The 56,962-nt window shown below is 41.1% G+C and carries 61 protein-coding genes and 1 other annotated feature (2 of these 62 cut by a window edge); of the genes, 17 read left to right on the top strand and 44 right to left on the bottom strand.

Features of this window, described 5'->3' with window-relative positions:
• The 12 genes from IGJ45_RS06945 to dnaX all read right to left on the bottom strand — a co-directional run.
• Positions 1-208 carry the 5' portion of an ammonium transporter gene (locus IGJ45_RS06945; protein WP_409531252.1) on the bottom strand. The gene continues 1,010 nt to the left of window position 1, outside the view, so the window shows 208 of its 1,218 coding nt (coding positions 1-208); it begins with the start codon at positions 206-208; the stop codon falls past the left edge of the window.
• Positions 209-366: 158 nt separating this feature from the next.
• Positions 367-822 (bottom strand): GNAT family N-acetyltransferase, encoded by a 456-nt coding sequence (locus tag IGJ45_RS06940; protein ID WP_103300021.1) that lies wholly within the window; start codon positions 820-822, stop codon positions 367-369.
• A 55-nt stretch (positions 823-877) separates the two neighbouring features.
• On the bottom strand, positions 878-1,177 hold the full coding sequence (locus tag IGJ45_RS06935; RefSeq protein WP_003127098.1) for a MazG-like family protein: 300 nt from the start codon (positions 1,175-1,177) through the stop codon (positions 878-880).
• 114 nt (positions 1,178-1,291) lie between these two features.
• Positions 1,292-2,149 carry a 16S rRNA (cytidine(1402)-2'-O)-methyltransferase gene (rsmI, locus tag IGJ45_RS06930; protein ID WP_409531251.1) on the bottom strand — a complete coding sequence of 286 codons (858 nt, stop codon included), beginning with the start codon at positions 2,147-2,149 and terminating at the stop codon, positions 1,292-1,294.
• A 51-nt stretch (positions 2,150-2,200) separates the two neighbouring features.
• Entirely contained in the window at positions 2,201-2,548 is a 348-nt protein-coding gene (locus IGJ45_RS06925) for a DNA replication initiation control protein YabA (RefSeq protein WP_003127096.1), read from the bottom strand.
• Positions 2,549-2,567: 19 nt separating this feature from the next.
• Entirely contained in the window at positions 2,568-3,368 is an 801-nt protein-coding gene (locus tag IGJ45_RS06920; RefSeq protein WP_409531250.1) for a PSP1 domain-containing protein, read from the bottom strand.
• 15 nt (positions 3,369-3,383) lie between these two features.
• Positions 3,384-4,328 carry a DNA polymerase III subunit delta' gene (gene holB / locus IGJ45_RS06915; protein WP_113849863.1) on the bottom strand — a complete coding sequence of 315 codons (945 nt, stop codon included), beginning with the start codon at positions 4,326-4,328 and terminating at the stop codon, positions 3,384-3,386.
• 13 nt (positions 4,329-4,341) lie between these two features.
• Positions 4,342-4,671, bottom strand: coding sequence for a cyclic-di-AMP receptor (locus IGJ45_RS06910; RefSeq protein WP_003127092.1), 330 nt, complete (start codon positions 4,669-4,671; stop codon positions 4,342-4,344).
• A 31-nt stretch (positions 4,672-4,702) separates the two neighbouring features.
• Positions 4,703-5,350: a dTMP kinase gene (gene tmk / locus IGJ45_RS06905; protein WP_003127091.1), complete on the bottom strand. Its 648-nt coding sequence runs from the start codon at positions 5,348-5,350 to the stop codon at positions 4,703-4,705.
• A gap of 19 nt (positions 5,351-5,369) precedes the next feature.
• Entirely contained in the window at positions 5,370-5,966 is a 597-nt protein-coding gene (recR, locus tag IGJ45_RS06900) for a recombination mediator RecR (protein ID WP_003127090.1), read from the bottom strand.
• Between the two features lie 15 nt (positions 5,967-5,981).
• Positions 5,982-6,296 (bottom strand): YbaB/EbfC family nucleoid-associated protein, encoded by a 315-nt coding sequence (locus IGJ45_RS06895; protein ID WP_003127089.1) that lies wholly within the window; start codon positions 6,294-6,296, stop codon positions 5,982-5,984.
• Between the two features lie 20 nt (positions 6,297-6,316).
• Positions 6,317-8,035 carry a DNA polymerase III subunit gamma/tau gene (gene dnaX, locus IGJ45_RS06890; RefSeq protein ID WP_423121544.1) on the bottom strand — a complete coding sequence of 573 codons (1,719 nt, stop codon included), beginning with the start codon at positions 8,033-8,035 and terminating at the stop codon, positions 6,317-6,319.
• Between the two features lie 304 nt (positions 8,036-8,339).
• Here dnaX and IGJ45_RS06885 point away from each other — a divergent pair, with 304 nt between their 5' ends.
• From IGJ45_RS06885 to IGJ45_RS06875, 3 genes are read left to right on the top strand one after another with little or no spacing between them, the layout of a single operon-like run.
• On the top strand, positions 8,340-9,572 hold the full coding sequence (locus IGJ45_RS06885) for an SPFH domain-containing protein (RefSeq protein ID WP_005472382.1): 1,233 nt from the start codon (positions 8,340-8,342) through the stop codon (positions 9,570-9,572).
• A 17-nt stretch (positions 9,573-9,589) separates the two neighbouring features.
• The gene (locus tag IGJ45_RS06880; RefSeq protein ID WP_113849864.1) at positions 9,590-10,714 is read left to right on the top strand and encodes a TFIIB-type zinc ribbon-containing protein; all 1,125 of its coding nucleotides are present in this window, start codon (positions 9,590-9,592) and stop codon (positions 10,712-10,714) included.
• On the top strand, positions 10,711-11,517 hold the full coding sequence (locus IGJ45_RS06875; RefSeq protein WP_409531248.1) for a TPM domain-containing protein: 807 nt from the start codon (positions 10,711-10,713) through the stop codon (positions 11,515-11,517). The genes IGJ45_RS06880 and IGJ45_RS06875 overlap by 4 nt, the downstream gene beginning before the upstream one ends.
• An 89-nt stretch (positions 11,518-11,606) precedes the next feature.
• Here the strand turns inward: IGJ45_RS06875 and IGJ45_RS06870 are convergent, their stop codons facing one another.
• Positions 11,607-12,575 carry a pyridoxal-phosphate dependent enzyme gene (locus IGJ45_RS06870; RefSeq protein WP_113849866.1) on the bottom strand — a complete coding sequence of 323 codons (969 nt, stop codon included), beginning with the start codon at positions 12,573-12,575 and terminating at the stop codon, positions 11,607-11,609.
• A gap of 284 nt (positions 12,576-12,859) precedes the next feature.
• On the opposite strand from IGJ45_RS06870, the gene IGJ45_RS06865 reads away from it, so the two are divergent.
• Together IGJ45_RS06865 and IGJ45_RS06860 are read left to right on the top strand one after the other, a co-directional pair.
• Positions 12,860-13,879, top strand: a complete 1,020-nt coding sequence (locus IGJ45_RS06865) for a branched-chain amino acid aminotransferase (protein ID WP_195957664.1) — start codon at positions 12,860-12,862, stop codon at positions 13,877-13,879.
• A gap of 183 nt (positions 13,880-14,062) precedes the next feature.
• A complete protein-coding gene (locus tag IGJ45_RS06860; protein ID WP_005472376.1) occupies positions 14,063-14,236 on the top strand; it encodes a hypothetical protein in 174 nt (57 codons plus the stop codon).
• Between the two features lie 196 nt (positions 14,237-14,432).
• On the opposite strand, the gene rplL is transcribed toward IGJ45_RS06860, so the two are convergent.
• The 4 genes from rplL to rplK all read right to left on the bottom strand — a co-directional run bounded on the left by rplL (position 14,433) and on the right by rplK (position 16,839).
• The gene (rplL, locus tag IGJ45_RS06855; protein WP_003127081.1) at positions 14,433-14,804 is read right to left on the bottom strand and encodes a 50S ribosomal protein L7/L12; all 372 of its coding nucleotides are present in this window, start codon (positions 14,802-14,804) and stop codon (positions 14,433-14,435) included.
• 55 nt (positions 14,805-14,859) lie between these two features.
• Positions 14,860-15,360, bottom strand: a complete 501-nt coding sequence (gene rplJ / locus IGJ45_RS06850) for a 50S ribosomal protein L10 (RefSeq protein ID WP_003127079.1) — start codon at positions 15,358-15,360, stop codon at positions 14,860-14,862.
• Positions 15,361-15,434: 74 nt separating this feature from the next.
• Positions 15,435-15,561 (bottom strand) — a sequence feature (ribosomal protein L10 leader region).
• 61 nt (positions 15,562-15,622) lie between these two features.
• Entirely contained in the window at positions 15,623-16,312 is a 690-nt protein-coding gene (gene rplA / locus IGJ45_RS06845; RefSeq protein WP_003127078.1) for a 50S ribosomal protein L1, read from the bottom strand.
• Positions 16,313-16,416: 104 nt separating this feature from the next.
• Positions 16,417-16,839 (bottom strand): 50S ribosomal protein L11, encoded by a 423-nt coding sequence (gene rplK, locus IGJ45_RS06840; protein ID WP_003127077.1) that lies wholly within the window; start codon positions 16,837-16,839, stop codon positions 16,417-16,419.
• 299 nt (positions 16,840-17,138) lie between these two features.
• Here rplK and sdaAB point away from each other — a divergent pair, with 299 nt between their 5' ends.
• Positions 17,139-17,804, top strand: a complete 666-nt coding sequence (gene sdaAB / locus IGJ45_RS06835) for an L-serine ammonia-lyase, iron-sulfur-dependent subunit beta (RefSeq protein ID WP_003127076.1) — start codon at positions 17,139-17,141, stop codon at positions 17,802-17,804.
• A gap of 13 nt (positions 17,805-17,817) precedes the next feature.
• A complete protein-coding gene (gene sdaAA / locus IGJ45_RS06830) occupies positions 17,818-18,693 on the top strand; it encodes an L-serine ammonia-lyase, iron-sulfur-dependent, subunit alpha (RefSeq protein ID WP_003127075.1) in 876 nt (291 codons plus the stop codon).
• 199 nt (positions 18,694-18,892) lie between these two features.
• Here sdaAA and IGJ45_RS06825 read toward each other — a convergent pair whose 3' ends face one another.
• The 5 genes from IGJ45_RS06825 to rpmG form a co-directional block, all read right to left on the bottom strand.
• On the bottom strand, positions 18,893-19,801 hold the full coding sequence (locus IGJ45_RS06825) for an alpha/beta hydrolase (RefSeq protein WP_005472371.1): 909 nt from the start codon (positions 19,799-19,801) through the stop codon (positions 18,893-18,895).
• A gap of 89 nt (positions 19,802-19,890) precedes the next feature.
• A complete protein-coding gene (locus IGJ45_RS06820; protein ID WP_086269247.1) occupies positions 19,891-21,270 on the bottom strand; it encodes a DUF1576 domain-containing protein in 1,380 nt (459 codons plus the stop codon).
• Between the two features lie 126 nt (positions 21,271-21,396).
• Positions 21,397-21,939, bottom strand: a complete 543-nt coding sequence (gene nusG / locus IGJ45_RS06815; protein WP_003127071.1) for a transcription termination/antitermination protein NusG — start codon at positions 21,937-21,939, stop codon at positions 21,397-21,399.
• A 121-nt stretch (positions 21,940-22,060) separates the two neighbouring features.
• Positions 22,061-22,231, bottom strand: a complete 171-nt coding sequence (gene secE / locus IGJ45_RS06810) for a preprotein translocase subunit SecE (protein ID WP_003127070.1) — start codon at positions 22,229-22,231, stop codon at positions 22,061-22,063.
• A gap of 12 nt (positions 22,232-22,243) precedes the next feature.
• The gene (gene rpmG / locus IGJ45_RS06805) at positions 22,244-22,396 is read right to left on the bottom strand and encodes a 50S ribosomal protein L33 (RefSeq protein ID WP_005472365.1); all 153 of its coding nucleotides are present in this window, start codon (positions 22,394-22,396) and stop codon (positions 22,244-22,246) included.
• Positions 22,397-22,553: 157 nt separating this feature from the next.
• Between rpmG and cbpA the strand changes: the two genes are divergently transcribed.
• A complete protein-coding gene (cbpA, locus tag IGJ45_RS06800) occupies positions 22,554-23,192 on the top strand; it encodes a cyclic di-AMP binding protein CbpA (protein ID WP_003127068.1) in 639 nt (212 codons plus the stop codon).
• A 92-nt stretch (positions 23,193-23,284) separates the two neighbouring features.
• On the opposite strand, the gene IGJ45_RS06795 is transcribed toward cbpA, so the two are convergent.
• Positions 23,285-23,794, bottom strand: coding sequence for a QueT transporter family protein (locus IGJ45_RS06795; RefSeq protein WP_103300006.1), 510 nt, complete (start codon positions 23,792-23,794; stop codon positions 23,285-23,287).
• Between the two features lie 584 nt (positions 23,795-24,378).
• Between IGJ45_RS06795 and IGJ45_RS06790 the strand changes: the two genes are divergently transcribed.
• Positions 24,379-24,732 (top strand): YxeA family protein, encoded by a 354-nt coding sequence (locus tag IGJ45_RS06790; RefSeq protein WP_103299946.1) that lies wholly within the window; start codon positions 24,379-24,381, stop codon positions 24,730-24,732.
• Between the two features lie 597 nt (positions 24,733-25,329).
• On the top strand, positions 25,330-26,298 hold the full coding sequence (locus IGJ45_RS06785) for a diacylglycerol/lipid kinase family protein (protein WP_003127064.1): 969 nt from the start codon (positions 25,330-25,332) through the stop codon (positions 26,296-26,298).
• A gap of 61 nt (positions 26,299-26,359) precedes the next feature.
• On the opposite strand, the gene IGJ45_RS06780 is transcribed toward IGJ45_RS06785, so the two are convergent.
• The 3 genes from IGJ45_RS06780 to IGJ45_RS06770 are packed head-to-tail and all read right to left on the bottom strand — an operon-like array spanning position 26,360 to position 29,619.
• Entirely contained in the window at positions 26,360-27,523 is a 1,164-nt protein-coding gene (locus IGJ45_RS06780) for an ABC transporter permease (RefSeq protein WP_409531245.1), read from the bottom strand.
• Positions 27,510-28,676, bottom strand: a complete 1,167-nt coding sequence (locus IGJ45_RS06775; RefSeq protein ID WP_171917692.1) for an ABC transporter permease — start codon at positions 28,674-28,676, stop codon at positions 27,510-27,512. Before IGJ45_RS06775 ends, IGJ45_RS06780 begins: the two co-directional genes overlap by 14 nt.
• Positions 28,677-28,686: 10 nt before the next feature.
• Positions 28,687-29,619 (bottom strand): ABC transporter ATP-binding protein, encoded by a 933-nt coding sequence (locus IGJ45_RS06770; protein WP_103299942.1) that lies wholly within the window; start codon positions 29,617-29,619, stop codon positions 28,687-28,689.
• A 115-nt stretch (positions 29,620-29,734) separates the two neighbouring features.
• Here IGJ45_RS06770 and IGJ45_RS06765 point away from each other — a divergent pair, with 115 nt between their 5' ends.
• Together IGJ45_RS06765 and IGJ45_RS06760 are read left to right on the top strand one after the other, a co-directional pair.
• Positions 29,735-30,811: a sensor histidine kinase gene (locus tag IGJ45_RS06765; protein WP_060814260.1), complete on the top strand. Its 1,077-nt coding sequence runs from the start codon at positions 29,735-29,737 to the stop codon at positions 30,809-30,811.
• Complete coding sequence (locus IGJ45_RS06760; protein WP_005472357.1) at positions 30,808-31,428, top strand: response regulator transcription factor; 621 nt, start codon at positions 30,808-30,810, stop codon at positions 31,426-31,428. The genes IGJ45_RS06765 and IGJ45_RS06760 overlap by 4 nt, the downstream gene beginning before the upstream one ends.
• A gap of 49 nt (positions 31,429-31,477) precedes the next feature.
• Here the strand turns inward: IGJ45_RS06760 and IGJ45_RS06755 are convergent, their stop codons facing one another.
• The 5 genes from IGJ45_RS06755 to IGJ45_RS06735 all read right to left on the bottom strand — a co-directional run bounded on the left by IGJ45_RS06755 (position 31,478) and on the right by IGJ45_RS06735 (position 36,722).
• Entirely contained in the window at positions 31,478-31,711 is a 234-nt protein-coding gene (locus IGJ45_RS06755; protein WP_041119103.1) for a hypothetical protein, read from the bottom strand.
• Between the two features lie 92 nt (positions 31,712-31,803).
• Entirely contained in the window at positions 31,804-34,380 is a 2,577-nt protein-coding gene (recD2, locus tag IGJ45_RS06750; RefSeq protein WP_219645260.1) for an SF1B family DNA helicase RecD2, read from the bottom strand.
• 17 nt (positions 34,381-34,397) lie between these two features.
• On the bottom strand, positions 34,398-35,051 hold the full coding sequence (locus tag IGJ45_RS06745; protein WP_103299939.1) for a histidine phosphatase family protein: 654 nt from the start codon (positions 35,049-35,051) through the stop codon (positions 34,398-34,400).
• Positions 35,052-35,078: 27 nt separating this feature from the next.
• Positions 35,079-35,582, bottom strand: coding sequence for a tRNA (uridine(34)/cytosine(34)/5-carboxymethylaminomethyluridine(34)-2'-O)-methyltransferase TrmL (trmL, locus tag IGJ45_RS06740; protein WP_003127047.1), 504 nt, complete (start codon positions 35,580-35,582; stop codon positions 35,079-35,081).
• A gap of 297 nt (positions 35,583-35,879) precedes the next feature.
• The gene (locus IGJ45_RS06735; RefSeq protein WP_219645262.1) at positions 35,880-36,722 is read right to left on the bottom strand and encodes a methyltransferase domain-containing protein; all 843 of its coding nucleotides are present in this window, start codon (positions 36,720-36,722) and stop codon (positions 35,880-35,882) included.
• 88 nt (positions 36,723-36,810) lie between these two features.
• On the opposite strand from IGJ45_RS06735, the gene IGJ45_RS06730 reads away from it, so the two are divergent.
• Positions 36,811-37,455 carry a copper homeostasis protein CutC gene (locus IGJ45_RS06730; RefSeq protein WP_195957659.1) on the top strand — a complete coding sequence of 215 codons (645 nt, stop codon included), beginning with the start codon at positions 36,811-36,813 and terminating at the stop codon, positions 37,453-37,455.
• Positions 37,456-37,516: 61 nt separating this feature from the next.
• Here IGJ45_RS06730 and IGJ45_RS06725 read toward each other — a convergent pair whose 3' ends face one another.
• Positions 37,517-39,298: an ABC transporter ATP-binding protein gene (locus tag IGJ45_RS06725; RefSeq protein WP_219645263.1), complete on the bottom strand. Its 1,782-nt coding sequence runs from the start codon at positions 39,296-39,298 to the stop codon at positions 37,517-37,519.
• Positions 39,285-41,036, bottom strand: coding sequence for an ABC transporter ATP-binding protein (locus IGJ45_RS06720; protein WP_003127043.1), 1,752 nt, complete (start codon positions 41,034-41,036; stop codon positions 39,285-39,287). Before IGJ45_RS06720 ends, IGJ45_RS06725 begins: the two co-directional genes overlap by 14 nt.
• A gap of 141 nt (positions 41,037-41,177) precedes the next feature.
• Here IGJ45_RS06720 and IGJ45_RS06715 point away from each other — a divergent pair, with 141 nt between their 5' ends.
• A complete protein-coding gene (locus IGJ45_RS06715) occupies positions 41,178-42,014 on the top strand; it encodes an AraC family transcriptional regulator (protein WP_003127042.1) in 837 nt (278 codons plus the stop codon).
• Positions 42,015-42,138: 124 nt separating this feature from the next.
• Here IGJ45_RS06715 and mgtE read toward each other — a convergent pair whose 3' ends face one another.
• From mgtE to IGJ45_RS06695, 4 genes are read right to left on the bottom strand one after another with little or no spacing between them, the layout of a single operon-like run.
• The gene (gene mgtE / locus IGJ45_RS06710; RefSeq protein ID WP_060815539.1) at positions 42,139-43,503 is read right to left on the bottom strand and encodes a magnesium transporter; all 1,365 of its coding nucleotides are present in this window, start codon (positions 43,501-43,503) and stop codon (positions 42,139-42,141) included.
• A 14-nt stretch (positions 43,504-43,517) separates the two neighbouring features.
• Positions 43,518-44,417: an RluA family pseudouridine synthase gene (locus tag IGJ45_RS06705; RefSeq protein WP_103299935.1), complete on the bottom strand. Its 900-nt coding sequence runs from the start codon at positions 44,415-44,417 to the stop codon at positions 43,518-43,520.
• 5 nt (positions 44,418-44,422) lie between these two features.
• The gene (locus IGJ45_RS06700) at positions 44,423-45,220 is read right to left on the bottom strand and encodes an NAD kinase (RefSeq protein ID WP_029486937.1); all 798 of its coding nucleotides are present in this window, start codon (positions 45,218-45,220) and stop codon (positions 44,423-44,425) included.
• Between the two features lie 5 nt (positions 45,221-45,225).
• Complete coding sequence (locus IGJ45_RS06695; RefSeq protein WP_021151082.1) at positions 45,226-45,879, bottom strand: GTP pyrophosphokinase; 654 nt, start codon at positions 45,877-45,879, stop codon at positions 45,226-45,228.
• A 195-nt stretch (positions 45,880-46,074) separates the two neighbouring features.
• Here IGJ45_RS06695 and IGJ45_RS06690 point away from each other — a divergent pair, with 195 nt between their 5' ends.
• Positions 46,075-46,668, top strand: coding sequence for a CYTH domain-containing protein (locus IGJ45_RS06690; RefSeq protein WP_103299934.1), 594 nt, complete (start codon positions 46,075-46,077; stop codon positions 46,666-46,668).
• Between the two features lie 88 nt (positions 46,669-46,756).
• Positions 46,757-47,413, top strand: a complete 657-nt coding sequence (locus IGJ45_RS06685) for a DsbA family protein (RefSeq protein WP_103299933.1) — start codon at positions 46,757-46,759, stop codon at positions 47,411-47,413.
• Between the two features lie 104 nt (positions 47,414-47,517).
• Here the strand turns inward: IGJ45_RS06685 and IGJ45_RS06680 are convergent, their stop codons facing one another.
• The 6 genes from IGJ45_RS06680 to IGJ45_RS06655 all read right to left on the bottom strand — a co-directional run bounded on the left by IGJ45_RS06680 (position 47,518) and on the right by IGJ45_RS06655 (position 54,526).
• The gene (locus IGJ45_RS06680; RefSeq protein WP_409531243.1) at positions 47,518-47,718 is read right to left on the bottom strand and encodes a hypothetical protein; all 201 of its coding nucleotides are present in this window, start codon (positions 47,716-47,718) and stop codon (positions 47,518-47,520) included.
• 249 nt (positions 47,719-47,967) lie between these two features.
• Entirely contained in the window at positions 47,968-49,785 is a 1,818-nt protein-coding gene (gene pepF / locus IGJ45_RS06675; RefSeq protein ID WP_005472346.1) for an oligoendopeptidase F, read from the bottom strand.
• A 66-nt stretch (positions 49,786-49,851) separates the two neighbouring features.
• On the bottom strand, positions 49,852-50,847 hold the full coding sequence (locus IGJ45_RS06670) for a competence protein CoiA (RefSeq protein ID WP_242387436.1): 996 nt from the start codon (positions 50,845-50,847) through the stop codon (positions 49,852-49,854).
• 82 nt (positions 50,848-50,929) lie between these two features.
• A complete protein-coding gene (locus IGJ45_RS06665; RefSeq protein ID WP_003127031.1) occupies positions 50,930-51,580 on the bottom strand; it encodes an adaptor protein MecA in 651 nt (216 codons plus the stop codon).
• Positions 51,581-51,734: 154 nt separating this feature from the next.
• Positions 51,735-52,133 carry a transcriptional regulator SpxA gene (gene spxA / locus IGJ45_RS06660; protein WP_003127030.1) on the bottom strand — a complete coding sequence of 133 codons (399 nt, stop codon included), beginning with the start codon at positions 52,131-52,133 and terminating at the stop codon, positions 51,735-51,737.
• A 677-nt stretch (positions 52,134-52,810) separates the two neighbouring features.
• Positions 52,811-54,526 (bottom strand): ABC transporter ATP-binding protein, encoded by a 1,716-nt coding sequence (locus IGJ45_RS06655; protein ID WP_005472341.1) that lies wholly within the window; start codon positions 54,524-54,526, stop codon positions 52,811-52,813.
• A gap of 247 nt (positions 54,527-54,773) precedes the next feature.
• Between IGJ45_RS06655 and IGJ45_RS06650 the strand changes: the two genes are divergently transcribed.
• Positions 54,774-55,505, top strand: a complete 732-nt coding sequence (locus tag IGJ45_RS06650) for an HAD family hydrolase (RefSeq protein ID WP_103299930.1) — start codon at positions 54,774-54,776, stop codon at positions 55,503-55,505.
• Positions 55,506-55,588: 83 nt separating this feature from the next.
• Here IGJ45_RS06650 and IGJ45_RS06645 read toward each other — a convergent pair whose 3' ends face one another.
• Positions 55,589-56,962 carry the 3' end of a DEAD/DEAH box helicase gene (locus IGJ45_RS06645; protein ID WP_409531242.1) on the bottom strand. It continues 1,791 nt past the right edge of the window, so 1,374 of the gene's 3,165 nt are visible here — the last part of the coding sequence; its start codon lies off the right edge, out of view; the stop codon is at positions 55,589-55,591.

Below are 56,962 nucleotides of genomic sequence, written 5' to 3'. Positions count from 1 at the left end.
TAAACGCACCGGTACCACTGAAAGAAAGCGAATACCCAGCCGCCACCCACAGAACTGAAGCTAGTCCCATGGTGCAAATCACCATCATCATTGTATTCAAGATATTTTTTCGCCTTTCCAATCCACCATAAAAAAAAGCTAGCGCAGGAGTCATTAAAAAAACCATCCCACTGCAAACCAAAATAAACCCACTATTGCCTGTTCCCATTCCAATCACTCCCTTTTATGTTAGATATCCTACCATCATATCCAGGAGATCGCTAGTGTTTTTTAAAATTTTTGCAATTATTCTGAAAAAAGCTCACTTTATATGTTATGAAATCTGACATTCACAATTCGAGTGATGGCTTTCTTGGGTAATGGCGATCAAAACGACGCATAAAAAGTCACATTATCCGTCAAAGGCTTAAAGCCATTCTTTTTATAAAAATCGGCAGCTGGCATCTTTTCTTCTGTATCTAATAGTATCGTGGGAATGCCTTTTTTGACCAACTCTTCTTTGATCATTTCTAAAAAAGCAGAGCCGAAACCTTTCCCTTGATGCTTGCCAGCAATTAAAAAGGTATCGATGACATATTCTTTTCCTTGGTACCACGGCTTAATAAAGCCTAACGAGTACCCTATCTTTTCATTGGTCAATGAGTCCGTTAGAAAATAGCCAATATAAGTATTCATCGCCATCATGGATGACACATATTCTGTAATTTGAGGAACGGTCAGTTGATCATTCCATGGTTCCGCTGAAAAGACTGCAATATACATTTCAACAGCTTCCTTTAAATCTTTTTCTGTTAGCTCACGCATGCTTAAGTTGGTTGTCATTTCGTTTCCCACTTCCTTTAACAATTCATTGTCAGTTCAATCGAATGACGAACCATCATTCATCGATTCGTTTTGCATACCCATTGCCATAACTGGTATAGCGGCGGGCTTGGTTGATTTTCATTTTTTTCTGAATCTCTCCGTCTAGATCAATCGATAAGATCTCCGCTAAACCGAGAAGGTAGATGGCTACATCTGCCAATTCTTCCCCCACATTTTGTTTTTTTCGATAAGCATCAAAAGCTTCAGCCACTTCACCATATAATGACAAAAATTCCTTTTCAATATTGGTGACATTAAATTGATGATCGATTTTGTTTTGATAGATCGCTTTTTGCATGTCTCGTATGTTCATCTTTTTCTCCTTTTTAAACTAGTATATCATGTCCTTTTGTGACGGTTTCACCCAATCATCCATGCCACTAAAAATGAAACTCATTATTCAAAAAAACCGATGCACAGGCATCGGTTAAGCGTCTAAGTGATAGGCATGATAGACCGTTTGTTTTTTTACTTGATTGCGTTTCGCCACTTCCTTGATAGCCTCCTTAGAAGACATCCCGGTCTCCATCAGAGCTGTTACTTGCTCTTTAAGGCTTCCGTCATAAACGATTTCGACAGAGTCCGTCGATCCCTCAACCAAAAGGCAGCACTCTCCTTTGACTGTATTATCCCCTAGATAGTCCAACAGTTCCTTTAAAGAACCTCGCAAGTATTCCTCATGGATTTTTGTCAACTCTCGACAGATGACTGCAGAACGTTCTGCACCAAAAACAGTAATCATATTTTCGATCGTCGCTGCCAAGCGGTAAGGTGATTCATAAAAGATCATCGTAGCCGGCTGGTTCGCCAGCTCAGCCAATGCTTCTTTTTGCTCTTTCTTTTTTCGAGGTAAGAAGCCATAAAAAAGATTGGGCTGCGGAGACAAACCAGAAGCGATCAAAGCAGTCAATCCTGCTGTAGGACCAGGCAAGGCAATCACTGGAATATCAGCTGCAATGCACGCTTTGACTAATTCATGACCAGGGTCACTGATCGATGGCATCCCTGCGTCACTACATTGTGCAATTATTTTTCCAGCTAGCAATTGATCGATGAGTTGCGGCACACGTTCCTTGAAATTATGTTCATGCAAACTTCGTTGCGGTGTCGTTATTTCAAAATGGTTCAATAATTTCTGGGTATTCCTAGTATCTTCGCTGGCAATCAAATCGGCTTCCCCTAAAATTTTGACACAACGAACGGTCATGTCTTCCAAATTTCCGATTGGTGTCGGCACTAAATAAAGCGTTCCATTCGATTGTTTATAGCTTTGTTGTTTCTGCATACTTTCCCTACTTTCAAAAAAAGACCAGCCACCTGCGCTGGTCATTTCCTATTATCGTCCGCTTTCTCGATAGATCACTTCAAGACAAAAAGCACACGGTTCATCATGTTCTCTTCTAGATCCATATAAGTCATAACAAACATGGAATCCTTCTTCGTATATCTTTTCCAAATTCATTCGCGATTTGGACAATTCTTGTTTGACCGATTCTGCGGGCGCTTCGGCCACTTGATTCAATTCACGGATATGTTCCCGTAAACGTTGATTTTCTAATTCTAGCGTCGTATTTTTTTCAACGATTTCTTGCAAAGACTGTTTCATCTCTGCTAAGTTATTCAACGAATTTTGCAGTTCATTTTCTAACTGATTCAATCCATCATAAATCGATCGCTTGTCCATGCTCATTATGGTCACCTACTTATTTTGTCACTAGTTCTTCATATTCATAGTCTATGGGCGTTTGTCGATCGTACAAACGGACTTTGATAATGCGCTGCAATAAATCCAGACCGACTACTTTTCCTTTTCCATCCGGAGTCACAACTTCTTTGCCGCGATCCGGTAATTCTCGTTTTGCTTGTTCATATTCATCATTCTCATACTTCAAACAGCACATCAAACGACCACACAACCCGGAAATTTTCGTCGGATTCAAAGACAGCCCTTGATCTTTGGCCATTTTGATCGAGACAGGGATAAAATCGCCTAAGAACGTCGAACAGCAGAGCTTGCGGCCGCATGGACCAATTCCGCCGATCGCCTTTGCTTCATCTCGTACACCGATTTGTCGCAACTCGATCCTTGTATGAAAATGACTCGCCAAATCTTTGACTAGTTCGCGGAAATCAACTCGACCATCCGCTGTAAAATAATACAGCATCTTTGACCGCTCAAATGTATATTCTGCCCTAACAAGTTTCATAGGTAAATTGTGCGCTCGAATCTTCTGCTTGCCAATGATCAGCGCTTCTTCAGCATCTTGACGATTTTTCTTTTCTTTCTCGATATCTTTAGGCGTGGCCTGTCTAATGATTGGCTTTATGTCATAAGGCAAATCTTGCGAATCGATCAACTGCTTAGGAATCGCGACGGTCGCCATAAACTTTGCTTCTTGTGATTCAACGATCACTCGTTCCCCCGACGTGTAATCTCGCTTCTCAGGCGCATAAAAATAGATTTGTCCCGCAGCGCGAAAGCGTACACCGACTACTTCTATCATAACATTGCTCCCCCTTTAGGGTACTGTTATGCCATAGATGATCTTCACTGAAAATTGTTCAGCAACGCCTTGAAAAGCTACATTCGCTTGCAGTTTCTTTTGGGCTTGCAAGGCAGCTTCGATGGCAAGATTGATCTCTTTTCCCCATAAGCCTTGTGCCAATAACTGGTCTCGTTCTTCCTGCAAATAAAATAACAGAATCGAAAAAATAACTCTCTGCTGTTCTTTTTCTTTTGCTAAAGCGAGCAGCTTTTTTTGAACGAAAATAAACGCTTGCGGATCTTTCTTCAAGAGATACTTCACCCATTGTGCAACAGCATCCTTAGTTTCATTAAACCATTCCTCTTGGGAGATTTCAACTGCTTTATGATAACTATTTGTCAAGTAACTCAAAAGACGGCTACTCTCTTGAGAAAGTCCTTCTTTTTGCAGCTTTGTCTGCAATTTGTCTTTCGCCAATGGTGAAAAATGAATGATTTGACAACGGGACTGGATCGTCGGCAAGATCCGTCCAACACTTTCCGTTTCTAAAATCGCTAAGAAATTCCCTACAGGTTCTTCCAAAAATTTCAGTAAACTATTTGCTGCACTTGTATTCATTTTTTCTGATTGCGAAAGAATAAAGATTTTCAAGCGACTTTCGAAGCCGCTCTTAGAAAATTCTTCTTGCAACTGACGAATTTGATCTACTTTGATCGTCTGTCCATCTGGTTCCACCATGAGTACGTCCGGGTGCTCCCCTTGAGCGATCCGCAAACAATTACTGCAAGATCCGCAAGGTTCATCTGATTGAACATTCGTACAAAAGAGACGTTTCGCCAGCCACAAACTCATCTCATGTTTGCCCGTTCCTGCATCGCCTTCAAAAAGATAAGCATGGGCAATCCGCCCATGCTCGACACTTTTCTTCAGTTGGGCAAAAACCAGAGGTTGATATTCTTGTAAAAAAAGTTCCTCCATGGTCTGCTCCTTTTTAGTATTGATGGAAGCCATCGACTGGTAGAACAAAAACCGTTGCACCGCCAACTTCTACTTCCACTGGATAAGGTACTTGCCCATCAAGTGAGATGTCTAACGACATTGGTGTGGAAACATATTGTTTTCTAGACTGACAGGTTTTCTTGATCAGTTCCAATGCGTCTTGGACCCGCTCATCCTCAAGACCAATAATAAATGTACTGTTGCCGGCTTTTAAGAATCCGCCGGTAGATGAAAGTTTCGTAGCGCGAATGTTGGCATCGATGAATTCATTTGCTAATCGGTTGCTGTCTTTGTCTTGCACGATTGCCATAATCAATTTCATGAGATCATCTCCTTATTATTGTCGTCAGCGATCACATTGTTTTGAAGTAGGAAGGATATGCTTCAACGATTGCTGAAAAACTTGTCTCAACGACATCTTGTAATCCCATTCTAGCATCAACCTTATGGATGCGTACAGGATTTTCTTCTGCCAGCTTCAAATAAGCATGACGAACTCGTTGGTGAAATTCTAATCCTTCCGCGTCCAAGCGATCCAACTGATGAGCCCGATGCTCTTGAATCCTTCTTAAACCTGTATCCGAATCGACATCCAAATACAAGGTGAAGTCAGGCTCCGTGCCTTCGGTGGCAAATTCATTGATACGTGCAATCTCAGGAATACCGATCCGGCGCCCTGCCCCTTGATAAGCTAAAGAACTGTCTACAAATCGATCACAGATCACGATTTTGCCTTCATTCAATGCTGGTAAAATCACTTGGATCAAATGTTGGCGTCTTGCAGCAGCATACAGCAATGCTTCAGTCCGTTCATCCATCTCAGAATTTTTGGGATCCAGTATGATCCGCCGAATTTTTTCTGCGATTTTTACACCGCCTGGTTCTCTCGTTTTGACAATGTCTCGTTTGGCTTCTAGCTGCAAACGAGGATATAGTTCTTCTAAAACACTGGTTTTGCCAGCGCCATCTGGTCCTTCAATGGTTATGAACAGTCCACTCACCCTTGTTGCCTCCAATTTCTTATAATTCACGTCTTCCTTCCACTGCTTTAAGCAATGTCACTTCGTCCGCATATTCAATATCGCTGCCGACAGATAAGCCGTGAGCCAACCGCGTCACTTTGATCCCCGCTGGTTTGATCAGTCGGGAAAGATAGATCGCGGTAGCTTCGCCTTCTGTCGTGGCGTTCGTAGCAATGATCACTTCTTTCACTTGGTCATCATGCAGGCGCTGAATCAAAGGAGCAATATTGATATCTTCTGGTCCAGTCCCTTCCATTGGAGACAGAACACCATGCAAAACATGATAGAGTCCATGGTACTCACGGACTTTTTCTAACGCCATGACATCCTTTGGTTCTTCTACTACTAAGATCGTGCCTTTATCTCGTGAAGGGTCACTGCAGATCTCACAGGGATCTCCTTCTGTAATGTTTCCGCAAATACTGCAAAAATGCAGATCACGTTTGACGCTCAACAGTGATTTAGCAAACTCATTGACGACTTCATCTTTCATATCGATCGTATAAAAAGCCAATCTAGTTGCTGTTTTTTGTCCGATACCTGGCAGCTTCATGTAGCTGTCGATTAATCGTGCGATCGGTTCTGGATACTGCACGCCACATTTCTCCTTTTATAAACCGGGGATTCCTTTAGTGTATTTACCCATAGTCCGTTCGGTTTCTTTTTCAATTTTAGTTAATCCATCATTTACTGCCAAGATCAGCATATCTTGTAACATGTCGACATCTTCCGGATCGACGATTGCTTGATCGATCGAAAGATCGCGTAATTTTTTATCACCTGTAAAAGTTGCCTTCACATAGCCATTTGTTGACTCGCCGATAAATTCTTTACTGTTTAGGGCTTCTTGTTCTTTTACCATCTCTTTTTGCATTTTTTGTACTTGCTTCATCATGCCTTGCATATTTCCCATGCCTCGCATCATTGTTCTTCACTCCAATTCTCTCAATTTTCTTCGATGCTCGCCAATTCACCAAAAAGCTCTTGGGCTTTGGTAACGACGACTTCATTTTCAGGTTCTTCCGTAGTTGGTTCTGGTTCAGCTTCCCCTTCATCTAATTCGCCTGTATTGAAGGTTTGTCCGCCAGCAATAAATTCTTGTCGTAAGATTGGCCAGCTTTCTTTCGTGATAAACACGGATTGCGGTGCATAATCAGATATCATTCGTGAAATTTGATTATGCAATGTCAGCTGCAAGTCTTGGTCATTAGCTGCCCGTTGACAGACAATCTCATAATCAAAGGCAATCACTACACCAGATGCACTGGCTGCTTTTGCTTCGCTCGCGTGGAGCATTGCTCGTTGTGTCACCGACAATGACATCAACAGATCATCCCAAATGTTCCGCACATTTGCGAGATCTTTTTTTGTGGCTTCTTTCAAGACTTGAAAGACCCGTTCTTTCGGCACTCGGAAAGTGCTGCTATTTTTGGTCTTCTTGGCAGGTGGATTGACCGGTTCACTGCTGGCCGCCGATGGGTTTTCTTGTAGTTTTCGTACTTCTGACTGCAGCTTCTGAATTTCTTGACGAAGCTGCTGAACTTCTTGATTCGACACCGAAACTTCTCCTGAAGCTGGCAATCTCCTCTGATTTGCTAGTTTAACAACTGCTACTTCCAAATAAATGGTCGGATTATTGGTAAATCGCACCTCGTTTTGCGTCTCATTCAAAACAGTGATCCAATGGTAGATTTGATCTGCAGTAGCTGCCTGAGCTAAAGCTTTGAAGCCTGGTGTGATCTGCAGTGATTTTTCTTCTAATAATTGTGGTGCCTGCTGATATAAGAGCAAGTCACGACAATAGACCAGCAAGTTCCCCAACAACCGCCGTGCTTCTTTGCCCGAAGACAGCAGCTGGCGCAATGTCTCTAATGCATCTGGTACTGCTTGGTCTTCGCAAAATTGCATCAAACGGTCCATCATCTCATAAGACAAACTGCCGGTTACTTCTAATGCGTCTTGAGTCGTGACTTTGCCATCACTAAAGGCAATAGCTTGGTCAGCAATGCTTAACGCATCCCGCATCCCACCTTCTGCTGCTCGTGCGATCACTTGCAGCGCCTCTTCTTCATAGGCAATTTGACTGCCGTCTAAAACTGTCTTTAGATGATCAACGATATCTTGCGTATTGATTCGCTTAAAATCAAATCGTTGCGTTCGAGAAATGATCGTTGCAGGAATCTTGTGCGGCTCTGTCGTCGCCAAAATAAACACCACATTTTTTCGTGGTTCTTCTAACGTCTTCAGTAACGCGTTGAAGGCGCCGGTCGACAACATATGAACTTCATCCACGATATATACTTTATATTCAGCTTGTGTTGGTGCATAATTTGCACGGTCTCGGATAAAGCGGATCTCTTCGACCCCATTGTTGCTGGCTGCGTCGATTTCGATAACGTCTTCTTGCGTACCAGCTGTGATCGAACGGCACATCTCGCATTCATTGCAGGGCTCTCCATTGACTTGGTTTGGACAATTGATTGCTTTTGCAAAGATTTTGGCAGCACTCGTTTTTCCCGTTCCCCGAGGACCGGTAAATAAATAAGCATGCGAAATTTGATTTTGCTCGATCGCATTTTTCAAGGTTTGCGTAATTGCTTTTTGTCCAACGACATCCTCGAACCGTTGGGATCGCCATACACGGTACAATGCTTGATAGGCCATATTTTTCCTCACTCTTTTCAAAATTCGCTATTATCTATTATACGTAATATTTACAAAAAAAACTACCTTGAGTTGCCTATCTGCTGAAAAAGAAATGATTTTTTAAGGGAGCAATCTTTTAATAAAAATCCGCACATCCTAGAGAACGATACTTTGAAAAAAGTATTGTTTTATAGACGATTTTTTATTCAACTTTTGCCTACACTTCTACAACTTTGGTCTAATACATAGAAAATACGGAGCTATGGTATAATGAATGTACATTCATCCATTGGATGATGAAAATTTGTAAGGAGGACTGAAAATGGGTATTATCAAAGCTGCAACAAGCACGATTGGCGGAGGTCTTGCCGACCAATGGCTAGAGGTCTTCGAACCTGACAATATGGGCGACACGACAGTGATGACTAAAGGTGTGAAGGTACGGCGCAATGACAAACGCGGTTCGAACCGAAAAGGAACGGAGGATGTCATAACAGATGGCTCTGTAATCCACGTCTACCCTAATATGATGATGCTGCTGGTCGATGGTGGAAAAATCATTGATTATACAGCAGAGGAAGGCTACTATACCGTCAAAAATGACTTGGCTCCTTCCATGTTCAACGGTTCCTTAAAGGATGCCATCTCTGAAACGTTTAATCGCTTCAAATTTGGTGGCGTAACACCTCAAAAACAACAAGTTTTCTATATCAATTTGCAAGAAATCAAAGGAATCCGCTTCGGGACTTCTTCTCCATTAAATTATTTTGACAACTTTTATAATGCAGAATTATTCCTAAGAGCCCATGGAAATTACTCATTGCGAATTACTGATCCGATCTTATTCTACACCAACGCGATTCCAAAAAATAAAACACAAGTTGACATCAATGACATTAACGAACAATATTTAGCAGAGTTTCTGACTGCTTTACAGACAGCCATCAACAAAATGTCAGCGGATGGCGAGCGCATCTCCTATGTTCCATCAAAAAGTATGGAATTAAGCAAATACATGGGTGAGGTTTTAGACGACAGTTGGCGCGAACTGCGAGGAATGGAAATCGTTTCAGTCGCTGTTGCAAGCATCTCTTATACGGATGATTCAGTGAAACTAATCAACATGCGTAATCAAGGTGCCATGTTGGGTGACCCAAATGTTCGTGAAGGGTATGTTCAAGGTTCGATCGCACGTGGGATGGAATCCGCAGGTAGTAATGCTGCCGGTGCAACAACCGGATTTGTTGGTATGGGCATGGGGATGAACACAACTGGCGGTTACTTGAATCAAGCAGCTCAAAACAATCAGCAACAAATCCAGCAAAACCAAGAAAATCAGCAGAAACAAAACAATGGCGATAGTTGGGACTGCCCTCAGTGTGGAACAAGCAATACGGGTAAGTTCTGCAGCAATTGCGGTACAGCAAAACCTACAGGAACCCCAAGTTTACAAATGAAATGTTCAGAATGTAGTGAAATAATTGATTTAGCAAATGGAATCCCGAAATTCTGTCCCAACTGCGGCAAGCCATTTAAGGGAGTTCCTTTAGACTAAATGAAGGAGGAACTTAAATGGATGTCATTACGCATAAATGCCCCAACTGCGGCGGTGCGCTAACCTTTGATCCTGGTGATCAAAAATTCCACTGCCCCTTCTGTTTGAGTATTTTTACAGAAGCAGAAGTAACAGCCTTTGAACAAAAACAAAAAGAAGCCCAACTTGCAGATGGGACTGCGCCGGAAAATCAGCCGATCACTGATGATACGGAACCGGCGCTAAAAGAAGCTATCACAGAAAAAACCGAAGAAAAGGCGGCCCAAATGGACTTGTTCCTTTGTCCTAACTGCGGCGCAGAGATCGTCACTGATGCTACGACAGCAGCTACTTACTGTTATTTCTGCCACAATCCAGTCGTCCTTTCCGGCCGTCTTTCTGGAGAATTCTTACCTAACAAAGTTTTACCTTTTGCAATCGAAAAAGAAGAAGCAACCGCTAAATTTCTGGAATGGGCACAAAAAAAATGGTTCGTACCAAGAGACTTCTTCGATCAAGCGCAAGTTGAAAAATTGACCGGTGTTTATTTCCCTTACTGGAGGATCGATGCCGAACTAGATGGCCAACTATCTGGAACTGGAACTTCTTTAAGAATTTGGCGTGTCGGCGAGATCGAATATACAGAACACAAACAATTTGCTGTTTCCAGACGCGGAAAAATGCGTATCAATGAACTGATCAAAAACGCTTTATCCAAGAATGTCCAACAAAAAATGGTTACCGGGGTCCAGCCTTTCCCATTGGATAAGGCCGTTGACTTTCGCAGCCAGTATCTGGCAGGATTTCAAGCAGAAAAACGCGACATTGAGTATCAAGCACTTAAGAATGAAGTACAACAGGAACTTTCCGGTTATGCTGAAAACCTCCTAAGCAGTACCGTTAATGGGTACACTAGCTTCAATCGGACACAGCGGAACATTGAGATTACGAAAGAGACCAATCATTACGTACTGCTGCCGGTCTGGCTTGTCACCTATCGCGCTGATGATCCAAATAAGAACGTCTTTTATTATGCGATGAACGGCCAAACCGGTAAAGTCAGCGGTGTCTTACCAATCAGCTACAAACGCTTAGGTTTTACGAGTGCAGCGATTTTTGCTGTGATTGCGATTCTAGGTATGATTGGAGGGTATTTCTTATGAGAAAATTTTCCTGTTTTTTCCTAATGATTGCCGGCTTTCTGCTGACAACGGTCACTGGCGTGGCAGCAGAAAATACTGTTTCCGACGACGCTGGGCTTTTTACTCCCTCTGAAATCCAGAGTTTAAGCGAACAAGCCGATCAGTTGAATGAAAAAATCAAAGGTGAAGTCTTTATCGCAACGACAAATAACGGCATTGATGATATTGAATACACCACCGACCGTTTTCTCGCGGATCGTATCGGGAATGATCAGAATGGCTCAGCATTGATGATCGATATGGGCAACCGTAATCTTCATGTGTCCACCTCAGGAAATATGCTCGATTATATCAACGACGCTCGTCTTGATGATATGTTGGATAATATTTATGATCAGATGACGGCGGGTAATTACTATCAAGCCGCCCGGGTCTACTTGGAGAATGCAGCCAGCTATGTAGAAGCGGGGGTTCCCGGCGGTCACTATCATGTGGATCGTGAGACAGGCAAGATCACTTATTATAAAGTGCTGACCCCTTTAGAAATCGGCATTAGCTTATTGGTAGCTGCAGTGATCAGTATTGCTTTTTTCATCATTGTCAAATCAAGATACCAATTAAAAATGGGTGGATACAAATACCCTTACAGAGAAAAATCCAGCATCAAATTGACTCAAAAAGAAGATCGTCTGGTCAACTCCTTCGTAACGACTCGCCGAATCCCACGTCCACCTAAAAATAATGGCGGCGGCGGTTTTGGCGGTGGCACCACTACTCATTCTTCCGGCGGCGGAACATTTGGCGGCGGCGGTCGCAGTTTTTAGTAAACGTTTCTTCTCCTCTGAAAACTGGATCGAAAACGGACTAAAAAAGATGATCTTCAGACGACTAGTTGGTCTGAGATCATCTTTTTTTAAATGATTTCTTTAAAAACAGAGAAATCGATATTCCCGCCTGAAACGATTGCGACTGTTCGTTTACCTTTCAGCAAATGATCGATTTGTCCGCTTAGGATAGCAGCCGTACTCAGAGCACCTGCCCCTTCAGCAATCACTTTTTCTTTTAAAGCCAAATAATGGATAGCAGTTTCGATATCTTTCTCTTCAACTAAAACGGTTTCATCTATGCGCGAGCGCAACGTTTCATAAGTCAATTCTCCAGCCAAAGCCACATCGCACCCATCTGCCAATGTCTTACTGCTGCGATTGGCTACCAGTTCTTGTCGCCATATAGAGGAAATCATCCCATGCACTTGGTAAGATTGAACCCCAATAATATTAGTTTCCGAACGTAATTGTTTGATTGCTAACGCAATGCCTGCGATCAAGCCGCCTCCACCGATCGGTACGATGACATTATCCACATTAGGCAAATCTTGTAAAATCTCTAACCCAATCGTTCCTTGCCCTTCCATTACCGCTCGATCATCAAAGGGGGAGACAAAGACCTCACCGCTACGTGACATCGCTTCCAAAGTAATTTGTTTTGTATCGTCGAATGTCTCTCCTGCTAAGATCACTTCAGCGCCATAATTTCTCGTTGCTTCTATTTTTGTCTTCGCTGCTTGAAGCGGCATAAAGATCCGTACATGTATCCCTAGCAGGGCGCCTGCTAGTGCAACACCTTGCGCATGATTACCTGCTGAACAAGCAATTACCCCTCTTTTTTTCTCTTCCTCTGTCAATGTTGCTAATTTGTTGTAGGCCCCTCGCGCCTTAAAGGATCCTGTACGCTGCAGATTCTCTAGTTTCAGATAAATTTCTCCTGCCTTTTCTGCGCTAAGAATATTGCTTGGTGCGGCAGGTGTATGGATCATGATTGGTGCCAGTCGCTGATAAGCATCCAGGACACCTTGGATTTCAGAAACCGCTTCTTTGATCACCGAAAGTCCTCCTAATCGATTTTTTTCTACCCTTATTGAAGCATATCTGTTCCGTAAATACAATCTAAAGTGCTCGACGTTCTGCCAAAATCCTTCCCCCTTTTTATCAACAACTGCAGAGCTCCAGATAGGCTTGAAAAAAAATTCTGTGAATATAAAGCCTCTAGTAATAAGCTTTCATCATGATGTTAGAAATGAAAATCATTGCGATGAATTTTCAGAAAATAATGACTTGATGGGCGTTCCATGCTATACTAGGAAAAATTAAAAAAGGAAGTGACTCTATGCAAATCGATTGGGAAAATTTAGGGTTTTCGTATATTAAAACCCCTTGGCGCTTTGTCGCAAAATGGAAAAATGGCTCTTGGGAACAAGGAGCATTGACTGAAGATAATATTCTGCATATTCATGAAGGTTCTCCAGCATTGCATTACGGTCAACAATGCTTTGAAGGCTTGAAGGCGTATCGACGACCAGATGGCGGGATCAACTTGTTTCGTCCAGATGAGAATAGTAAACGATTGAATCGAAGCGCTCGTCGCTTGCGTATGCCGTTCGTTCCCGAAGAGATGTTCCTCGATGCGGTCAATCAAGTGGTCAAAGCAAACCAAGAATTTGTACCGCCTTACGGTACCGGGGCTACTCTATATTTACGGCCGCTATTGATTGGCGTAGGCGAGAATATCGGCGTTGCACCTGCGCCAGAATACTTGTTTATTATTTTTTGCATGCCGGTCGGATCATATTTCAAAGGCGAGCTGGCCCCAACGAACTTTATTGTTTCAGATTATGATCGTGCAGCACCAAATGGTACCGGCGCTGCAAAAGTAGGCGGAAATTATGCTGCCAGCTTATTACCAGGATACGAAGCCCATGAACGGAATTTTTCAGATTGCATTTATTTAGACCCTGAAACACATACAAAAATTGAGGAAGTGGGGTCCGCTAACTTCTTTGGGATCACGGCCGAAAATGAATTCGTGACACCAAAATCGCCATCAATTTTGCCAAGTATCACCAAATATTCTCTCCTTTATCTTGCAGAACATGCTTTAGGATTAATACCTGTCGAAGGAGATGTGTATGTGGATCAACTGGATCGCTTTGTTGAAGCAGGCGCTTGTGGAACCGCTGCGGTTATTTCACCTATTGGCGGAATCCAAAATGGAGAGTCTTTCCATGTGTTTTACAGTGAAACGGAGGTCGGTCCTAAAACTCGTGCGCTATACGATGAATTGACGGGTATCCAATTTGGTGAGCGCAAGGCTCCAGCTGGCTGGATTTTTGATGTTCCTCTTGATTAATCAATGAACTGATTGGGAGAATCAAAAAAATTTATAGAGCTCCCCTCTTTGCTCTCACGCCTGAAAGCACCCAAAACAATTAAAGAATGGCGCATCTTTTTTTCGTTTTGACAGGAGCCTTTTCTTAAAATAATTGCTCTCTCGTCAGTCAATTGTTACAATCAAAGGCAAGGGGGAATTATGATGGCAAAACGCTTAATTTTTTCATTGATTGCTACGGTCATCTATTTGGTCGTATCCAATATTGGGAATCTTTTTTTTGGGATCAGTCGTACCTTTAGTTGGACAACTACTTTATGGGAAGCATTATTCTTTTTTATCTTCATTTTTCTTGTTCAGCAATTTCGAAAAAAATAAACAAGCCTAAGTCAGTGGCGCTCAGCGCTAGTCTTAGGCTTGTTTTTTTATAAAAAGTCCTCGACGCCTCAACAAAAATACGGATCACTAATAGTAAGACAGCGTCATTTTCTCAAACTGAAATTAGAATCATAAACAAAAAAAGAGCTAGAACCCTTACTTAAAAGGAATTCTAGCTCAAAAAAATCAAAAATGATTATTTAACTGTTACTGAAGCGCCAACTTCTTCTAAAGCAGCTTTCAATGCTTCAGCTTCGTCTTTAGAGATGCCTTCTTTAACTGCTGAAGGAGCTCCGTCAACTACAGCTTTAGCTTCTTTCAAGCCTAAACCAGTTGCTTCACGAACTGCTTTGATAACTTTAACTTTTTGGTCGCCAGCTGCAGTCAATTCTACAGTGAATTCAGTTTGTTCTTCAGCAGCACCAGCGTCGCCAGCTCCACCAGCTACAGCTACAGGAGCAGCAGCAGATACGCCAAATTCTTCTTCGATAGCTTTAATTAAGTCGTTTAATTCTAAGATTGTCGCGCCTTTTAGCTCTTCGACAATGTTTTCAATGTTCAATGCCATTTTGTTTTCCTCCATTTAATTAGATAGTTTAGTTTATAGTGTGATTATGCGGCAATTAAGCTGCATCTTCTTCTTTTTCGGCCACTGCTTTGACAGCGTAAGCCACGTTGCGGATAGGTGCTTGTAGCACAGATAGCAACATTGAAAGAAGTCCTTCGCGGTTTGGCAATTTTGCCAATGCTGTGATTTCTTCCAAAGAAGAAACTTTGCCTTCGATGATACCGCCTTTGATTTCTAATGCTTTAGCCTCTTTAGCAAAATCGTTCATGATTTTTGCAGGTGCGACAACGTCTTCGTTACTGAACGCTACAGCAGTTGGGCCAGTGAATACTTCACCAAGACCTTCTAGACCAGCTTGTTCAGCAGCACGTGAAAGGATAGAATTTTTGATAACTTTCATTTCAACGTTTGCGTCGCGTAATTGTTTACGTAGACGAGTTACTTCGTCAACAGTCAATCCACGGTAGTCAACGACTACTACAGATGCGGCTGCTTTGAATTTTTCACTCACTTCATCCACAATTGCGGCTTTTTTAGCGATAGCTGCTTCACTCATTTTAAATTTCACCTCCTGATTTTGATGGAAGAGTTTCAAGAAAACATTTCTGTCTTCATTTGTCTTTATCAAGAGATAAAAACAAAAAAACTCTATGCCACCGTAGACATAGAGGGACTATTGAAGTTTCTCAATAAACGTCCTCGGTAGGAAATTAAGACTGACGTCACCTACTGTCTTCGGTACAGTTAAACTTTTAACCTTGACTACCTTACCATAGATAAGGCAGTCAAGTCAACAAAAGTTTTGTTTTTTATTCAAATTAGAAAGAAGCTTGATCTACATGGATACCAGGTCCGAAAGTTGTCGTTACAGAAATGTTTTTCATGTATTGACCTTTCGCTGCAGATGGTTTAGCTTTTACTAAAGTTTCGTGGATTGTTTTGAAGTTTTCAACTAATTTGTCATCTTCAAATGAAACTTTACCGATTGGTACATGAACGTTACCAGCTTTGTCAACACGGTAAGTCACTTTACCAGCTTTTACTTCGTTAACAGCTTTTGTTACGTCCATTGTAACTGTACCAGTTTTAGGGTTTGGCATTAAACCTTTAGGACCTAAAACACGACCAAGTTTACCGACAGTTGCCATCATATCTGGTGTTGCAACAACAACATCAAAATCGAACCATCCGCCTTGGATTTTTTGAACCATGTCGTCGTCTCCAACGAAATCAGCACCAGCTGCTTCTGCTTCTTTGGCTTTTTCACCTTTCGCAAAAACTAACACTGTTTGTGTTTTACCAGTACCGTTTGGTAGTACGACCGCACCACGGATTTGTTGGTCCGCTTTTTTAGGATCGACATTTAGTTTGTAAGCAACTTCAACCGTTGCGTCGAATTTTGCAATATTTGTTTCTTTTGCCAAAGCTACTGCTTCTTCAACTGAATAAGCTTTTGCAGCGTCAACTTTTTTCAATGCTTCTTGCATTTTTTTGCTTTTTTTAGCCATTTTGTTTCCTCCTTGATGTGGTTATAACGGTAGAACCTCCCACGTGTCCCATATTTTTCAATATAGAGCCGACTGAGAAGCTACTTCCTTAGGGTCTGTAAAAATTATTCTACAGTGATCCCCATGCTTCGTGCAGTTCCTTCAACCATGCGCATAGCTGCTTCAACGTCAGCTGCGTTTAGGTCTTCCATTTTCAATTCAGCGATTTCTTTTACTTGATCGCGTGAAACTTTTGCAACTTTGTTTTTGTTTGGTTCGCCTGAACCTTTTTCAACGTTTGCTGCTTTTTTCAACAATACTGCTGCTGGTGGTGTTTTTGTAACGAATGTGAATGAACGGTCTTCGTATACAGAGATCACTACTGGAATGATCAAGCCTGCTTGATCAGCTGTACGTGCATTGAATTCTTTTGTGAATCCCATGATATTGATACCCGCTTGACCTAGTGCAGGACCTACTGGCGGAGCTGGTGTTGCTTTACCTGCAGGAATTTGCAATTTAACGATTTTTTCTACTTTTTTTGCCACGAGACATACCTCCTTGAGTCCGTGATGTGGTTAATTGGAGATCCATATTTCTCCTCCCACTTTAGTGAATCATGTGCGCACACAAAAAACGTGTGAATAATGCACACTGAGATATTATAGCATCTCAAAAGAAATTTGCAAGAACTCTTGGCGAATTTTTTTGCTTTTTATGGAGAAAATCGGTAAAACAAAAAAAAGATTAAAAAAATCCCATACAGTTCCACTCATTGCTCTATTTCTCCATATTTTATGCTAAACTACATCTGGATTTCTCCCATCAATTAAATGAGGTGAATAGAATGGAACCTTTAAAATACCGAAGTGTCTTTGATATTATTGGACCAATTATGGTTGGACCCAGCAGTTCCCATACCGCAGGTGCTGCTCGAATTGGCAAAATCGTGCGCCACATCTTTGGCGAACAGCCTGACAGTGTCGATATCCTTTTGTATGAGTCCTTCGCGAAAACTTATCGCGGCCACGGAACAGATATTGCACTTGTCGGCGGTTTGTTAGGAATGGAGCCCGATGATCAGCGCCTTGCTGACTCATTAAAGTTAGCCTATGAGCAAGGTCTAGAAGTACTCTTTGTTCCGAAAAACGAAAAAGCCGAACATCCGAATATGGTCAAAATGATTTTAAAAAAAGGTGACCGCAAAATGTCCGTTACCGGCATTTCAATCGGCGGTGGGAATATACAAATTTCTGAATTGAATGGTTTTAAAATCTCATTGACTTTAGGTACCCCTACCTATGTCATCGTTCATCAAGATGTTCCCGGAATGGTCGCACGTGTCACGAATCTACTTTCTGAGGCACAAATCAATATTGGTACGATGACTGTTACCCGAGAGTCCAAAGGAGAAAAAGCCATTATGATCATTGAAGTGGATGAACGAAATGATCAATTGGCACAACAAATCAAAGCACTGCCCCACGTTTATAGTGCGGCTTATTTCGATTAAAGGAGGATTCGTCATGTTTTATACGATTGAAGATCTTGTTCTTCAAAGCAAAAATTATGCATCGATTGCAGAGATGATGATTGCGGTCGAATGCGAAAACTCAGGGCGCACTCGCGAGCAAGTCATTGCACTAATGGACAAAAACCTGACGGTCATGGAACAATCCGTTGCCGAGGGCGTTGCTGGAGTGACCTCTGTGACGGGATTAACCGGTGGCGATGCCACACGAATGAATGATTATATACAGGCTGGTGATTTTCTAAGTGGTGAGACGATCTTGCAAGCCGTTCAAAATGCCATTGCTGTCAATGAAGTCAATGCCAAAATGGGATTGATTTGTGCCACTCCTACAGCTGGGAGTGCCGGTGTTGTCTCTGGTGTGCTGATGGCTGTTCGCGATCGTTTGCAGCTGTCTCGTTCTCAACAAATCGATTTCCTCTTTACTGCCGGAGCCTTCGGACTAGTCATTGCGAACAATGCTTCGATATCCGGAGCAGAAGGCGGTTGTCAAGCAGAGGTTGGTTCTGCCAGTGCCATGGCAGCAGCAGCCCTCGTCTGTGCTAAGGGTGGGAGCGGACATCAAGCTGCTCAAGCAGTAGCCATTACACTAAAGAATATGATGGGATTGATTTGTGATCCTGTCGCTGGGTTAGTCGAAGTTCCTTGCGTGAAGCGAAATGCTCTCGGTTCCTCACAAGCATTTATTTCTGCTGATATGGCTTTAGCAGGAATCGAAAGTGTGATTCCTCCGGATGAAGTCGTCCACGCGATGTACCAAGTAGGACGGCAAATGCCAAGTATTTTTAAAGAAACAGCCGAGGGCGGGTTGGCCACAACGCCTACAGCACAACGTCTACAAGCGCAAATTTTAGATGCCGCTGAACACTAAAAGATGTAAGAGTCTCAATAAATAACATATCCGAATGATCATTAGATAGCTCCCGCGGCTCTGCAGGTCCTCGTTACCTATGCACGAGAAGAATAAGCGATCTCCGATCATTCGGATATTTTTGTCTATTTGCTACTACTAAAAAAAACAGATAGAACTTATATCAAAGTTATTCTTACAGCCTTTTGACGACTATCAGTTATTTCTCCCATAAAAAAGCAGCAATGTCTTCATCTACTTCTTGATTTTCATGCAGCTGACTATGCTGTGCCTGTGATCCTTTAATGATTTTTTCAGTCACAGAATAGCCATTCGCTGCCAATAAGTGGTTGATCGCCAAGGCACTTGTGGTCGGCACAGTGCCGTCCGATAGCTCTTCATCAGATAATTGCCCAGCAATCAGCTCAATCGGGAGTCGATGCCCCCCTTGCTTCAATAGTCCTTGAAATTCCTGGTAGCGTGGAGAAGCCTCCGTTGGTCCGTTTGTCACTAAATCAGTGATAGTCTGCCGTGAACTCGTATCAATAAATTCATTGAAAGGCGCCCCGATCGCTATAAATTTAGCTACTTTTGGCAATGCGGGATCCAGTGCTTCAGCCCCAGCTGCACTCAGCTCTCCAAATGTTGTGAGATAGCGAAAACCACTAACTCCCCCCATGGAATGTCCGACTAAATTTACTTGCTCTATTCCTTCCTTTTTCAGATAAAGCAACGCTTGTCGGATCCATTCTGCTTGATTCCATTCATTATTTTGATTGTCAGCGAACAAGACCTGAATGGTTGGATTTACAGCTTTTTTAGAAAGCACTCCTTCCGTTGAAACTGTCCCATCTGGTGAAATTGTTAGAACCATTTCATTGCTCACCCAATCTTTTTGGGCAAAACGCTGTATCATCCCTCCAAATGATGCGGGACCTCCTTGATAACCATGAATAAAGAGTGTTGGCGTGGTCGTTTTCTGAACGGGTTCGGTGGTTGATGTTTCTGCCGAAGCAGTCGTTGTCTCCGTTGGCTTCTGTGTACTTTTTTGTGCTGAAACATTTGAGTGAGTTGCTGCTTGACAGCCGCTAAGCAAAACAACCAGACATAGAAATAGCCATTTTTTCATTTACAGTCCCTCCAAATCGGGTCTAGTATAATCCCTTTTGAAACAAGAAACAAGCAATAGCTAATGTTTACTCTTTATTCAAGAACACTTCATTCTTTACTCGTTGCTTGGTAGGTTACCTTTTCTTTGCCTCCGGACTGTTTCTTCCGTTTAAAAATCGAGGTGTCCGCGATTTGTGAAAAAAAATCGAGCAATGGAATGATCATCATCGCAACGAGCCCTCCGGAAAAGCCATTATTGTACAGATTCAATCCACCATGAAGCACATCGATATTCAAAACCATCGACGTATGAATGAATCCCACGATCATCCCCCCTTTCCACCCGTAAGCATTAGTCACCGCACAGAGCATCATTGCAAAAATAGCCGCTGTAACGGTTACTGTTTCAGTCATTGCGTAGATATTCATTGTATTTGCTAATAGCACACCGGCAAATAAGGGCAGCGCGTTAAAGACATGGGCACCACAAGCAGAAAAACCAATGACACAAAACATCGCACCTGCAATGGGACCATTGAGGTTGACACCTAGCATACTCACATAACTCATTAACAGCAATCCCATTAACCCCATATTAATCATCGTATTATAAACGCCACTTTCACGTAAAATATCGTATTCGATTTTGCCGCTATGAGACCATATTGCCCGCATGTTCAACCGCTTGCGTTTAACAGCCATTGCTAACCCATAGCCAATCATTAATAAAGACAGCGACACCATCATAATAACCAGTGGAAGATTGGAGCCTTTAGAAACGATTGCTCGCAATTCGATATCAAAACCAAACATTCGGCAAATTCCTGCGACCATCGTACACAACATGCCAGAAGTAAAGCCGGCACTATAGATACTGACTTTTTTAAATAATGCTTGAAAATGCAGTGCTAAAGGAACCATGATCAATCCAGTCAAAACACCGATCAAATAACCGATGAAGCTACCGAAATAAGCGGGAAGTGAGTCATTGAATGCAAAAAAACTAACGATGGGTGAAACGGAGGAACCGTACAAAGCAATGAGAAGATATTTTTTGAGGGGTTGATTCATTAAATAGGAATAGAGACGAACACCTAAGAAGATTGGAATAAAATTGAACAGATTTTTGCCAAACAAACCATACCCCGTAACCATAAAGACGGCTGATATCATTCCTCCAGTAACCGGAACTCGGTAATGGTAACAGACCGCGATCGCAACAAAAGTCATGATCGACGCATTGAACAGTGCGCCACCTACAGAAGTCAGCGCAACGTAATCCGTTACTAAATGGCTTTCCGAGAACATGATTGTAAGCATTTCACGAAACACTTTTTGAGGTTCCATAAAGATCACGGCAGAAAGCAGCAAAAACAAATTAAAAGCAAACAACAAACTATAACCATTATGTACGGAAATCACACCTCTTTTTTCCAAATGTTGGTCAAAAAAATGGCGTTGACAAATCGATGCGAGAATTTTCTTCATAGGACCCCCTTTTTATAAAACGCTTTCTTTTCGTGAGATAAAAACAGCGGGCCAATAACGGTCCGCTATCACCAATTTTCAATTTTATTTTACCTTATTTTGACAAAAAACACTACAGTTTTATACTTAGATTTTATCTACTTGTTCAAAATCCAATTCTGTACTTGTTTCTCGACCAAACATATCAATATTGACTTTTAGTTTTTGTTTTTCTTCGTCGATCTCAGCGACTTGTCCTTCTAATCCAGAGAATGCACCTTCGATGATTTTAACTGTTTCACCAATCTCCACTTCCAATTCAACTGTTCGAGTGCTCATACCGATTGAACGTAAGATAGAGTTGATTTCTTCTTGTAAAAGCGGAGCTGGTTTGCTTCCTGCTCCATGAGAGCCGACAAAACCAGTCACTCCTGGTGTATTACGAACAACATACCATGATTGATCCGTCATGACCATTTCGACGAGGACATAACCTGGAAAAGTTTTGTGAACGATCTCTTTCTTTTTCCCATTCTTTTCTTCCGTTTCGACTTCTTCTGGTACGACAACACGAAAGATGTAATCGCCCATCCCCATGCTTTGCGCCCGTGATTCCAAGTTCGCTTTCACCTTGTTTTCATAGCCGGAGTAAGTATGCAAGACATACCAATTTTTTTCAAAAGATTCCATTGTATTCGGTCTCCCTATCTTTTTGTAAAATAAAAAAACCTCAGTTGCACCGAAGTTTTTCCTCGAATCAATTATACCACGATTTGTTTTACTTGACTAGTTGCTGATAAACCAGCAGCATTTATTTCAAAATCAAATCAAAAACAGTTTGAATCAGCGTATCCATCACAAAAAACATCACTGCAAAAATAATTGTCGTTTGGATCACAACAAAAGTATCTCTGCGTAATTGCTTTCTTGATGGCCAAGAAACATTTTTCATTTCAGCAAAAACATTTTTCATAAAGTTCATCAAGATTCCTCCTTACTTCGTTTCACGATGTAGCGTGTATTGATTGCAGTATTTGCAAAATTTGTTAATTTCAAGGCGATCGCCTTTTTTTCCTTCACTGACTGATTTCGAATAGTTGCGGGATCCGCAGACAGAACAAGCCAAAGCTGCTTTTTTTGTTGCCATTTCTGATGTCCTCCCCCTTTATACAAAGTTTTCCAAAGTTAAAAATACCATTTTTCAGTGAAAGTGTCAATTTTAGATTTTGACACGCAAAAATATAGTTTCCGCTGATTTTATGGTATTATAGAGATGTGAATTGGGTATTTGGGAGGGAATTGTTATGTTACTAAAAACAATGGTTTACAAAAAACGCGACTTAACTACGATCAAAGAAACAGCTACTTTAGAAGAAGCCTTGGAAATTTTAGAAGATTCTGGCTATCGCTGTGTACCGATCTTAGATGAATCCGGCAAAATCTTCCGGGGAAACATCTATAAAATGCACATCTATCGTCACAAATCGAATGGTGGAGATATGACATTACCAGTGACACACCTGCTTAAAAACGCGACAAAATTTATTTATGTCAATTCTTCATTTTTTAAAGTCTTTTTCACGATCAAAGAGTTGCCATACATTGCCGTATTAGATGAAAACAATGAGTTCTATGGGATTTTGACCCACAGTTCATTATTGAATATGCTGTCTCAATCTTGGAATGTCGAACAAGGAAGCTACGTGCTGACTATCGCATCAACTGGCACACAAGGCGATTTAGCGATCATTTCAAAAATCATCGCGAAATACAGCAGTATTGCCAGCTGTATCACATTGGACATCGGCAAGGATGAATTTATTCGTCGGACATTGATTACTTTACCAGCGAATACGTCAAAAGAGCTGTGCGATAAGATCATTTATCAGTTAGAGGCAAAAAACTTCAAAGTTGTTGAAATTGAAGATTTGAATGCAGAATAACAAAAAAGATCATCTCTACCAAAACCTACGGTAGAGATGATCTTTTTTTATTTGTTTTTTGGGAACCATCAAAGCAAAAAACAAATGATTGATTAAAATCGCTTATCGAAGCGAACACCTGTATTCACGATATACATTATAGGCGCTGTGATTGTCATGATAATCAACTCACTTAGCGCTGTTGTACCAAAGGTCGCCCAAAATGGTAATGCGAGAGTCAGATGCAGCATGATTGCAATCAAGAACATGCTCAACGAGAAGAAAATCGTATTAAGCGCTAAACGGACAAAGACATTCGGAACTTTCTTTTGCAATAGCGCCGTTGCTGACAATGCAAGCAAGGTTTGGCCTCCACCAAAGACGACGTCCAAAATTCCCATACCAAAAAATAAATTGTACAATACAACTCCGCCAAAAACACCCCACATCAGTTTTCTGTTAAAGACTACCAGATGATTCAGCCCTTCTGAGACACGAAATTGAATGGCACCAGAAGCCACTGGGGCGACTAAGACTGTCACTGCAACATACAGTGCCATGATCAAACCGTTCGCGACGACAACTCGCAACCGCTGGTTTGATAAAGTGGATGATTTATCCATTTGATCCCTTCTTTCTCCGAGTTTTGATTACGCGGGATGGTTGATGAACCGCGATGCGTTACGCACAAATAATTATTATACAGAAGATTACTGATTTATCAAGCTTACATTATTGATTTGGTTCTTATTGATTTCCATTGTCCAATTAAATTGGAGAATTCATGTGGATGTTTTGTGGATGAAAGTCTAAAAACCTATTTTCCCCCAAGCTGTTCTTCAGTAACAAGGTCGTACAATCTCCTTCTAAAGCAACCCACTTGTCAAATAGCAAAGTGTTAAAATCAACAAAAAAAGAAAGAGGAACGATCTATCTATCAGCGAGGCTGAAAAGGATACCGGAAATGACTAGAATATTTTAAATACATAACCATTAAAACGGTGGTTCTGCTTTGAATAGGAATCTTCCAGCAAAACAGGTCAGAGACGAGCATTGAGTATTTATTTGCTCGCAATTCATTCTGTTCTTCCTCTCCTACTAATTCTCATTGTCCTCCTTACAATTTTGTTCGCTTATTCTCAGCCTTTAGATTGATTTATTTCATTATTCATAGATGTAATCTATTCCTCGAAAGGAATGATTTTATATGAAAAAACTATTATCTTTTACTGTAGTAACCCTTCTTCTGATGGGTGGAGGCTGGTTCTGGTATGAGCAATCTTATGGAACGACAGATTACTACACTAAGATAACTTCGAAAGGTGAACGCGTTTCGATTGGTAGAGGTAGCGGGAGAGAACACTTTAGATACAAGTACAACTTAGCTAGCTATACATCAGACAATAATGAAAAAGATGTGTCTTTTAATTCCTATGGAGACAAGCCACTAAAAGAGAATGCATACCTTGTATTACATGTAAATAATCATAAAGGAGTAATGGGATGGGAAGAAGTCTCGCCTAATGATGTTCCATCAGCTATATTGAATAAACTTGGATAAAGAACTCAAAGAGACGGACATCCGTCTCTTTATTCGTCAAACCAACTTCATGTAAACTTGATGTCTGTGAATCGTTCAATTGTTCATTTTCCTCTAAGTTCCTGTTTGCTTATGAGGGGAATCGTACACCTTCATTGTTCATCGACTTAATGGCTAATAAGTTCAAGAGTGCTATCTTTTGATATCTTTAAATTTATCTAAAGATAGTGACAAAGACCATGTAAGCGGTTGCTTCTATCCGTTTTCGTGCTATACTATAAGTGTAAGGAGCAAGGATTCCCAGTAAAGCAGACGATGAAGGATCTGCAAGAAAAGAATTGTTGTCAACTTAGAAAAACAGACAAAGGATGTGGGAATTTGAGTTACTCCTTACTAATTGAATAGGATTCGGCGAATGTGAGCAATACGGATGTGATCATAGTGGACATAAGAACCTTAGATCACAAAAACAACAGCGAAAATAGTAGCTTGTTGTTACGTACCTTTCGTCGAATCTATTTTTTTGTCAAAAAATAGTTAAGCATCACTAGCCAAACTTGTCAGCAATCGTGCTATAATAAACAGCATTGATTTTAGATTAGATGGAGCATTTATTGTATGAAATATTATTATCATTTTGTTGTTAACCCTGAAGCAGGCAGTGGACGTGGCCTAAAAGTAGCCAAAAAAATTGAAGCAATCGTCAAGAAGCGGCGTTTTCCCCATCAGTTCTACTATACAGAATATGCTGGGCAAGAACAGGAACTTACTACTTCTTTACTGGCACAAGTATTGTTGCCATGGGATGACATCTATCGAGAAAATTCAGAAATGCTTTACCCCTTACTGGTGGTGATCGGTGGCGATGGCACCTTACATCAAGTAGTTTCCTCCCTTCAAGAATCAGAAAAAAATATTCCACTAGGCTACATTCCGGCAGGATCAGGGAATGACTTTGCCAGAGGAATGCGTTTACCTAAAGAACCAGAGCAAGTATTTTGGAAAATCGCTGGGACCGCTACTCCTCAATCGGTTACGATCATCAAGTATCATGATCAAATCCAAGATGAAACTGGGTTCGCAATCAACAATATCGGTATTGGATTAGATGCATCGATCGTTTACGCAGCAAATCATTCTGCTGCGAAATCAAACTTAAACAAGTTCAATTTAGGTTCATTTGCCTACTTGTCCGCAGTAGTGAATGTCTTGTTCCGGCAAAAAGGATTTCCCATCCTGGTAGAAACCAATGGAAAACAATTGAATTTTACAAAGGCTTTCTTGTGCACAACGACAAATCACCCCTACTTCGGTGGCGGTGTGGCGATCGCCCCTACAGCAAACCTCAACGAAGATAAGATCGATTTCGTTCTCGTTGAGCGAGTCGCTTTGTTCAAAATTTTTTGGCTTTTAGCCTTACTAACCCGCAAGAAACAAATGAGATCTCGCTACTTCCATCATTTATCTACGAATAAGCTCCGAATCGTCTCCACAGTACCACAGCATGGTCAAGAAGACGGCGAAGAAATGGGTAAGCGGCCATTTGATATCACCATAACCACTACCAAACAATTGATATGGAGTTAGAAATAGTGAGAGAAGAAAAAACGATGCCGCTGTTGAGTCAGCGGCATCATTTTTTTATGACTCATGCAACCCTTTTTTGATTAAACCAGCGGCTGTCTTTTTTCAAAACGAACTGTATTATCAAAAAGGCACAGGCAAATAAGACCAATATCAAGCAGTTCAACCAGAATTTCGTAGTGAAATCCGCATTCACTGAGAGGGTGTTCCCAATCAATTGATTGTTTTGTACAAACCAATAAGTCGGTGTAAAAGAAGCGATCTTACTAATAAAGTCTGGTAAAAAATCTGATGAAACAAAAACTCCCCCTAAAAAACAGCTTCCCATAATATACACATTCGAAATTCCATTCAACGCCTCACTATTTTTGACAAATGACGTAACACACGTTGAAAATGTGACAATTGGCAAGAAAAAACACAAAAGATTAATCACTAGATAGCCGGTCATGACGGACCACGTGCTACGAGTAAATAGGAGTAATCCCGCTGTAAAACAACTAGTCAGAAGCAGTGAATACCCCAACATACCAATAGAAACGGCTCGGTTCAACCGCCGTGTTGATAAAGGAGATACTTGATTGCGATTCCGGATTTCTTTCCGATTGAACACTAGATTGACCACTCCATAGCCACTAAAAATAGAAAGAAACAAACCGTAAGCAAGTGCATTGAATACTAAGCTGCCGAATTGCTGGTTCATCCGTTCACTGTATCCACGACTAATCGTTACTTCGCCATTTGCGGCCAAAGTAGATTGCGTATTTTTCAATGCCTCTTCCCTATTGCCAGTTACATGATAAAAAGCCGTATAAGTCGACAAAAAGGTATCTACTTGCCCTTCAATCAATGTTTTAGCAAAAGCATCGGGACGAGATTGTGCATCGATTGCTGACGGTACACCTGCTTCAATATTCGTAGTAAAATCTTTAGGCAAAAATAAAACATAGTCGATTTTTCCAAAATACAGCGCATCATCAATCGATTTTTGGCTCTTATCAGACAATTCCACAACCGTTTGTTCTTCTTTTAAATAGTCAATCAGTGCTTTACTTAATGCGGAGTTGTCTTCTGTAACAATGGTCATTGTCCCCCGATCCAATTTTGCATCCGGTGCTGCTGTATTTTGCGCATAGAAGAAGGTGATGATCACAGTTACAATGACTGCAATCAACAAATTTGTTTTGTTCGCTTTTAAAATTTTCAAAACGGTTTTATACAGCGACATATTGAACCCTCCTTTCAAACATTAGATTACTAAAGGCTAAGATAACCATAAAGGCTACTAACCAGAAAAGATTCAAATAGAAATCCTCTAGTGAGCGATAAAAATAGAGCTGATAGAAACTCTCACTAATTAAGTTGACAAGATTCAGTTTTCCTAGCACCGGAATGTGCAGATCGATCCAGTATTTGATGTCTTGGGAGCCCATCATACCAGCAAAAAAACTCATCGCCATTGTAACAGCCACACCCAATCCTTCTTTTTGTGCCAGCCCCATATTAGGAAGCAAATTCCCAACCAAATTCCCTAATAATAATGCATTCAATGCACCCAAAGCGGATAGGACGAATAACCACTGCCAGCGGTTTCCGAAGTCGACTTGATAAATAAAATGAAAAACACTTAGAATCACTAAAACTTCTAAGAAAAATATCGTGAATCCAGCAAGGATATTTGCTGAAAAAACCAGCAATCGGTTTCGAGGGATGATCGAAAGGCGAATCCCTTTGGAAGACTGATTTGCTTGCTGGTCTTGGGCGTTTCTGACCCCCCACATGAATCCATACAAAATAGCCATTCCCACCAAGGTAAAGAAATAAAAACTTTTGATACTCATGTTTCTAGTCTGATTTTCTTGCTGAACAAAAGATTCTCCAACTAGAAAAGATGTGAGCTGGTCTTCTGTCAAAGTAGAGTCAATTGCCACCAACTTATTGGCCAGGTCAGTATTTTGTAAAAATCGGTCCATCATGTTTTTTAGAATGGTTTGAGAAAGACCGGTACGTGCAATAGCCAATTGGATCGATGACTGTTCAAAGGAATAATATCCAGCAAGATCCCCTGCATCTAATCGTTTTTCAGCCTCTTGAGGAGAGACTTCTTGTAGTGAAAACAATGGTTCTCCACCAGACTTTGTTTGCTTCAAAACATTCATAAATGCGACTTGCTGAGTCAGTTGTCCCTCATTTGTTTTCTGATTTTGTTCTTCTTTGATAATCCCAACGGGAATCGTCTCGATCGTTCCAGCTTGATCAATCTCGCTAAATGCTACAGAAAACATCAACCCTAATAAAATCGGGAAGATCAATGTCCAAAATAGTAAGGAATTATTACGAACTAAAACGTTCAAGCGATACCGATATAAGTGTCCAAACATAATCTCCCTCCTAGTCTCTTAATTCTTTACCGGTAATTTCCAGAAACACATCGTTTAATGTTGCTTCTCCTGTGTGAATCTTAGTAAATGCGATATGTTCATCCTCCAAATAGCTTAGTACTGGTAAAAGAATCTCTTTCATCTTTTTGGCTGTGATCGTCAAACGCTCTTTATCATAGGCAGTTTCAAGAACTTGAGGCAATGACTTGATAAATTCGATCGCTGTATCTGGAAGTAAAGGGATATCGATCACAAGATTTTCCGTACTTCGAACCATGTCCTTCAACTCTTCTTTTGTTCCTTTCGCGATGACTTGTCCCTGATCCATGATCACAATCTGATCACAAAGTATTTCGACTTCCTCCATATAATGAGTCGTATAAACAATTGTTGCACCTTGCTGATTCAACTTTTTGATACTGTCCAAAATTTTGTTCCGACTTTGGGGATCCACGGCAACAGTTGGTTCATCAAGAAAAATCAGTTGTGGTTTATGGGCAATGCCGCAAGCAATGTTTAAACGCCGTTTCAAGCCACCACTTAATTGTTTTGGATAGAATCCTTTGAACTCTTCTAATCCCACAAGCGAAATGACTTCCTCGATCAATAGTTTCCGCTTCTTCTTGTCAGCAACATACAGACCACAGAAGTAATCAACATTGTCGTAGACAGTCAACTCTTCAAATACAGCGATATCTTGCGGAACGACGCCAATTTTTTGCTTTATTTCATAACTTGTCGGTGTCATTTTATTTCCAAACAATTTAATAGTCCCTTTATCAAAAGATAATAAGGACAACATACAGTTGATAGCTGTTGATTTGCCGCTTCCATTAGGTCCTAAAAGCCCGAGAACTTCACCTTCCCTGACTTGCAAATTAAAATGATTCAATGCGAGAAAATCACCATAACGTTTTACCAAGTTATCAATTTCAATAATCATCGAAAAAACTCCTTTCCAAACACTTCTTATTCTGACTATAATAAAAAGCGAAAAGAATAACTAGTGAGGATACGCCAAAACAAAAATGACATTTGTCATTATTTAGGAGCCAGATATGAATAAACCATTGTCGATTAATGAGGTTGTTTTTTATTTTCTTCTCTGTGGAGGGCTAATGTCCCTGAATGGCTTCCAAGCCCTAGACTTAATCTATCTTTTGACGACAATCATCTTAAGTGGTCTCTGTCTGCTGTTCAAAAAAGGAACGTGGCTGGCATTGGGCATTTTGATAGGTCTTAGTTTGGTTTGGCCAATTTATAGCTATTTTTTCCCATGCGTCTTTCGTTCAGCCCAGATTGGTGAAAAGCAAGAAAAGATCCTCCTGCTCATTCTTTGTATACTCTTATTTTCCTTGGTTCCTTCTTGGCCGATACGGATTATACTGATGCTTTTGGTCTACTCTGCTTCTTACTTGCGAAACGATAGTTTTGAATTTCATTCGTTACAAAAAAAATTCAACTCGACTCAAGATGCCAATTGGGAAAATGAGAGCCGATTGCGTGAGCAAAACGACTACCTTAAAAGCTCTCAAGAAACAGAAGTCGCCTTACAGATCGCTGAAGAGCGGAATCGAATCGCTCGTGATATCCATGATAATGTTGGTCATCTGCTTTCAAGTGCCATCTTACAATTAGGTGCCATTCAAGCAATTAATCAAAATAAGCAACTTCACTTACCATTGGATCAATTGAACCGAACCATGAACTTGGGTATGGACCGCATCCGAGAAAGTGTTCACGATTTACATCATCACTCGCTTCCTTTTCCACAAGCATTAGATCTTTTGCTATCAGACTTTCAATTTTGTACAGTTGAGGTAATAGGAACACCGCCAAGTATTCTCTCTCAAACACAACAAACTGTCCTAATCACGATCATAAAAGAAGCCTTGACCAACGTCATGAAGCACAGTCAAGCAACAAAAGTGACTTGCGATTTTAAACAACTACCTGCTTTTCATCGATTACAAATCAAGAATGACAAACCAAAGGATAGGCTCAATCACACCCACGGGATCGGTTTGCAGACGATGCGCCAGCGAATCAACCAGGTAAACGGACAACTCCATGCCCTTGAAAAAGAGAATTTATTTCAACTTACGATTATTTTACCTAAGGAGGAGGACCAATGATCCAAGTAGTAATCATCGATGACGATCCCCTAGTTACCGCATCATTAAAAACCATCTTGGAAGTTTCAAACGAAATTGAGGTAACAGGCATTGGTCATTGTGCCAAAGAAGCAGTTGCATTGTACGAAGAAAGAAAACCTGCGATTATACTAACAGATATTCGGATGCCCGATGGGACTGGATTAGATGCTGCTCGCAAGATTTTAACCCGGGATCCGAATGCCGTCATTTTACTCTTAACTACTTTTGATGATGATGCCTATATACGAGAAGCTTTGGATCTCGGAGTCAAAGGCTATCTCATCAAGCAAAATCTTTCGGCTATTGTACCCTCTATCAAAGCTGCATACAATGGCCAAGCAGTGTTTGGCGCTGAAATCGTCACGAAGTTTCCTACACTGTTAAAAAATAATGACTCTTATTTGACTACTCATTTCTCAGAACGAGAAAAAATGATCTTGAAGGAAATTGCCACTGGAAAAAACAATAAAGAAATTGCGCAAGCGTTGTTTCTCAGCGAAGGAACGGTCCGCAATTATATCAGTAAGTTATTAGAAAAATTAGAACTTCGGGATCGTACCCAGTTAGCCATTTATTATTACCAGCATTTACAATAAAAAACACGTAAGAGGCAATCTCCTCTTACGCGTTTTTTTGATTTCAGCCTTAAATGCTTCCTGAACTATTCGGATTGGTTGGGTTAGTCGGATTTGTGTTTGGTGCCCAAACTGGCGGAACTTTGTCTAATTTTTTCTCTAACCCGGTTTCCTCTCCTTGCTCGTTTTCGGCATCTGGACTTTCATCAAGTTTGTATTCTTTCTCCAACTCATCCAATTTCTTGAAGTTATTGCTGGATTCTTTTGCTAATTTTTCTAATTTGTCATCTGTTTCTTTCGCCATTTGAAAACGCCTCCTTTTGGTATTAGCTTAGCATGTTTCGCTAAAAAACCAAAAGAAAGCGCTCATTTTCATTAACTGTAAAAAATTCTTTTTTAAGAGACGAGAAAATCATATGGAGAAAGATTTTCCATCCCAATCATTGGATCAACCACATTTTTTTGAACCATTTCGATTGTCAATTCTCTCGAAAGCGGTTCTTTTGAGATAGTTCCTTCCGGTAGTGTTTCTTCGATGATGGATTCACTCGGTGTTGTGGCAAACAAATCAAGTTCCTGTTTCTGAACCGACTGCTTACTGCTCACCGGCTCACGGGCAGTATCTGTTTTCTTTTCACTTTTCATTGTGGCTGTTGTCTGTGAGTTAGACTCTGAGAAAGGATCATCTGCTTCTTCAAACTGTGCCAACCTTTGACGTTGCAAAGGTGTCATCTCGTCGCTGCCGTTGATCCGCTCTTGCAAGGTAGTCAGTCGAGTGGCGGACTCATGTGTCACACATGTTTGATAAGCTTGGGGCTCTCCTAATAAAATCAACAGCTCTTTGCTGCGGGTCACTGCCGTATAGAGTAAATTTCGTTGCAGCATTCGTTGGTATTGATGAACCATCGGCATGATCACCATTTTGAACTCGCTTCCTTGCGCTTTATGGATCGAGCAGCAATAGGATAATGTGATTTTATTCCATTCATTTCGCTTATAGGTAACTTCTGTGGCATCGAATTGGATCACTAATTCGTCCACTTTGTCTTCTGACTGTTTGGCAGGAATAATGCCGACGATTTGTCCCATATCCCCATTGAAAACATTGTCTTCTGGCGAATTGACCAGCTGCAAAACTTTATCTCCGATCCGGTAGACTGTTTCATTCCAAGTGACTTCTTTTTTGGTCCCATCGTTTGGATTAAAGATTTCCTGCATCATCTTGTTTAGTGCATCGATCCCTGCTGCTCCGCGGTACATTGGCGCTAGAACTTGAATGTCTTGCGGTGTGAAGCCTTTCGCTTTCGCCCGTTGCACGATTTGTGCGATCAACGGTTCAATTTTGTAAGCATCACAAGCAAAGAAAGAGCGATCTCTTTGATTTTGGGTAAAGTCTGCAGGCAGTTGCCCATTTTTTATCGCATGAGCCAATGGAATGATGCTTGACCCATCTCCTTGACGATAGATCTCGGTCAATTCTTGTTTTGGAATCTGTTCGATTTCTAAAAGATCATGCAGCACTTGTCCCGGTCCTACTGAAGGCAGTTGGTCTTTGTCGCCAACAAAAATAACTTGCATATTTGTAGGGATCGATTTGAACAATGTATTAGCCAACCACGTATCCACCATCGACATTTCATCAACAATCAACAAACCGCCTTCAAGTTCTTTCGCAGCGACACTAGGCGTCTTCTCACGGCCGTTAAGCCCAAGCAAACGATGAATCGTCCCACTGGGAAGTCCCGTCGTCTCATTCATCCGTTTGGCTGCCCTACCTGTAGGAGCTGCCAACAAGATGGGGAAGATTTCTTCCGTGTATTTTGCGGGATCTAAATCAAGATCATTCAATTCAGCAAATAATTGAACGATCCCATTGATTACTGTCGTTTTCCCTGTTCCAGGTCCGCCAGTCAAAATAAATAATGGGGAATGGATGGCTTCTTTGATGGCTTCTTCTTGGGAAGATCCATAGACGATCCCTAATCGCTTCTCGATTTTTCGCAGTGTTTTTTCAACTGTTTTTTTGGGGTAGTTGATTTCTTTTTTGCGAGCTAATAATCGTTGGATCGAATTGGCGATCCCCCACTCTGAAAAATAGAGACTGTTTTCATACAACTTCGTTTCTTCTTGTTGGATCTTGCCTTCTTCTACCAATCCAATAATCGTATTTGCCAAGTCATCCGGTGGAATTTCGATGGGTCGACTCGTTTCCAACAACCGAAGTGTTTGCTCGAGCAAATCTTGTGCGTGAATATACGTGTTCCCAGTCTGTAAAGATTGGGCAAAAATCTGGTGCAAAACTGCCGCACGATAGCGCTGGGGCGAGGTGGCTTCAATTCCTAATTGATCGGCGATGTTATCTGCCCGTTTGAAGCCAATCCCTTCAATATCTTCGACTAATTGATAAGGATTTTCTTGGATGATCTCTAATGCTTCATTTTTGTATGCTTGGTAAATGGCAAAAGAAAGCTGACTACCAAATCCATAGCGGCTTAACCCAACGATCACTTGATCCATCCCATGATTGAGTCGAACCGTATCAAGAATCATTTTTCGCTTGCTTTCATTCAATCCAGGAATTTGCTCCAACAATACCGGGTCCTCTAACATGCGATCGATCGCCTGATCTCCTAGAAGCCCCACAATTTTTTCAGCCGTCTTCTTACCGATACCAGGAAACTTCTCTCCTGAAAGATAATTGATCAGACCTTGCTCTGATGTAGGTTGTTCTTGCTGATAGCTGTCCACTTTTAATTGGACGCCATATTTAGGATGATTGACTAACTCACCGTAGAATCGGTAACTCTCCTCTTCTTGGATCTCACCAAAGCTCCCAGTGACGACGATCTCAGATTCTTTGTAATCCGCATTATTTTCTGTCACTTTGACTAAAAGTACCTTATAGAAATTGCTAGGATTTTGAAAAAAGATCGCGGCAACATGGCCGACAAAAAATGTTCTTTCTGGATTCACGACGCCGCTCCTTTCACCTATAGTAAGGCATCTAAACTGTCTTGATTTTCTAGAAAACTTGCATCATTCCAACAGGTCATCTCAAAAGGCAATTGTTTATCTGCTCCTGTCTCTAAAATGGTCAAGCTATTATTAACAAGACCACCTTGTTCCCGCAATTGTGCCAATTCTTTTCCGGTCAACCATTGGATAGCTGCCGTCAATGAGGCCCCATGACCGACAAAAAGTAACGGACCATTGTGGGCTTGCACAGCAGTCATCACCACTGTTTCAATGCGCTTCAGGGCATCTTCGATGGGCTCTCCTTGAAATATCGTTGGGTCATAACGGTCAAGATGGTGGCGCAAATCAGCCAGTTCTTGCGGGTATTTTGCCTGCATTTCATCAATGAACTGCCCTTCTAAATCGCCTAGTCCAAGTTCACGTAATCCTTCTGTATAAACAATCTCGACTGGTTGCTTTAATCTTTCCACTATCCCTTGTGCGGTTGTACGGGCACGTAACGAGGTACTTGAATAGATTTTTTCAAAAGGAACATTTGCGATTGCGTCACCCAAAAGCTGGATCTCCTGATAACTTTCAGGCAACAATGGTGAATCGCCCATCATTCCTTGAAATCGTCGTGCTTGATTCCATTCTGTTTTGCCATGACGAGTAAAATATAATTGCATCGAACAAGTCTCTCCTATCGATTGTATCTAATCTAATTTGTCATTATCGTAGTGATGAGTCAATTCTAGCTCTGGAAACCCTTGTTGCCGTAAAGCTTCATAAATAATCAACGCGGCAGTGTTAGATAAATTCAATGATCGGACATGGGCATCATTCATTGGAATTCGTAAACATTTGTCCGCATGTTCGCGCATGAATGTTTCAGGCAATCCAGTTGTTTCCTTCCCAAAAAGGAAAAATTGGTCTTCATGAGTCGTATAATCTACTTCAGAATAGACACGATTGGCAAACTTAGAGATCAGGTACAGTGGACGATCACCTAAAAAGGACATAAATGCCGCTAAATCTTTGTGATAAGTAATATGAACATCATGCCAGTAATCAAGTCCAGCACGCTTCAAATGCTTGTCATCTGTTGAAAAGCCTAATGGCTCAATTAGGTGTAAATGTGTATTGGTGGCCGCGCAAGTCCGAGCGATATTGCCGGTATTGGCAGGAATTTGTGGTTCAAATAAAACAATGTGATTCATCTGGTAAGACTCCTTTCAATTGGTTCGAGCCAATTGTCTCTCAATAGATTCTATAGTACCATATTTTAACGAAAATCGTTTTGCGAACTTCTATCTGATTTACTGAAACTTTGAGCATAAAAAAAAACGTACCAACTCGGTGTCAATCACTGCGAGTCGTTACGTTAGTGAAGCTCTTTTCACTAACTTTTATCAGAACAGGAACCTGATAAAAACCAATGAAAAATGACTTGAGAACAATATATCACTCCCATGACATGATTGCAAGGGTAAATAACAAAAAAGTTCAAAAATTTTTCAAGAAACTTTCGCGACTAACAACTCAATATCGACTGTTATTTCGTGTAACGGGTTTTCCCGAACTTTTGCTATTTGCTCGTTTGACGCACCCCACTCCAATGGCGACATCGCCAACAAGTCCAGTCGCCGGTCTTCTGGGATTGAGAATGGATAACAAATCCGTTCTCGGCTCGCTTGCGGATATTTTGCAAAAAATTTATCAACGACACGTTCATTAGAATAGACTTGTTTTGCAGAATCATCTGGATAAAAAGCTTGCCGCAGCTCTTTAAGGTAGCCTGCTGCTGGCACAACTTTGATCACTTGTCCGCCCGGCTTCAAGATGCGGTCGAATTCCTGATAATTGGAAGGCGAAAATAAATTCAAAATCGTATCAAAACTAGCGGGGGCAAAAGGAAGATTCGTGAGATCTGCGACACACCAAAAGGCAGAAGCAGCATGATTGGTTGCCAAATAGACGCCTTCCTTGGCAATGTCAAATCCTACTGCCGTTTTTTCTTGTCCGGCTAATAATTGGGCAAAAAAGCTGCCTTCCCCACAACCAATATCTAAAATGTTTTCGGATTGTTCAATCTGGTGGGAGATGGCCTCTAAGACTGGACGATACATCCCACTTTGGATCATCCGACTTCGAGGAACAAACATTCCTTGATCATACTCCGTTTTCACAGGATGATCCAAAAAAAATAAAGAACCCTTTTTTGAAAGATCAAAACGATGACGATTCAGACAAATCAGTCCACTCTCATTGGCAAAGACCTGCTGATGACACAATGGACACTCAAATAAGTCGCTATGGGCCTCAAGAAAAAGTCGCCCACGATCGATTTTTTTTAACATATCAAATCCCTCTTCTCTTTCTTACTTTAGCATAGACTTATGGTAAAATGCTAGTATAGAATAACAGCTGAAAAACGGAGGGAAACAGATGTTAAAAGAATTTTGTGCCGAAAATTATACGATGATCCCATTAGCGATCGGCCGAGGAGCAAAACGGATCGAGTTATGCGACAATTTGGCTGTCGGCGGGACCACACCTAGCACGGGTGTGATTGAAGAAGCACTGAGTTACGCTGGTGAAAAAAGTGTACCGATCATGACAATGATTCGACCAAGAGGCGGTGATTTTGTTTATAATGACATCGAGTTAAAAATCATGCACACCGATTTGATCGAAGCCAAGAAATTAGGAACTGATGGTGTGGTCTTTGGCTGTCTGACACCGAACGGCTGGCTCGATGAGGAAGCACTGGAACTTCTGATTGATACAGCTGAAGGATTACAGATCACTTTTCACATGGCATTTGATGCCATTCCGGAATCTCGCCAATTTGAAGCCATTGATTGGCTTGCTGATCACGGCGTCCACCGCATCCTCACACATGGCGGGCCAGCAGGAACAGCTATCGAAGAGAACTTAGAACGGTTAAAAGCATTGATCGACTATGCAGGAGACCGCTTGATTATTTTACCAGGTGCAGGTATTTCATACAAGAATGCCCAGTCAATTGCCGATCAGCTTGGTGTCTCTGAACTCCACGGAACGAAAATCGTTGATTTGACAGATCATTAAGCAAAAAAAGACATTCGCTGATAAACGAATGTCTTTTTTGCGCAAAGCCTACTACCATTTATCATATCGCCTGCAACAAATCGTACTGTGATTGGTACAAGTGATGATAGAGCCCTTTTAAGGCCATCAGCTGGTCGTGATTGCCCGATTCAGCAATTTTTCCTCCAGCGACATAAAAAATACGGTCGGAATTTTTGATCGTTGACAGGCGATGGGCAATAATGAAGGACGTCCTGCCTTCCAGAAGTTTTAAAAGCCCTTCTTGCAGCAGCTCTTCAGTCTTTGTATCAATACTTGAAGTTGCTTCGTCTAGAATCAATATCTTTGGATCTGCCAGTAATGCTCGGGCAAAGGAAATTAACTGGCGTTGCCCTGCGGATAACGTACTTCCTCGCTCTTCAACAACTGTGTGGTAACCATCTTTCAACTCCTTGATAAACTCGTGGGCTCGAACGATTTTTGCAGCTTCGATGATTTCTTCTTCGGTTGCTGCCAGATTTCCATAACGAATATTTTCCATGATCGTCCCCGAGAAAATAAAAGTATCCTGCAGCATGACACCCATTTGTGAGCGCAATGATTCCAAGGTCACATCCCGAACGTCATAACCGTCAACTTTGACACTGCCTTCATTCACATCATAAAACCGACTCAACAAGTTGATGATCGTCGTTTTACCTGCGCCGGTAGGACCAACTAACGCAATACTTTCTCCTGCCTGAATCTGGAAGTTAACATCAGACAAGATATTTTTGCCTTCTTCGTAACGGAAAGTCACATGATTGAAAGCCACTTCCCCTTTGATGCTCGGCAATTCTATCGCATCAGCTTTATCTTCAATATCCGGTACTTCATCCATCGTCTCAAAGATCCGTTCAAGGTACGCCGTTGCCGTGATCAGTGAATTATAAAAATTTCCGATATTGATTACTGGATTCCAAAAATTATTGATGTAACTAATAAAAGCAATCAACGTGCCAGTACTGACATCAACACCGATTTGACGAATACCAACAAAGTAAATCAGACAAGTAGTGATCACAGAGATGTTTTGCACCCCTGGCCACATCAAAAATTGGACTCTGACAGCTTTCATCCAAGATGTACGGTAATCATTGCTGACTTCTTCAAAAATTTGGGCATTTTCTTCTTCACGGGCGAAGGATTGAGTGATCTTGATACCAGCGATACTTTCGTGAATATACGCATTTAGATTCGACTGTTTGTTGCTTAAAACTTGATAAGCTTTGCGCTGTTTATTTTTAATCACCATGACCATCACGAACAAGATCGGTAAGAGTGCCAATGAATACAATGTCAGTTTGACGTCGATGACTAACATGAAAATCAGTGTGATCACTACATTGAAAATATCGGAGATCAGATTGATCAGTCCATTGCTTAACAGATCGCTCAGTGTATTGATATAGTTGACCACACGGATCAAAATCTTTCCATGAGGCCGCGTATCAAAATAGGAAAAAGGCAAGCGCTGTAAATGTTCAAAGATATCGTAACGCATGTCTTTCAAGACGTCTTGGCCAATATTCGTAATATGATAAATCCGGTAACGCATGCACAGACCAATGATCAGCAGTGTCACAACAAACGCAGCACCGATCAAAAACAGCTGCATTTTATTCTGGTCAGGAATAGCTGAATCGATCGCAATTTTTGTAAATACCGGAGCAAGCATTCCCGCCAAATTGGCTAAGATGATCGTAAAGAGGACTTTACCGATACTCGCTTTATAAGGGACGACATAGCGGGCCAATCGTTTAAAGTCTTTCCAACTGAACTCCTGTTCCAGTTCTTCATCCACATCAAATTTATTGCGCGCCATTGTCGTCACCTCCAGTCAATCCCAATTGTTTTTGGTATACCTCGAAGTATCTGCCTTTTTTGGCAACTAGTTCTTCGTGGGTTCCCTGCTCGATCACGCGTCCTTTTTCCATCATCAGAATTTGATCTGCTTCACGGACAGAAGAGATCCGATGAGCAATGATGAAAGTCGTTTTTTCTCCAGTTAGTTTGGTTAGCTCTTGTTGGATCTTGGATTCTGTCTCCATGTCAACCGCTGAAGTGGTATCATCAAGAATCAAGATCGATGGATCTTTCGCCAAAGCCCGTGCCAATGAAATACGTTGTTTTTGGCCACCGGATAAGCCTACTCCCCGCTCACCGACGATGGTTTCATAACCTTGAGGCATTCGGGAAATAAAGGTGTCGGCATCCGCTACCACCGCCATTTGCCGGATAAAGTTTTCGTCTGCCAACGGATTTCCAAAAGCGATATTGTCAGAGATCGTGTTAGAAAACAAGAATACATCTTGCATGACCATTGAAATGTTCTCCCGCATTTGGCGGACCGGATATTCTTTCGCATTTTTGCCATCAATCAGCACTTCACCCTCAGTAGGATCATAAAACCGGCCTACAAGATTGACCAATGTTGTTTTACCAGAGCCGGTTTCACCTAAAATCCCTAACGTTTGCCCAGGTCCTATTTTAAAGCTAACATCTTCCAAAACATTTTGATCCGGATCATCGGAAAAATGAAAGGAAACATGTTTAAATTCCACAAAGCCTTTGATTGGTTCCAAGGCTTTCTTTTCATGGACAGGAATTTTTGACTCTTGTGCGAGCATTTGACGAATCTTGATACAGGCGGCAGAAAAACGTTGAACATCATTGATCAGCCAGCCACTCATTCGCATCGGGTTATTCAACATCCATAGGTACCCGTTGAATGCCACTAGATCACCTAATGTCATGTCTCCATTGATCACAAAGATTCCTCCTAAGACCAAAGCAATGACATTCAAACTTCCGGCTAATCCATCCAACCAAGGCAAATAGGTTCGGGATACTTCGGCAGAAGCCATGTTGCGGGTCTTGAAATCTTGGTTGTACGCTTTAAACTTGTCGATCTCATAATTTTCTCTGGCAAATGCTTTGACGACGCGATTACCACCAATATTTTCTTCTACCATCGAATTCAACCGAGAAAAGCTTTCCCTAATCTCAAAGAACAATGGATGAGCTTTTTTTGACATTTGATTCGTTAATAGAAAGATGATTGGCGTCACAGCGACTAAAGCAAGCATCAATTTCCAGTCAATAAAACTCATGACCACTACGGCTGAGAAAAACCACAAAAAACATTCGGCTATATTATAGGTCACCCAAGAAACAAAGTGTCGAATAGCATCGGTATCCCCTGTCATACGCGCCATAATATCCCCAACTCGCGTATGATTAAAGAAGTCAAAATCCAGTTCTTGCAGTTTGTGATACAAATCTTCTCGTAAATGATAGAGCGTGTTTTGTCCAACTCGTTCAAATAATAGTTGATACGCATAGCGGACAATGGTTCGGATCACTGTCGTTGCGATCATAATCAGTAATAATGGAATCAATAAGTGCGTTTGCTGCTGATTGATCACATCATCGATCACCATTCCCCCTAGATATGGATTGACGACGATCAACGCAGCATTAATAAGTAAAAACAGGATTGCTAAAATGATTCGGCCACGATTTTTTTTCGCATATCGCCAGATCCATTGTGTGTTACTCATCTAATTCCCCCTCTCGTTGTTAAGCTTAGCGATTTACTAGGCGATTAAAATGGTTTTTCTTACTCATTTTGATGTAAAATATTACTAAGAAGCCGTCGACCTGAAATTACCAGGTTCTGACACCATTGGAGTGATAAATGAATGAATCTAGTAAATCCCAGAACCTTTAATCCCGAAATTATCTACTTGTTTGATCCTTGGACACAGTCTGAAAGTCATGGAGAAATGCATCACCATGATTTCTTGGAAATCAGTATCGTTTTGGAAGGAGAAAGCAATTATTATTTTGAAGAGGCGCCAGCTACTAAAATCAAGGCAGGCAGTATCATGTTGTTTAACCCTGGTGTCAATCATTGTGAGTTTCAGGAGTCAGGGACTTGTTCCCACCAACTGCATATTGGCTTAAAGAATATTTCTTTAGAAGGATTCAAACGCAACTTTTTCCCCAACAAGCAACCGTTACTGGATTTAGGAAAATACCACCACCAAGTTTTAGATAAAGCGTGGCAGCTCGTTCGGGAGAGTAATGAGGAGCAAGATGAATTCCAATTAATGCAAAAAGCATTGATCATCGAGATGCTGGTCTATATATTAAGAGGCTTAAACGACAAACGTCTGAATGTGGTGCCCTATCTCACGAAAAGCCAACGCCGCCACCAACAAATCGTTAACTACACCATCTACTTTTTAGAGAACCACTATAAAGAAGAAATCACTTTAGAAAAGCTCGCACAAGATCAGTTTCTCAGTCCAACCTATCTTTCAAAAGTTTTTAAAGAGGCTACTGGAGTCAGCCCAATCAATTATTTAATCGAGATCCGGCTAAAACGTGCGAGAGATATGCTGACAAACGAGAAACTCACGATCAAAGAAGTCGCTTCTGCTGTTGGTTATCAAGACGCGTATCACTTTAGCAAGTCTTTTAAAAAACTTTTTGGCGTTTCTCCTTCGTCAGTCATTCCCAAGTTGCAAAAATAAATTTACCATCATGGTCCCATCATCGATACGAATAAGACAAAAAAGCGAGGCGTCTCTTATAGAAAAGAGGCGCCTCGCTTTTGATGAATGGATCTACTTTGATTGAAAGGAATACCTAGTTTCTTCAACGAATAAAATAGTTCATAAATAAGCTAGCAATGTTGAAATAAATCAAGACACTAGTCAAATCACTAAGTGTCGTAATGAATGGACCACTGGCAACGGCTGGATCAAAGCCTAATTTATCCATTAACATTGGAATCAGACTTCCTGCGAGATTCGCTACCGTAATGGCACACATCATCGCCATTCCAATAACAAAACCTAAGATCGGGTTTTGTTTCCAGACAGCCACGATCGCAAAAATCGTTAAACCGGTGACAGCACCAGTCACTAACCCTGTGAGGACTTCACCGATCACCGTTCGCATAAAGCTTTTTTCTTTATCATCTGAGATGGCCAAACGGCGGACCGCAACCGCTAAAGATTGCGTACCGGCATTTCCTGCTGTACCAGTGATCAATGAAATAAAAACGGCTAAAATACTTGCTTCACTTACAAGCTCTTCATAATGACTGATCAAGCTTGCTGTTGCCATCCCCAAGAAAAGCAATGTGATCAGCCATGGCAAGCGTCGTGAAGAGGCTTTGAGGGGATTTTCACTGACTTCTTCCACGTTGACCCCGGCTAATCCGGAATAGTCACTGGCAGCTTCATCATCGATTACGTCAATGATGTCATCGACAGTTACGATCCCTAATAAATGGTCATCGTAATCTGTAACTGGCAAAGCTAGAAAGTCATAATCCCGAAATGTCTGAGCTACATCTTCCTGATCATCCCCCACATGCACGGACATGACCCGTTCATTCAAAATATCTGCAATCATCGTATCATCATCATTGATGATCAAATCCCGCAAAGAGATTACTCCGACCAGTTTGTTGTCCGTATCGACGACATAAATATAGTAAATCGTTTCGGCGACATCTGCTGCATTTTTTAGGACATACATTGCGGATCGTACCGTTTGATTGGCCACGATCGAAACAAACTCTGTCGTCATCAATGAACCAGCTGTCTCATCTTCATAATGCAGGAGCTCTTTGATTTCACTAGCATCTTCTGCCGGCATCAAACTCAAATATTTTGCTACTTGCTTCTTATCTAACGTATTCAGAAGATCGACGGCATTGTCGGTATACATCTCTGCTAGCATGTCAGCCGCATAGCCGGGACGCATTTCCGAAAGATACTCTGTCATATGTTCATCATCTTCTTCGATCACGTCAAACATATCCGCCAACTCTTTGGGTGAAAGGTACGTATAAACGATTTGGCGCTGCGACTCATCGAGAGATTGGTAGAATTGTCCCTGCTCATAAATATGCAGATCCAAAAACACTTCACGAAATTTCTGGATATCTGTTTCATTCAACGCCTGAGTCAGCTGCTCAAAGCGCTCATTAAGTTCTTGATTTTCATCCAATCTCTTCACCTCTTTTATTCACTCATTGCTTGTTTGATTGATGCCATATCTGCCGGCAAGTCTGCTTTAAAATACAGCGATTTGCCGCTGAAAGGATGGGTAAAAGCCAATTCGCAACAATGAAGGGCCTGACGATCAATGCCAAGATCCATCGCACCGCCATAAAGTTCATCTCCCAGTAATGGACAATGGATGGCAGCAAAATGAACGCGAATCTGATGGGTACGACCGGTATGAAGAAGAATCGTAACCACAGCAACTTGCTGATCCTTTTTCGTCAACCAATATTCCGTACGTGCGGATTTCCCTTCCAAACTTGTTTTTCGTTTTAATAATGAACTGAGATCTCGTGCAATCGGATAAGTGATTTCTCCGTGAGAAGCCAATTCTTGAATCTGTCCCGCAACGATTGCTTGATATTTTTTTATCAATTGCTTTTGCCGCAGCTGAACATCTAACTTCGCATGGGCAAAGCCATGCTTGGCAAACAACATCAATCCAGATGTATCCCGATCTAAGCGAGTGACCACATGAATGACCTGATCCTGATAACCTTGCTGTTTATAATAAGCTTTGACACGATTAGCCATCGTCCCATTAGGATGATATTGAGCCGGGATCGAGGCAATGCCTGCTGGTTTGTTTACAATCAAAAGATGCTGGTCTTCATAAACGATCTCGATTGGCGTCTCATCTAATAAGACCGTTTCATGTTCACCTTCGTCTGGGATCACAATGGTTACCGTATCATTTTGCACCAAAGAATACAAGACATTTTGTCTTTGGTCATTAACAAAAATCTTGCCTCCTTGAAACTTGATTTTTGCCAACAATCCTTTAGAAATCCCTTGCTCTTTCAAAAAGTATTTTAACTGTTGCGGCTCTTGCCGCTCATAATGATAAGTAAATTCCATAACTGTTAAATTTCTCCAATAAACGCATCTTTGACACGGTTCCAAAAGTGCATATGCCGATAGGAGGCAAAGTGGATCCGTTCGTCTGCAATACGATAATAAATCGCATCGATTTCTTCCTGTTCAATCGTAAATTGATCAATGGTCACTAGATAGTCCGTACTAGCTTGTAGTTTGACTTTGACCCACTCATGATCTCCGACAATGATCGGTGACCCTAACGTTCGGAAAACACGATTGTTTAAAGAAGCGATTTCTGCTAGTTGAAAAGCATTGATACTTGGATGCAATACTGCCCCTCCCACGCTTTTGTTGTAAGCTGTTGAGCCTGTAGGTGTCGAAATCGATAAGCCATCTCCACGAAATTTCTCAAAAAGATCTTCTTTGATTGAAATATCAGCTACCATTGTCCGATTTCCCCGCTTGATCGTTGATTCATTCAATGCAAGAAAATGTTTGTCTGATTTCCCATTGGTATAAGTGATGCGGACATCAAGCAAAGGATAGCTCACACTCTTTTGACGATCATTGCACAACGTATCGACCAATTCTTCCAATTCATAGTCTCGCCAGTCGGTATAAAACCCAAGGTGTCCTGTATGGACCCCCAAAAAACGAACCTCTGCTAAGCGATGACTGAACAAGTGAAACGCAGACAACAGTGTCCCGTCTCCGCCCACTGAAATAACCAATTCTGGGTTCTCTTGGTCAATCGTATTGTCAGACTGGGCCAACAATTCTGTTAATCGCTTTGTGACAAGCATCGACTTTTCTTCTTGATTGTTGATAATTGCTACTTTGATCCCTGTCATGCTTCATCCCCCTGCCGCTGTTCCTTATGATTGCCTTTCCCATGTGAAAACAGCCGTTGCGCTTCTTGGATTTCTTCGCGAATATTCGACATCTCCTCATCTAATTGGTAGGCAGCTTCTGCAGACCGACGCAGGCGCTCGCTGATTTCATCTGGAAATTCTCCTTGATATTTATAATTCAGTGAATGCTCGATCGTTGCCCAGAAGTTCATCGCTAATGTACGAATCTGGATCTCTGCTAAAATGATCTTTTCACCATCGATCAATTGGACAGGATACTCGATCACTAAATGATAGGAACGATAGCCGCTCGCTTTTTTATTTGTAATATAATCTCTTTCAATAATTACCTTCATATCATGTCGGGTGCGCAAAAGATCAACTACTTGATGGATGTCTTCAACAAACTGACACATGATCCTCAAGCCGGCAATATCTGACATTTCTTCTTCTAAACGATCCAAAGGGATTCCCCGCAATTTGCTTTTAGTTAAAATACTATCGACTGGTTTTACACGACCCGTGACAAATTCGATCGGCACGTGTTTATTTTGTTCTCGATATTGTTTGCGGATTCCCCGCAACTTTACTTTTAGTTCTGAGACGGCTTGTTCATATGGTGCCAAAAAATCTTCCCAATCTCGAATCATTTCTATCCCTCGATTCTTTTCATAACATACGGTTCTATTTTACCACAATCTTAAAGGAAAACAGAATGTTCAATCGGTGCCACCTGCAAGAAAAATAACAGAGCTCTTTTTTGCTTCAACTCTCCCAAGGGTTTTCATTTGACTTATTGCCCATCGTTATGTAAACTTGATGGACTGTAAGGAAAGAGGAAAACAATGACACATCAAGTAGAAATCGAATTTAAAACATTGTTGACTCGTGAAGAATATCAGAGAGTCATTGCCTTCTATCAGCTTGATCGCTCCGCCTTTCATACCCAAACAAATCTTTATTTTGATACATTGGATCATCAATTAAAACAAAAAAAGTTTGGTTTGCGGATTCGGACGACGGAAGATAAAGCAGAATTAACGCTTAAATCACCTCTTAAAGAAGGGTTATTGGAAACGACCGATATCCTTTCGTTAGATGAAGCAGCTGATTTGCGTGAGAATCAAAGAATCTTATTTACCGGTGCGGTTGCCGATCGCTTGATCCAAGAGCAAATTGATCCGGCAGCTGTGAAACCTTTTGCTGAGTTGACGACTCGTCGAGCAGAATTCAGCGTAACAGAAGGTTTACTTGCTTTAGATGAAAGCTGGTATGGCCAATCCCATGACTATGAGCTCGAACTGGAAGTCTCAGAGGCTTCTTCAGGAAAACGAGCATTTTTGTCTTTGCTTGATCGCCTGCATATCAGTTATCGTCCAGCAAAAAATAAAATTATTCGTGCCTTAGAAGAGAAGTTGTCAAAAAAAGAGTATGAATAGTTCTCATTAGGCATTTCTCATTTATAATAATTTCTGTTATATTTAATATATACAAAAGAAAAAGAATCTTAATTGGGGAGAGATTCAGATGATCGAGATTTATTTGTTTGTGAATCCGATAGGTCCAATTTGTTATCAATCCGAGTTGACCTTGTTGGACGCACTGAGTGATCAAAGAAAAAAAATACAATTGCATATATTACCAATCATGAATTTACACACTGTGGGGATTTCAATGGATTACCTTTCAATGGATCGATCCGATCTAGGATTGCGTAATCAACAAACCAGTCAAATCTATGAGGCTTCATTGGACTACAAAGCAGCTCAGCTTCAAGGTCGAAAAATCGCCCGCGACTTTTTACTTAAACTTCAATGTCAAGTAGGCGTAAATAAAGAACCTTATTCCTTCGAATTAGTCAAACAGATTTTCGCTGAAACAAACGGCGATCTTGACATGTTTTTAGAAGATCGCAAGTCTGATTTGATCAAGCAGAATTTCGCATCCGACCAAAGTGTTGCTCGCGAAATGGGCATTACGATGTCTCCTTCGGCTGTAGTGTATAATTTCGGTTGTGAACGAGATTATGGTGTCTTATTAGAAGGAATGGAAGCTCTTAGAAATATTCCACACCTTTGCCGAACAGATCAGGAAAACTATCGTTTATTCTATCAAAAGAAAGATATCAGGGATGCTGATGTTCCTCGTATCGACTCGTTGAATCGACGACTTGTCTTGCTTTAAACAATCAATAAAACATCCAAACGCTGATCGAGTCACCCTCGTTTTGGTGGTCTCCTATTAACAAGAGACCGTCAAAGGGTGGATCCATCGTTTGGATGTTTTTTCTATTCAGTCCTATCAGAATTTTTCTTTGAAGGATCTTTTTTAGAAAGCTCATTTTTATCTGTAGGGTCTTGATCCGGCAATTCGGTCTGCTCTAATTCGGTCTGCTTCTCTTTGTGGGCAGATACAGCTTCTTTCGTGACAACTTCCCGTTTTTTCTTGCTATTATCCAAGCGACGGGCAAAAATTTCTTCCTTGTCCATTCCAAAGGCCCCCTTTCCTCTTTCATTTCTATCGTAACATGGAAATACTTTTGCTTCTTGCAATTTGCTTACTCATAAAAAAAGATTTTCTCACTTTAAAGTTTAAATTGAGGTTTCTGTTGACAAGCAAATCCTTCCTATACTTACTTTTTTTCTAGGCGTCACCGTCAAAATAAGGCAATCAGCCTGTTGCTTAAAAAAGCCACTGACGATCGATCAACGATCCTTCAGTGGCTAAGACAGTCTTGCTTATGCTTCTAATTCCTTGACTAATGCTTCCAATTCATCCAACCGTTGTTCAAAGACTTTCATCGCGTCTTTGATATAATCTGCTTTAGTCATATCAACTCCAGCTTTTTTCATCACTTCAATTGGATAATCGCTGTTGCCTGCTTTTAGATAGGTCAAATATTTCGTTAAGGCATCAGGCTCTCCTGTTAAAATTTTCTTAGCTAGTGCAGAAGCTGCCGAAAAGCCTGTTGCGTATTGATAGACATAGTAATTGTAGTAAAAATGCGGGATACGTGACCACTCTAGACTGATCTCAGGATCTTTTTCTACAGAAGGACCGTAGTATTTAGCATTCAGCTCACCATAGCTGTCACTCAAAAATTCACTAGTCAATGGCGTTCCTTTGGCATCTTCTACGTGCATAAAGTGTTCAAACTCAGCAAATTGTGTCTGACGGAAAATCGTTCCTTTAAATCCATCCAGAAAATGATTCAAGACATAGGCTTTTACGCGAGGATCAGTTTCGGTTTGCAACATGTATTCTGTCAAGATGTTCTCGTTAGTTGTTGAAGCAATTTCCGCCAAGAAAATGGAATAATCGCCATAAACATAAGGTTGATTGTTGCGAGTAAAATAACTGTGGACACTGTGACCCATCTCATGCACCAATGTGAACAATTGATCCAAACGATCATTCCAGTTCATCAAAATATAGGGTAATGTGTCGTACGCGCCAGATGAATAGGCGCCACTGCGTTTGCCTTTATTTTCGACAACATCGATCCAGCGATTTTCAAACGCTTCGTTTACCACGGCTAAATATTCTTCACCTAGAGGTTTTAAAGCATCTTTGGCTTTTGCGACAGCTTCTTCATAGCTATAGCGAATCGGAGCTTCCCCTAGAATTGGTGTATAGACATCATACATATGCAAAGTATCAACAGCCAATAAGCGTTTTCTTAACTCCATGTAACGATGCAGCAGCGGCAAATGTTCATTCACGACAGCTACCAAGGTGTCATAGACACTTTCCGGGATGTGGTTGGCACTTAATGCAGCTTGTCGAGCAGACTCATAGTGGCGTGCTTTAGCTTTAAAGTTATGGGCTTTGATATTGGTACTTAATGTTTGGGCAAATGTATTACGGAACTGCTCATAGACACCATACAACCCTTTAAAGGCAGCTTCCCGTACGGAACGGTCGGTATTTTCCATCAATTGACCATAAACACCATGAGATAATTGAACTTTCTCTCCATTCTCGTCTTCAACGATCGGAAATTCTAAATCGGCATTGTTTAATACGGAAAAAATATTTCCAGAAGCGCCGAATATTTCTCCTGCACCTGCTAGTAAAGCTTCTTGTTCAGCCGGCAAAACATGGGGACGGTTATTGACAGTTTTTTCAATAAGATGGCGGTAAATGGCCAATTCCGGCTCTTGGTCGAAATAACCCCAAATAGTTGCATCATCCATTGAAAGTAATTCAGGATCAAACCAGGCAATCGCTTCACTTACTTGAGCAACAAGGTTGCTGGCTTTTGCATAAAGCCCTTGATAGGTTGTGTTGGCTGTATCTTGATCATTTTTCAGATGACTGTATACATAGAGTTTTTCCAGTTTACGGGAGATCGCTAACACATATTCTAATGCTTCCTTGAAAGCTGCTGGTCCTTGTGATAATGTCCCTTTGAAATCGTCAGCCTGCTTCAACTCAGCCACGATCTCTTGGAACGCTTCTTCAAATGCCCCATCATCGGCATAGATCTTTGTAAGGTCCCATGTTAATGCTTCCGGTAGATCCGCACGATCTGGTAATTGTTTTGTTTCTGACATATTCTTCACTCCTTTACATACTAAAATAATCTTAACATACTTTTGGCGGGAACCAAGCTAAGAGAATCAAAAAGGTTGAATTTTCTGGAAATCAGAACATTCTTGATAAATACGTTTCAATAGTTGCCCTTGATCAATCATAGGAAACAACCAGTTCCAATTCATTTTGCGCAACTGATTCAGCCAGTGAGAAAAATTCCGGTTTGCGTTTTGATGAAATAAAAAGCGCAGGACTAAAATTCGATGTTCCAACAAAAAACCATAATCACTGGGATGATAGCACCAATGCGGCAGATTGCCGATATGTCCCCCGAGAGGGTAAAGGAGTGCTTGAAGACTGAGGATCTGTTTTTGCTGTTGCATCAGCTTGTGTAATAACCAGACCCGGTAAGCTTCCGGCTGCCACCTTTGATGGTATGTTCGACAGGACTTTCTAGAATAATTGTTTAGCGATGGGCAGCAGCCGATAGGTTCTCCTTTTCGAAAATAACGTCTACGAAAAGAAACACCCCACTTATAATGCCAATTGATCTCGTATATGAGACCAACGCGTTGCTCTTGCGTATCTATGATCCACAAATAAAACCCCGGTTGCTCCGCAAAACGGCAACAGGCCTTTTGCAAAACGGTCCATCGATGGTGGAGTTGCGGTTGTAGATGTTTGCCTAGAAGCCACCAAGGAGAATAGTTATAGGCAAGATACTTCTCTGTTCGTTGGACAAAGCGGCTCCAAGACAAAGCCGAACACTGTACTTCAATCGCTGTTTTGCCCACAAGAAGATCCGGTCGCTGCTGCAAATCCGGCAAGTAAGCTTCTATTTCGATCGTTTCATCTGTTAGCCATTCGTAGAGGAGCTCCTTTGCTGACAAATGTTCCTCCGTCTCTCCTTCACTAAACACTTCGCAGTTAGCCGCAGCATAATGAGCGAAATGATGGCGTTTCAGGAGGCCTTTCCTTAAGTGCACCGGTTCATGACATCCTGGACAATAAAAGGGTTCTGAATCTTTCTTCGCCTGATCAGCTTTGATCCGCTGCTGCTGGTTGTCATACGCAATAATCATCTTCTCACCTCAAAAAGAAATACGCAAAAAAGCGAGAAAATGATTGTAGCCATTTTCTCGCTTTTACGATTATAAGTGAACATTAGACATTTTTGAAGTAGTAACGGGTCAATTCCAATGCGTCATGCTCCATAATGATTTTTCCATACTCTGCCAAAACCTCTGAAGTGACTTGTGTCCGGTTAGCAAATTCCATTAAATAAGCCAGTGCATTCTCAACTTCGATGTCTGTCGTATCGTTATCCATAAATTGGACTTCTAGATAGTAACGGTCATTCATTTGATAAAGATTCGTGGTCACTGAATCCAAATACACTTCGGACGCTAATTGAACCATTGCTTCAAAGCTGTTCAATTCAAAAATAAAACGATTGCCTAACTCCGGCTGGGACTCTGTCTCTTGTAATTGTGACGCGACATGCTTCTTCAACATATCCGTAATGTCCTCAGTTGAACCATCGCTCATATCATCAAAGTTTTCCATTCCTTCAGGCGGTAGATTTTTGCTGATAAACAATTCTAAGCCATCCCCTTTAGGTAAGACTTGAAAGGTCACCGCTTCACTGCCTTTAAATTCTTCATCAATATCTACTTCTTCTAATATGCTATAAAAAAAGTTTTCAATCTCATTGTGATTTCCAAGAAGGTCAAGAAAAGTGATGCCCCTAGCAGCTAAATCTTCGCTCTTGATCAGTACACGGATCGTATTTTCATTGATATGTTCCATTTCCATATTAGCTACACCTCACTTTTGCTAATCACTATAGGTTCATTTTAACGAAACCTGTTGAAAAGTAAAGAGAAAACGCATATCCTCTTAAGAAAATCCTAAAATGCCAAAAAAAGAGATCAGCTTTTCATTCACTGATCTCATAACTATTTGATTTTTATAAGCCTGCCATCAATTGTGCTTGACGTAGTTCTAGTTGACGAACATCTCTTGGCAAGAAACGACGGATTTCATCTTCATTAAAACCAACTTGGAGTCGTTTTTCATCAATCATGATCGGACGACGCAATAATCCTGGGTTTTCTTGTACAAGTGTCAATAAATCTTTTAGCGGCAGGTCATCTAGATCCATGTTCAATTTTTGAAAAACTTTGGATCTTGTAGAGATAATTTCTTCTGTACCATCTTCTGTCATTTGTAAGATTGCTTTTAATTCAGAAATATTTAAAGGTTCTGAGAAAATATTTCTTTCAACAAAAGGAATCTCATGCTCTTGCAACCACGCACGAGCTTTGCGACAAGATGTGCAACTTGGGGAAGTATATAGTGTCAACAACGTGCATCTCTCCTTTTTTAAATTCCATTCGCAAGTTCTGTTGTCTTGCTTGATTTTAATTATACAGAACTATTTTAAAAAAATCTAGTGTAAATTTTGTATTTTTTAATAAAACTCTCAAGTTATATTAAAAGAGAAACCTCTCAAACAAAAGCTTTCACAAACTTTACATCAATTTAAATGAGAAAAATCAAATTTTTTTTTAATTTCATTTCTTTTGTATAACAGTGTGTCAAAATTGTATCATGAACCATAGATTTATTTAAATCACTCTAGTGATTTAATTCTATCGTTTTTTAATTTTGATAAAATATTCGATAATATCTGACTCCTCTATACAAGTTTCTTTCTATAATACTAGTACTCTCTCATTGGTCTTTACCAATCTTTTTTTACACCTAAAACTCGTTAAAAACTTACAAACAAAGAAAAGAACTTGTTATTAAAAGATTTCAAAAAAGCGGAAATCTGTATTATCACGTATTCTATTCCAAGTCATTAGTTGCTCATTATGAGTGAAAAATCATTTCATCGGCAACGAATATGACAAATGTTACAAACAAAGAAAGCGTTTGATAAGTAAATCCTAACAAATCTCTTTGAAGAAATCAGCGATATCCACTGAATATGTTTATTTGCATATAAACGAAAAAAGCGATCGAAGTCGCTTTTTTCGTCTAATTTTTGAACTGGGCATCATATAATGCTTTGTAATGTCCCCCTGTTGCTAACAGTTGCTCGTGGGTTCCTTCTTCCAAGATCCCTTTATCGCTGACAACAATGATCCTTGTCGCATGTTTGATGGTAGCCAAACGATGGGCAATAATCAATGTGGTCCGTCCATCAGCTAATGAGTTCAATGATTCTTGAATCACTTGTTCTGTTTCTGTATCCAACGCAGAGGTCGCTTCATCTAAGATCAAGATTGGCGGATTTTTTAGAAACATTCGGGCAATCGCTACCCGTTGCTTTTGACCACCAGAAAGTTTGACCCCGCGTTCTCCAATGACTGTTTCCAATCCTTCAGGCATTTGGTCGATTACTTGTTCTAAATGAGCGAGTTTCACGGCTTGAGCAATTTCTTCTTCTGACGCATCCAATTTCCCATAAGCAATGTTTTCTCGAATCGTTCCCGGGAACAAGAAAACATCTTGCTGAACAGTTCCGATCTGGCCCCGTAGTGAGGCAAGCGTCATGTCTTGGATATTGATTCCGTCAATCGTGATCTGACCCTCAGTTACTTCATAAAACCGCGGCAGTAAATTGCAAAGCGTTGTTTTTCCAGAACCGCTTTGTCCCACAAAAGCGACAGTCTCGCCGGATTGAATCGTTAGATCAATATGGTTCAATACCTTCGTCGCATCTGCATAAGCAAAGGAAACATCTTGATAAACGATATCGCCTTTTAGTGCGTGTACATCGATGGCATTTGGCTTATCTTGAATCGCCGGTCTCTTGTCCAGCTCTTCTGTCAGGCGTTTGAAGCCAGCAAATCCTTTCGGATAGCTTTCAATCATGGTATTGACCTTTTCGATTGGCCGAACAAAGACATTGGATAACAAGATAAATCCAACAAACTGTCCATTCGTCAATTCCCCTTTGATCACGTAATAGGCCCCAAAAATCAAGGCAAACAAATTGATCAGTCGAATCAGAAAGTAATTATAGGCAGAACTGATTGCCATCACTTTATAAAAGACGATTTTTGAACGACGATAAAGGCCGCTCAGACCGTCAAATCGTTGATGTTCAAACGTCTCATTGGCAAAAGACTGAGTCACGCGAATGCCGCTGACTGCTGCTTCTACCCCAGCATTGAATTCACCTAGATTGTCATAGATCTCTGTATTGACTTTCGTCATTTTCTTATTGAAGAAAACCAGTGCAATCGTAATCAATGGAATCAGTGCAAAAGTAGCAAGTGCAAGTTGAACATGCATATTGAGCATCAGCAAGAATGAACCGATCAATGTCATGATCGTAATAAAGACGTCCTCGGGACCATGGTGAGCAACTTCTGATATTTCAAACAAGTCAGTCGTTAGCCGACTGATCAAACGTCCAGTTTTTTGATTGTCATAATATTCAAAAGACTGTGTCTGTAAGTGTCGGAATAATTCTTGACGCATATCTGTCTCGATATTGACACCCAATTTATGGCCATAAAAGACCACGATATATTGCAAGATCGTATTGACCAGATAAAATAAAAATAGCCCCAAACAAGCGAGCAAAATCAGCCGAAAATTGTTCTGCGGCATAATCTTGTCGATCACTTGATTCACGGCAACTGGAAAAACCAATTCAAGCAGCCCTGCAAAGACAGCACAAGTAAAATCTAAGACAAACAATGACCGGTATGGCCGATAATAGCTAAAAAACCTTTTTAACACACTTCCTCCTCCTTTTCATTAATCTACATTATAAGCAAGTCTTTCTGGAAAAGCAAAATGAGAAATCGATTGAAAAGGGTAAAATTCACTCAAATTTGAAAAAGCGATGAGACCAAGGATTTCTAAAATTAGTAAATAAAACCTTTATTTATCAAGCTTTAAGCCCTTTTTTTCTCTCAAGATATCCGCTATTATATGTTCGAAAACAAAATGAAAATTTTCACTACATTTGAAAGGCGTGTCTCTTTTGCTTAATGCGGTAATCTTTGATGTCGATGATACTTTATACGATCAACAACAACCATTTCGAAATGCGGTTACAACCATCATACCTGAAGTAGCAACAACAGATCTCCATCCTCTTTATATTCGTTTTCGCGTACATAGCGATGACCATTTTGGAAAAGTCATCTCAAAAGAATGGACATTAGAAGAATTTCGTACCTTTAGACTATGTCAGTCGCTGATTGATTTAGGCTACTCTCCTTTATCAAATGATGCTAGCCGATTGTTTCAAGCGACTTACGAGACAGAGCTAGACAACATCCAACTTCATCCAGCCGTAGAAGAAACTCTCAATACCTTGGCTTCATTACCTATCAAGCTTGGAATCATTACCAATGGCCCAACAGATCACCAACAAAAGAAAATCGATCAATTGGAATTGACTCGCTGGATCCATCCAGAATACATGCTGATTTCTCAAGCAACAGGGTACCAAAAACCGGATATTGAACTTTTTCAGCTTGCTGAAGAACGATTTGATTTAGATCCCTCACGGACATTATACGTGGGAGATAACTTTGACAATGATGTCTTTGGCTGTAAACAAGCGGGATGGCAAGCCCTTTGGCTGAATCATCGCCGACGCCAAGCTCCCGAAATCAAAAATTGTCACCCTGACTGTACGTTAACTGCTTTTGAAGAGCTGACAGAGGGTATCTTATCCTTTACAGATGCAGTTGTGATGGCTCGCTAAAAACTAAGAGACAGCTATAGATGCAAATCTTCGCATCCTAGCTGTCTCTTGCTTTTGTATCAAGGGTTTTGTTTTCGCTGAATCTATTCTTCACCAATGCTTAAAATCAAGCGAATATCTTCTTCCGTCATTTGGTTCAGCTGGGCTTCATTCCCTTGGATGACTTTTTGGAATAGTTCCCGCTTTTCTTGTTGCAAAGCATCCATTCGTTCTTCAATGGTTCCTTCAGCGATCATTCGCCAAACTTCCACAACCTTTTTCTGACCGATTCGATGTGCCCGGCCAGCGGCTTGTTCTTCCACTGCAGGATTCCACCATAAGTCATATAAAATGACCGTATCCGCCCCTGTCAGATTCAATCCAGTTCCGCCGGCTTTTAATGAGATCAAAAAGACATCTTTTTCTCCACTATTGAAAGCATCGACCATACTCAAACGGTCTTGAGGAGGAGTGCTTCCTCGTAAATAGAAGGTTTCAATTCCTTCTTGAGCAAGTTCTTCTTCAATGATCGAAAGCATGCTTGTAAACTGTGAGAATAAGAGCACACGGCGGCCGTTTTCTTTTGCTGCTTGAATCAGGTCCTTGACCTGTTCTAGCTTGCCTGATGTGCCTTCGTAATCTTCCACAAACAATCGCGGATCGCAGCAGATTTGACGCAAACGAGTAAGGCCAGCCAAGATGCTGATACGATTTTTGCGAAATGCTGCTGTATCCATTTGTGCGATTTCTTTCCGCATTTGGCGCAAATACGCAAGGTAGATTTTTTTCTGCTCTTCTGTCAGTACACTATAATAATTCGTTTCTAACTTCTCTGGCAGATCTTGAAGAACGGATTTTTTATCGCGTCGCAATATGAATGGCTTGATCATTTTTGCGATCTCTTGTGTCTTCAATTCTTTGTAGCGTTGTTTATTTGGGAAAAATCCCGGCATGATCATCTCAAATAAGGACCACAACTCTTCAAGATTATTCTCGATGGGTGTCCCACTCAATGCAAATCGATGGGGAACATTTAAAGAACGCAATGCTTGTGCTGTTTTGGTTCCGCTGTTTTTGACCATTTGCGCCTCATCCAAGATCAAATACGCTAAACCTAATTCTTGGTACTGGTCGATGTCCTGCCGTAAGCTGGCATAAGATGTGATGCGGACATCTGCCGGCAGCTGTAATTGGCTGCCGCGTTCCTCCCGAGAACCACTGATCACCACCGACTGGATCGTTGGTGCAAAGCGTTTGATTTCTTGCTGCCAATTATACGTCAAACTCGCAGGTGCAACGATCAGAGCATTCAACTGTTGCTTCTCTTGCTTTTCAGACAACAAGTAGCTGATGGTTTGAACTGTCTTCCCTAATCCCATTTCGTCTGCAAGTATGCCGCCAAATTGATACTGACTCAGCATCTTCAGCCAACGAAATCCGACTTCCTGATAGTGTCTTAATTGCGCTTGGAGCTGATG

The sequence above is a fragment of the Enterococcus sp. DIV0574 genome, from assembly GCF_051711125.1.
Lineage (GTDB): Bacteria > Bacillota > Bacilli > Lactobacillales > Enterococcaceae > Enterococcus_D > Enterococcus_D gallinarum.
The sequence above is the reverse complement of the archived record's forward strand: the minus strand, read 5'-3'. Positions and strand labels throughout refer to the sequence as shown.

Bases quoted from the DNA above. Each gene is read 5' to 3' on its own strand.
- IGJ45_RS06940 (WP_103300021.1), bottom strand. From the start codon at position 822: ATGACAACCAACTTAAGCATGCGTGAGCTAACAGAAAAAGATTTAAAG.
- IGJ45_RS06935 (WP_003127098.1), bottom strand. From the start codon at position 1,177: ATGAACATACGAGACATGCAAAAAGCGATCTATCAAAACAAAATCGAT.
- rsmI (WP_409531251.1), bottom strand. From the start codon at position 2,149: ATGCAGAAACAACAAAGCTATAAACAATCGAATGGAACGCTTTATTTA.
- IGJ45_RS06925 (WP_003127096.1), bottom strand. From the start codon at position 2,548: ATGGACAAGCGATCGATTTATGATGGATTGAATCAGTTAGAAAATGAA.
- IGJ45_RS06920 (WP_409531250.1), bottom strand. From the start codon at position 3,368: ATGATAGAAGTAGTCGGTGTACGCTTTCGCGCTGCGGGACAAATCTAT.
- holB (WP_113849863.1), bottom strand. From the start codon at position 4,328: ATGGAGGAACTTTTTTTACAAGAATATCAACCTCTGGTTTTTGCCCAA.
- IGJ45_RS06910 (WP_003127092.1), bottom strand. From the start codon at position 4,671: ATGAAATTGATTATGGCAATCGTGCAAGACAAAGACAGCAACCGATTA.
- IGJ45_RS06895 (WP_003127089.1), bottom strand. From the start codon at position 6,296: ATGATGCGAGGCATGGGAAATATGCAAGGCATGATGAAGCAAGTACAA.
- dnaX (WP_423121544.1), bottom strand. From the start codon at position 8,035: ATGGCCTATCAAGCATTGTACCGTGTATGGCGATCCCAACGGTTCGAG.
- IGJ45_RS06885 (WP_005472382.1), top strand. From the start codon at position 8,340: ATGGGTATTATCAAAGCTGCAACAAGCACGATTGGCGGAGGTCTTGCC.
- IGJ45_RS06880 (WP_113849864.1), top strand. From the start codon at position 9,590: ATGGATGTCATTACGCATAAATGCCCCAACTGCGGCGGTGCGCTAACC.
- IGJ45_RS06875 (WP_409531248.1), top strand. From the start codon at position 10,711: ATGAGAAAATTTTCCTGTTTTTTCCTAATGATTGCCGGCTTTCTGCTG.
- IGJ45_RS06865 (WP_195957664.1), top strand. From the start codon at position 12,860: ATGCAAATCGATTGGGAAAATTTAGGGTTTTCGTATATTAAAACCCCT.
- IGJ45_RS06860 (WP_005472376.1), top strand. From the start codon at position 14,063: ATGGCAAAACGCTTAATTTTTTCATTGATTGCTACGGTCATCTATTTG.
- rplL (WP_003127081.1), bottom strand. From the start codon at position 14,804: ATGGCATTGAACATTGAAAACATTGTCGAAGAGCTAAAAGGCGCGACA.
- rplJ (WP_003127079.1), bottom strand. From the start codon at position 15,360: ATGAGTGAAGCAGCTATCGCTAAAAAAGCCGCAATTGTGGATGAAGTG.
- rplA (WP_003127078.1), bottom strand. From the start codon at position 16,312: ATGGCTAAAAAAAGCAAAAAAATGCAAGAAGCATTGAAAAAAGTTGAC.
- sdaAB (WP_003127076.1), top strand. From the start codon at position 17,139: ATGGAACCTTTAAAATACCGAAGTGTCTTTGATATTATTGGACCAATT.
- sdaAA (WP_003127075.1), top strand. From the start codon at position 17,818: ATGTTTTATACGATTGAAGATCTTGTTCTTCAAAGCAAAAATTATGCA.
- IGJ45_RS06825 (WP_005472371.1), bottom strand. From the start codon at position 19,801: ATGAAAAAATGGCTATTTCTATGTCTGGTTGTTTTGCTTAGCGGCTGT.
- IGJ45_RS06820 (WP_086269247.1), bottom strand. From the start codon at position 21,270: ATGAAGAAAATTCTCGCATCGATTTGTCAACGCCATTTTTTTGACCAA.
- nusG (WP_003127071.1), bottom strand. From the start codon at position 21,939: ATGGAATCTTTTGAAAAAAATTGGTATGTCTTGCATACTTACTCCGGC.
- secE (WP_003127070.1), bottom strand. From the start codon at position 22,231: ATGAACTTTATGAAAAATGTTTTTGCTGAAATGAAAAATGTTTCTTGG.
- rpmG (WP_005472365.1), bottom strand. From the start codon at position 22,396: ATGGCAACAAAAAAAGCAGCTTTGGCTTGTTCTGTCTGCGGATCCCGC.
- cbpA (WP_003127068.1), top strand. From the start codon at position 22,554: ATGTTACTAAAAACAATGGTTTACAAAAAACGCGACTTAACTACGATC.
- IGJ45_RS06795 (WP_103300006.1), bottom strand. From the start codon at position 23,794: ATGGATAAATCATCCACTTTATCAAACCAGCGGTTGCGAGTTGTCGTC.
- IGJ45_RS06790 (WP_103299946.1), top strand. From the start codon at position 24,379: ATGAAAAAACTATTATCTTTTACTGTAGTAACCCTTCTTCTGATGGGT.
- IGJ45_RS06785 (WP_003127064.1), top strand. From the start codon at position 25,330: ATGAAATATTATTATCATTTTGTTGTTAACCCTGAAGCAGGCAGTGGA.
- IGJ45_RS06780 (WP_409531245.1), bottom strand. From the start codon at position 27,523: ATGTCGCTGTATAAAACCGTTTTGAAAATTTTAAAAGCGAACAAAACA.
- IGJ45_RS06775 (WP_171917692.1), bottom strand. From the start codon at position 28,676: ATGTTTGGACACTTATATCGGTATCGCTTGAACGTTTTAGTTCGTAAT.
- IGJ45_RS06770 (WP_103299942.1), bottom strand. From the start codon at position 29,619: ATGATTATTGAAATTGATAACTTGGTAAAACGTTATGGTGATTTTCTC.
- IGJ45_RS06765 (WP_060814260.1), top strand. From the start codon at position 29,735: ATGAATAAACCATTGTCGATTAATGAGGTTGTTTTTTATTTTCTTCTC.
- IGJ45_RS06760 (WP_005472357.1), top strand. From the start codon at position 30,808: ATGATCCAAGTAGTAATCATCGATGACGATCCCCTAGTTACCGCATCA.
- IGJ45_RS06755 (WP_041119103.1), bottom strand. From the start codon at position 31,711: ATGGCGAAAGAAACAGATGACAAATTAGAAAAATTAGCAAAAGAATCC.
- IGJ45_RS06745 (WP_103299939.1), bottom strand. From the start codon at position 35,051: ATGCAATTATATTTTACTCGTCATGGCAAAACAGAATGGAATCAAGCA.
- trmL (WP_003127047.1), bottom strand. From the start codon at position 35,582: ATGAATCACATTGTTTTATTTGAACCACAAATTCCTGCCAATACCGGC.
- IGJ45_RS06735 (WP_219645262.1), bottom strand. From the start codon at position 36,722: ATGTTAAAAAAAATCGATCGTGGGCGACTTTTTCTTGAGGCCCATAGC.
- IGJ45_RS06730 (WP_195957659.1), top strand. From the start codon at position 36,811: ATGTTAAAAGAATTTTGTGCCGAAAATTATACGATGATCCCATTAGCG.
- IGJ45_RS06725 (WP_219645263.1), bottom strand. From the start codon at position 39,298: ATGGCGCGCAATAAATTTGATGTGGATGAAGAACTGGAACAGGAGTTC.
- IGJ45_RS06720 (WP_003127043.1), bottom strand. From the start codon at position 41,036: ATGAGTAACACACAATGGATCTGGCGATATGCGAAAAAAAATCGTGGC.
- IGJ45_RS06715 (WP_003127042.1), top strand. From the start codon at position 41,178: ATGAATCTAGTAAATCCCAGAACCTTTAATCCCGAAATTATCTACTTG.
- IGJ45_RS06705 (WP_103299935.1), bottom strand. From the start codon at position 44,417: ATGGAATTTACTTATCATTATGAGCGGCAAGAGCCGCAACAGTTAAAA.
- IGJ45_RS06695 (WP_021151082.1), bottom strand. From the start codon at position 45,879: ATGATTCGAGATTGGGAAGATTTTTTGGCACCATATGAACAAGCCGTC.
- IGJ45_RS06690 (WP_103299934.1), top strand. From the start codon at position 46,075: ATGACACATCAAGTAGAAATCGAATTTAAAACATTGTTGACTCGTGAA.
- IGJ45_RS06685 (WP_103299933.1), top strand. From the start codon at position 46,757: ATGATCGAGATTTATTTGTTTGTGAATCCGATAGGTCCAATTTGTTAT.
- IGJ45_RS06680 (WP_409531243.1), bottom strand. From the start codon at position 47,718: ATGGACAAGGAAGAAATTTTTGCCCGTCGCTTGGATAATAGCAAGAAA.
- pepF (WP_005472346.1), bottom strand. From the start codon at position 49,785: ATGTCAGAAACAAAACAATTACCAGATCGTGCGGATCTACCGGAAGCA.
- IGJ45_RS06670 (WP_242387436.1), bottom strand. From the start codon at position 50,847: ATGATTATTGCGTATGACAACCAGCAGCAGCGGATCAAAGCTGATCAG.
- IGJ45_RS06665 (WP_003127031.1), bottom strand. From the start codon at position 51,580: ATGGAAATGGAACATATCAATGAAAATACGATCCGTGTACTGATCAAG.